Raw genomic sequence first — 57,671 nt, 5'->3', positions numbered from 1 at the left:
GCAGACCTCGGCCTCGATCTTCTCCGGGTCCGTCTCGGCGGTCCACCTCCAGCGGCGCACGAGGCGCTGGAAGTGCGTGTCGACGGTTATGCCCGGGACGCCGAAGGCGTTGCCCAGGACGACGTTGGCCGTCTTGCGGCCGACGCCGGGGAGCGAGACGAGGTCCTCCAGCCGGCCGGGCACCTCGCCGTCGAAGCGGTCCCGCAGGGCGGCGGACAGGCCCATCAGGGATCTGGCCTTGGCCCGGAAGAAGCCCGTCGGCCGGATCAGCTGCTCCAGTGCCTCGGGGTCGGCGGCCGCCATGTCCTCCGGCGTCGGGTAGGCGGCGAAGAGGGCCGGGGTGGTCTGGTTGACCCTCAGATCGGTGGTCTGGGCGGAGAGGACCGTCGCGACGAGGAGCTGGAAGGGGTTCTCGAAGTCCAGCTCCGGGTGGGCGTAGGGGTAGACCTCCGCGAGCTCGCGGTTGATCCGCCGGGCCCGCCGGACGAGCGCGGTCCGCGACTCCGGCTTCGACGGCTTCGAGGACTTCTTCGACGACTCCGAGGACTTCGACGGCTTCGCGGCCGGCTGCTTCTCCGACGCCGTCCCCGCGGCCCGACGGACTCTCGGTTTCGTCTCTTTTGCGTCGTTTGACGATTTCGCGGCGGGGCGTTCGCCCACAGCGGAATCACGGGCCGAGGTCACCCTCCCGGCCCCCTTGCCCTGTGCTCTCACCGGCGTATTGGACACCCGGCCAGACTAAAGCCCAGCAGTGACATCCGCCCCGGCCGCGGGAAAAGCACAGCCCAATCGGACCCCTGCCGTAGGGCTTCCGCCGACGATGCGCCACACTTGTGTTTGATCACACAGTTTTACCGACGGGCATCATGGGGACCACGGTCCTCTGTGCATGTCGACAAGGAGAGAACTCGTGGACGACGTTCTGCGGCGCGCCCCGCTCTTCGCGGCGCTCGATGACGAGCAGGCCGCTGAGCTGCGCGCCTCCATGGGCGAGGTCACTCTCGCGAGGGGCGACGCCCTGTTCCACGAAGGCGACCCGGGCGACCGCCTCTACGTGGTGACCGAGGGCAAGGTGAAGCTCCACCGCACCTCCCCCGACGGCCGCGAGAACATGCTGGCCGTGCTGGGCCCGGGCGAGCTCATCGGTGAGCTGTCCCTCTTCGACCCCGGACCGCGCACCGCCACCAGCCACCGCGCTGACCGAGGTCAAGCTCCTCGGCCTCGGCCACGGCGACCTCCAGCCGTGGCTCAACGCCCGCCCGGAGGTGGCCACGGCCCTGCTGCGCGCCGTCGCCCGCCGCCTGCGCCGCACCAACGACTCCATGTCGGACCTCGTCTTCTCGGACGTCCCCGGCCGTGTCGCCAAGGCGCTGCTGGACCTGTCGCGCCGCTTCGGCGTGCAGTCCGAGGAGGGCATCCACGTGGTGCACGACCTCACCCAGGAGGAGCTCGCCCAGCTTGTCGGCGCGTCCCGCGAGACGGTCAACAAGGCCCTCGCCGACTTCGCCGGCCGCGGCTGGCTGCGCCTGGAGGCGCGCGCCGTGATCCTGCTGGACGTGGAGCGCCTGGCGAAGCGCTCCCGCTGACGCGGGCCGTACGCACCGGAGCCCCGCTTCCCTCACGGAGCGGGGCTCTCGTACGTCCTCCCTCCGGCGGCCGCGAGCCGAAGGAGCCCGGCGGGCGCGGAGGTTGACGAGGCGCGAAGCCGCCCGGACCTGACAGAGTCCCGGCGGCCGTCCGGGAAACCCGCTCCCCGGACGGGCCCGTCAGATGAGCCCGTGCTCCCCCAGGTAATCCAGCTGCGCCCGCACCGACAGCTCCGCCGCCGGCCAGACCGCGCGGTCCACGTCCGCGTAGACGTGGGCGACGACCTCCTCGGGCGACCGGTGGCCCGCCTCGACGGCCGTCTCCACCTGGGCGAGACGCTTGGCGCGGTGCGCGAGGTAGTACTCCAGGGCGCCCCGGGCGTCGTCCAGGACGGGCCCGTGCGCGGGGAGGATCGTCCGGGCGTCCTCCTCGACGGTGAGCGTCCGCAGCCTGCGCAGCGAGTCGAGGTAGTCGCCGAGGCGGCCGTCGGGGTGGGCGACGACGGTCGTGCCGCGGCCGAGGACGGTGTCGCCGGTGAGGACCGCGCGGTCCGCCGGGAGGTGGAAGGAGACCGAGTCCGCGGTGTGGCCGGGCGTGGGAATCACCCGCAGGTCCAGACCGCCGGTGGTGATCACGTCGCCCGCGGCCAGGCCCTCGCCGCCGCCCGCCCGCAGCGCCGGGTCCACCGCCCGCACCGGGGCGCCCGTGAGCTCGGACAGCCGCACCGCGCCGTCGGCGTGGTCGTGGTGCCCGTGGGTCAGCAGGGCGAGCGCGATCCGCTTGCCCGCCGCCTCCGCCGTGGCGACGACTGCCCGGAGGTGCCCCTCGTCCAGCGGCCCCGGGTCGACGACGACCGCGAGGTCGGAGCCCGGCTCGGACAGCAGCCAGGTGTTGGTGCCGTCGAGGGTCATCACGGACGGGTTGGGCGCGAGGACGCAGGTCGCCCGCTCGGTGGCGGGCCCGCCCGGAACGGCCGCGCGCGGCCGGCCCGGCAGGTCGGCGGCTTCGGCTGGGTTCGTCATGCATCGGCTCCCGGAGTCGCTGGAATGTGCGGCGGGCCCGGCAGGCGGAAGGGGAGGTTCTTGGTGAACTCCTCGTGCCCGGGCCAGCTCAGCACGATCTCTTCCCCCCTGAGTTCGACGCGCGCCAGCACCGGGGTGAGATCCTGCTCACCTGCCGCGGCCAGCGCCCCGGCCACGCTCCCGAACGGCAGGAGCGAGCGGAGGGTCGCGATCGTCGGCGGCATCATCAGCAGCTCACCGCGGTCGTAGCCGGCGGCCGCCTCGGCGGGCGCGGTCCACACCGCCAGGTCCGCCTCGGTGGAGTCGTCGCAGGTGCGCTGCCCCTCGGGCAGGGCGGCGACGAAGAACCAGGTGTCGTAGCGGCGCGGCTCGAACTCGGGGGTGATCCAGCGCGCCCAGCCGCCCAGCAGGTCGCTGCGGAGCAGCAGACCGCGCCGTTCCAGGAAGTCGCCGAACGACAGCTCGTGGCTGACGAGCGCGGACCGGTCGGCCGCCCACTCCGGGCCGGTGGTGTCGGCCACGACCGTGGCCGGGGCCGGTCCGGCGAGCAGCACGCCCGCCTCCTCGAAGGTCTCGCGGACCGCCGCGCAGACGATGGCCTGGGCCACCGCGGGCTCGACGCCGAGGCGCGCGGCCCACTCCTCGGGCGAGGGCCCGGCCCAGGGCACGTCGCGTTCGTCGCGCGGGTCCACGGAGCCGCCCGGATACGCGAACGCGCCCCCGGCGAAAGCCATGGAGGCGCGTCTGCGCAGCATGTGGACGGCGATCCCGTCGTCCGCCCCGGCCCGCAGCAGCAGGACCGTGGCGGCGCGGCGCGGCGTCACGGGGTCGAGCTCGCCCCGCGCGATCCGCCTGATCCTGTCGGGCCATTCCGGTGGGTACCACTGGCCGTTGGTCGTCGCCATGGCCGGATGCTATGCGCTCACCGGCGGATGTTCGAGAGGATCCCGCGGCGGAAGAGCCCGCTGCAGGAATCGGCCGTCAGCCGGCGACCTCGACCTGGATCTCGACCTCGACCGGCGCGTCCAGCGGCAGCACCGCGACGCCGACGGCGGAACGGGCGTGCACGCCCTTCTCGCCGAGGACCTCGCCGAGCAGCTCGCTGGCCCCGTTCAGCACGGCGGGCTGACCGGTGAAGTCGGGCGCGGAGGCCACGAAACCGACGACCTTCACCACGCGGACGATCTTGTCGAGATCGCCGACGACGGACTTCACGGCGGCCAGCGCGTTGAGCGCGCACACGCCCGCCAGCTCCTTGGCCTGCTCCGGGCTCACCTCGGCGCCGACCTTGCCGGTCACCGGGATCGAGCCCTTGACCATGGGCAGCTGACCGGCCGTGTACACGTACGCGCCGGTCCGCACGGCCGGCTGGTACGCGGCCAGCGGCGGCACGACGTCCGGCAGCGTCAGCCCGAGCTCGGCCAGCCTGGCCTCGACGGCGCTCACTGCTTGGCCCGCTTCAGGTAGGCCACCAGCTGCTCGGGGTTGGGCCCCGGCACGACCTGGACGAGCTCCCAGCCGTCCTCGCCCCAGGTGTCCAGAATCTGCTTGGTCGCGTGCACCAGCAGCGGCACGGTCGCGTATTCCCACTTGGTCATGGCCCGACTGTAATGCCTCCCACCGACAGCCTCGTGCGAGGAGCCGCACAGCGCTTGGCTAGGCTCCGCACATGAGCAGGCTCCATGTCGTCAGCGGCAAGGGCGGTACCGGCAAGACCACCGTCGCCGCTGCTCTCGCACTCGCCCTCGCGGCCGGGGGCAAACGCGCGCTGCTGGTCGAGGTGGAGGGCCGGCAGGGCATCGCGCAGCTCTTCGAGACCGAGGCGCTGCCCTACGAGGAGCGGAAGATCGCGGTGGCCCCCGGCGGCGGCGAGGTGTACGCGCTGGCCATCGACGCCGAACGGGCGCTCCTCGACTACCTCCAGATGTTCTACAAACTCGGCGGCGCGGGCCGGGCCCTGAAGAAGCTGGGCGCGATCGACTTCGCGACGACCATCGCCCCCGGGCTGCGGGACGTGCTGCTGACGGGCAAGGCCTGCGAGGCCGTGCGCCGGAAGGACCGCACAGGACGCTTCGTCTACGACCACGTCGTCATGGACGCGCCGCCGACCGGCCGCGTCACGCGCTTCCTCAACGTCAACGACGAGGTCGCGGGGCTGGCCCGGATCGGGCCGATCCACAACCAGGCGCAGGCGGTGATGCGCGTCATCAAGTCCCCGGAGACGGCGGTGCACTTGGTGACGCTGCTGGAGGAGATGCCGGTCCAGGAGACGGTGGACGGCATAGCCGAACTGCGCGCCGCGGGCCTGCCGGTCGGCAGCGTCGTCGTCAACATGGTGCGGCCCGAGGTGCTGGACGGGGCGGCCGTGGAGGAGGCGGCGAACGGCCGGCGCGCGGCCGTGGCCGAGGCCCTCGCGCACGCCCTCGCCCGGACCTCCTCCGGCGGGGAGAACCGGGCGGGCACGGCCGCGTCCCTGGTCGCCCCGCTGCTGGACGAGGCGCGCGAGCACACCGAACGGCTCGCGCTCGAACGCGGCAGCCGGGCCAGGATCGAGGATCTCGGCCTGCCCGCCTGCGAGTTGGAACTGCTCGGCGACGGCGTGGACCTGGCCGGGCTCTACCGCATGGCCCGCGCACTGCGCACGCGGGAGATCGTGACCGGCACGAGCGAGGGGGCCCGGTGAGCCTGGACAGGACGACCGCTCTCGACATCGACGCCATCCTGGACGACCGCGGCACCCGCATCGTCGTGTGCTGCGGCTCCGGCGGGGTCGGCAAGACGACGACCGCCGCCGCGCTCGGCGTACGGGCGGCGGAGCGCGGCCGGAAGGCCGTGGTGCTGACCATCGACCCGGCGCGGCGGCTCGCGCAGTCGATGGGGATCGACGCACTGGACAACGTGCCGCGCCGCGTCCCCGGCGTCGACGGGTCGGCGGGCGGCGAACTGCACGCCATGATGCTGGACATGAAGCGGACCTTCGACGAGATCGTCGAGGCGCACGCGGACCGCGACCGCGCCCGGGCGATCCTGGAGAACCCCTTCTACCAGTCCCTGTCGGCCGGCTTCGCCGGCACGCAGGAGTACATGGCCATGGAGAAGCTGGGCCAGCTGCGCTCCCGCGACGAGTGGGACCTGATCGTCGTCGACACCCCGCCGAGCCGTTCGGCGCTGGACTTCCTGGACGCCCCGGGCCGGCTCGGCTCGTTCCTGGACGGCAGGCTCATCAAGGTGCTGATGGCCCCGGCGAAGATCGGCGGCCGGGCCGGGATGAAGTTCCTCGGCGTCGGCATGTCGGTGATGAGCGGCCCCCTCAACAAACTGATGGGTGCCCAACTACTGCGTGACGTACAGACTTTCGTGGCCGCGATGGACACGATGTTCGGCGGATTCCGTACCCGCGCCGATGCCACCTACCGCCTGCTCCAGGCTCCCGGAACGGCCTTCCTGGTGGTGGCCGCGCCCGAGCGGGACGCCCTGCGCGAGGCCGCCTACTTCGTCCAGCGGCTGGCGGAGGAACGGATGCCGCTGGCCGGGCTGGTGCTCAACCGGGTGCACGGCAGCGGGGCCGCACGGCTCTCCGCGGAGCGTGCGCTGGCGGCGGCCGAGGCGCTCACGGAGGGGGCCCCTCGCGACGGCGGACCGTCCGGCGGGCGGCACCGCGAACCACACGGGCGGCACCGCGGATTACCCAGAAAATCTTGACGGCACCGGCATTGTGGATCGTGGCAGCGGGCAAGCTGGGTCACGTACCGCTGATGACCCTGGCACCGCCACTCCCCTCGACACGTCCTCTCCCGAGAGCGGCTTCCCCCAGCCCGTGTCACCCGGAGTGCCCGCGGTGCCCGCGGACTCCGGCGGTACGGCACACCCGGCGCCGTCGACATCCGTGAGCGCATCGTCCGCGGCCTCGACGGATCCCGCGGTCTCCACCGAACGACTGGCCGCAGGACTCCTGCGCCTGCACGCCGAACGCATGCGGGTGCTGACGCGCGAGCGGCGCACGCGCGACCGCTTCACCGCGCTGCACCCGGACGTACCGGTGGCCGAAGTGGCCGCGCTCCCCGGTGACGTGCACGACCTGGAGGGACTGCGGGCCATCGGCGAGCGGCTCGCCGGTCACCCGGACCGGAGCGGTCCGGTCACCCTGCCGGCCCAGGCCACGGCAGGCCCGGCCGTGCCCGTGGACGGCGCCGGACAGGGCGCCCCCGCCCGGGGCTCCGAGGACTAGCCCGCCTCGGCGTACGCGTCGTCGTACTCCTCATCGCCCAGCGGCAGGAGGCCGGCGCCGCGCTCGTACTCCGTGCGGGCCGTCTCCAGCAGGCGGCGCCACGACGTCACCGTCGGCCGGCGCCGCAGCAGCGCACGCCGCTCGCGCTCCGTCATCCCGCCCCACACGCCGAACTCGACGCGGTTGTCCAACGCGTCGGCCAGGCACTCCGTGCGGACCGGGCATCCGGTGCAGACCGCTTTGGCCCGGTTCTGCGCTGCGCCCTGAACGAACAGTTCGTCCGGATCGGTCGTGCGGCAGGCGGCCTGCGCACTCCAGTCGGTTACCCAGCTCATGCTGGCGCCGTCCTCTCCCGAATCGAGGCTCCCCCACGGCGGCAGCGGCATATTCACCGTTGCCAGTTGAGGACGTTACGGAAGCAGGACAGGGGGCAACACCCCCTTCGGGCCCAATCTTGGATAGCCCGAAGGGACTATGCGTACGCGGCAGATCACCCACCGGAGTGACCTGGCGACATCAGCGACTTTTCCGTACGGATAGGGGCAGTTCACTCATCCCGCACGGGGCAGCCAGTGACACAGGCGGCAATACGGACACACCTCATCACCTACAGGAGTGAGGGCAGAGGTGAGGCTGAGGGCAACCGCAGTGACTGGCGTAAAACAGCGTAGGCGAACACACGGGCGCCTGTCCGCCGAATGAGAACGTAGGCTTTCCCCCATGGCTATGAAGCGCTCGGGCGGGGCGTCCTCTTCGGGGGGCACGCAGGCCGCAAAGTTCCTCGGCGTCAGCGTCCTCTCCGGAGTCCTTCTGGCGGGCCTGGCCCTGCCGGGCATCGGCGCCTTCGGACTGGCGGCCAAGGGGACGGTGGAAGGTTTCGACGAGCTCCCCGCGAACCTCAGGACGCCCCCGCTGAGCCAGCGGACCACCATCCTCGACTCCGAGGGCGGCGAGATAGCCAAGGTCTACTCGCGCGACCGCACGGTCGTCCCCCTCGGCAAGATCTCCCCCTGGATGCAGAAGGCGATCGTCGCCATCGAGGACGCCCGCTTCTACGAGCACGGGGCGGTCGACCTCAAGGGCGTGCTCCGCGCCCTCAACCGCAACGCCCAGAACGGCGGGGTCTCCGAGGGCGCCTCGACCCTCACCCAGCAGTACGTCAAGAACGTCTTCGTCGAGGAGGCCGGCGACGACCCCGACAAGGTCGCCGTCGCCACGCAGCAGACCTTCGGCCGCAAGGTCAAGGAGCTGAAGTACGCCATCCAGGTCGAGAAGGAGCTGGGCAAGCAGCGCATCCTCGCCAACTACCTGAACATCACCTTCTTCGGGCAGCAGGCGTACGGCGTCGAGGCCGCCTCCCAGCGCTACTTCAGCAAGCACGCCAAGGACCTGACGCTCGGCGAGTCCGCCCTGCTGGCCGGCATCGTCCAGTCGCCCAGCCGCTTCGACCCGGTCAACGCGCCCAAGGCGGCCACCCAGCGGCGCAACATGGTCCTCCAGCGCATGGTCGACCTGAAGAACATCACCCCGGCCCAGGCCGCCGCCGAGAAGGCCAAGCCGATCAAGCTGAACGTCAGCCGTCCGAAGAGCGGCTGCATCACCGCCGTCAACGGCGCCGGCTTCTTCTGCGACTACGTCCGCCAGGTCTTCCTCCAGGACCCCGCCTTCGGCAAGTCGAAGGAGGCCCGCGCCAAGCGGTGGAACGAGGGCGGCATGACGATCCGTACGACCCTCGACCCGCAGACGCAGAAGTCCGTCCAGAAGTCGATCAGCGACCACGTCTACCAGAGCGACTCGGTGGCCACGGCGATCTCCATCGTCGAGCCGGGCACGGGCAAGGTGCTGGGCATGGGGCAGTCGAAGCCGTACGGCTTCGGCAAGGACCAGACGCAGATCAACCTGTCGGCCAACCACGCCATGGGCGGCTCGACGTACGGCTTCCAGCCCGGCTCCACCTTCAAGCCGATCATCGCGGCGGCGGCGCTGGAGGAGGGCAAGTCGGCGAACCAGACGTATTCGTCGCCGTACAGCATGCCGTACCCGTCCGAGATCGCGACCTGCAAGGGCACTTGGAAGACCGAGGGAAGCACGGTCAGCAACGAGAACCGGAGCGAGGTCGGCCCGTACGGCATGGCCGAGGCGACCGCCAAGTCGGTCAACACCTACTACATCCAGCTCCTCGAGGACATCGGCATCTGCCCGGCCGTGAAGATGGCGGACAAGCTCGGCCTCAAGCCGGCCAGCGGGGCCACGATGGAGCAGGTGCCGGCCATGGCCATCGGTGGTGCGGCGGGCATGTCCCCGCTGAGCATGGCCGCCGCCTACGCCACCTTCGCCAACAAGGGCACGTACTGCTCCCCCGTCCTCATCACCTCGGCGCAGGGTCCCAACGGCAAGCCCCTGAACATCCCCAGGACCAGCTGCTCCCGGGCCATGTCGGAGGAGACCGCCGAGACGGTCAACACCCTGCTCAAGGGCGTGGTCGAGGACGGCACCGGCAAGGAGGCCGGCCTCGGCGGGCGCGACAGCGCCGGCAAGACCGGTACGACGGACGGCCGCAAGGCCGCCTGGTTCGTCGGCTACACCCCGAACATGGCGGGTGCCGTGTGGGTCGGCGGCGCCGGCGACGAGGTGTCGATGGAGGACATCACCATCGGCGGCGTCTACCACGGCCAGGTCTACGGCGGTGACACCCCGGGGCCGATCTGGCGCGACGCCATGAGCGGCGCCCTGGAGGGCAGGCCCGCGCCGTCCTTCGACACCGTCTCGGGCATCGACACCGGTGGCTCGGACAAGGACAAGGCCGGGAAGAACAAGAAGGGCGGCGGCAAGGCCCGCCCGGGCAACAAGCCCGGCCGTTCCCACTGACGCCTGAGGAAAAGGGGCCCGCCCGGACCGCGTACGGTCCGGGCGGGCCCCTTCTGTATCCGCCTTACGCGAGCTGGCGCTTGACCTCGGCGGACACCCGGCCGCCCTCGGCGCGGTTCCCCACCTTCGGCTTGACGATCTTCATGACGGCACCCATGGCCTTCGGCCCCTCGGCGCCGCCCGCCGTCGCCTCGGCCACGGCCTCCGCGACGAGCGCGGTCAGCTCCTCGTCCGACAGCTGGGCCGGCAGGTACGCGGAGAGCACCTCGCCCTCCGCACGCTCGCGCCCGGCCTGCTCGGCGCGGCCGCCCTTCTCGAACGCGTCGGCGGCCTCGCGGCGCTTCTTCACCTCGCGGGTGATCACCTTGAGCACCTCGTCGTCGGAGAGCTCCCGGGCCGTCTTGCCGGCCGTCTCCTCGTAACCGATCGCGGAGAGGGTGAGACGGAGGGAGGCGGAACGCAGCTCGTCACGCGCCTTGATGGCCGTGGTGAGGTCGTCCTGGAGCTTTGCCTTGAGCGTGGTCATGGCGCAATCTTCGCATCCCGCCCGTGCCCGCGCCCCGGATTAACGGGCGCCCCTGCGCCGCCCCGCACAACTCCCGTCCCCCGCCGGGCCCGTGAGCCCCGGACCGCCCGGGGTCTGCGACCATGGCCGTATGCGCGCGCGATACGCAGTACCCCTGGGAATCACAGCAGCCGGAGCGGCGGGCCTCGCCTATGCCGCCGGCTTCGAGGTCCGCTCCTTCCGGCTCCGCCGGGTCACCGTGCCCGTCCTGCCGCCCGGCATGCGGCCCCTGCGGGTCCTGCAGGTCTCCGACATCCACATGGTGAGCGGACAGCGCAAGAAGCAGCGCTGGCTGCAGTCCCTCGCCGGGCTGCGCCCCGACTTCGTGATCAACACCGGCGACAACCTCTCCGACCCGGAGGGCGTCCCCGAGACGCTCGACGCGCTCGGCCCGCTGATGCGCTTCCCCGGCGCGTATGTCTTCGGCTCGAACGACTACTACGGGCCCAAGCTGCGCAACCCCGCCCGCTACCTGCTCGAGAAGGCCACCGGCCGGCACGGCCTCAACGGCAACGCCCCCGTCGTCGGCGCGATCCACAACCCGTGGGAGGAACTGCGCGACGGCTTCGACGAGGCGGGCTGGGTCAACCTCACCAACACCCGGGGCCGACTGAAGATCGACGGCAGGGAGATCGCGCTCACCGGCCTGGACGACCCGCACATCAAGCGGGACCGGTACGCGGAGGTCGCCGGCGGGCCGGTCACCGACGCGGACTTCTCGATGGCCGTCGTCCACGCCCCGTACCTGCGCGTCCTCGACGCCTTCACGGCCGACCGCTACCCGCTGGTCCTCGCCGGCCACACCCACGGCGGCCAGCTCTGCATCCCCTTCTACGGGGCGCTGGTCACCAACTGCGACATCGACACCGGCCGGGTCAAGGGCCTGTCCACCCACCGCGCGGGCGGCCACCGCTCGTACCTGCACGTCTCCGCCGGCTGCGGCACCAACCGCTACACCCCCGTCCGCTTCGCCTGCCCCCCCGAGGCCACGCTCCTCACCCTCGTCGCCCGCGACTGAGCCGGGAGGGTTTCCCGGGCCCACCCGTACGGTGGAGGGATGATCGACCCGACCTCCACCACCTCCCGGGCCGGCGCGGCGAGCGCGACGGGCGTTCCCGCGTCCGCCGTCGTCCCGACGGGCCGCCGCCCCTTCGCGGCGGCCTTCCGCGCGCTCGTGGCCCTGGCCGCCCTCACCGGCATCGTCCTGGACACGATCGACTCCGACGACCTGGGCCGGCTCTTCAGCTACTTCACGATCCAGTCCAACATCCTGGTGGCGGTCTCCTTCGCCTGGGCCGCTCACCGCGCCTGGACCGCGCGCCCCGCGCTCTCCCCGCGGATCACGGGCGCGGCGCTGCTCTACATCTCCATCACAGGTCTCGTCTTCCACTTCGTCCTGTCGAACGACTCCAGCGGTTTCTCCATGACCAGCGACCGCACCCCCCTGGAATCGGCCGCCAACCAGCTCCTCCACACCGTGACCCCGCTCGCGGCCGCCTTCGACTGGCTCGTGCTCACCGTGCCCGGCGGCTTCCTCCTGCGCCACGCCTGGCAGTGGCTGGTCTACCCCCTCCTCTACCTCCCCTTCGCCCTGATCCGCGGCGCCCTCCTCGACCCCGGGACCGAAGGCCGCTACCCGTACCCCTTCCTGGACGTCGACCTCCACGGCTACGCGGGCATCGCCACCAACGCCGTCGTCTTCGGCCTGGCCTTCTACGGCCTGGCCCTCGCGCTCACCCTCGCCGACCGGGTACGCCCCCACCTGCGCGGCCCCCGGAATCGGATTTCGCCTACGGGCTCCGGTCCGCTAAAGTAGAGCTCGTTGCGCCGGGGACCCTCGAAAGCGGGGACTCGGAGTGCATCGGGGTGTAGCGCAGCTTGGCAGCGCGCTTCGTTCGGGACGAAGAGGTCGTGGGTTCAAATCCCGCCACCCCGACTTGGTTGCACAGATCAGGGCTCTGATCCACTTGGTGGATCGGGGCCCTGATGCGTTTCCGGGTGGCTCATAGGAAGCAGCGCGCCGCGCTCGTGATGCGCGTCACCCGTATCGTCCGGCGGTTCAATGACGGGCGGTCAGGGGTCGTCCTCGCGAAACGGCGACGCGCCGCTGCCCTCGGCCGCCTGCTCGCGCTTCCCGGGGGACCGGGGCGGAAGCAAGGGACGAGGGCTGCGGCGCGGGCGGTGGGGCGTCAGCCCTCCAGGGTCGGGTAGTCCGTGTAGCCCTTGGCGTCGCCGCCGTAGTAGGTGGCGCGGTCGGGGGTGTTGAACGGGCCGCCGGCGGCGAGGCGGCGAGGGAGGTCCGGGTTGGCGAGGAAGAGGCCGCCGAACGAGACGAGGTCGGCGGTGCCGTCCTCGACGAGGGCGAGGTGCTCGGGGCCGGTGGGCTCGTTCCCCGTGAAGGGGTTGAGGATGACGGGGCCGCCGAACAGCTTGCGCAGGGCGACGGTGAGCTCGCGGTCGCCGGGCTCCATGATGTGCAGGTAGGCCAGGCCCAGCGGGGCTATGCGGGCGACCAGCGCCTCGTAGGTGGGCCGCGGGTCGGCTTCATGGATGTCGTTGAGGGTGCCGCCGGGCGACAGGCGGATGCCGGTGCGCTCCGCGCCGATCTCGGCGACGACCGCCTCGGCGACCTCCACGGCGAAGCGGATGCGGCCCTCGACCGAGCCGCCCCAGCCGTCGGTGCGCAGGTTGGCGTTGGTCGCCAGGAACTGCTGGATCAGGTAGCCGTTGGCGCCGTGCAGCTCCACCCCGTCGAAACCGGCCTCGACGGCGTTGCGGGCGGCGCTGGCGAAGTCGGCGACGGTCTGCCGGATCTCGTCCTCGGTCAGCTCGCGCGGGGCGATGTACTCCTTGGGGCCCTCGGCCGTGAAGACCTGGCCCTGCGCGGCGACGGGCGAGGGGCCGACGGGGACGAGCCCGTCGGGCAGCAGGACGGGGTGGCCGATGCGGCCGGTGTGCATCAGCTGGGCGAAGATCCGGCCGCCCTTGGCGTGCACGGCGTCGGTGACCTTGCGCCAGGCGGCGACCTGCTCGGCGCTGTGCAGACCCGGGGTGAAGGGGTAGCCCTGACCCACGACGGAGGGCTGGATGCCCTCGGTGACGATCAGGCCGGCGGAGGCGCGCTGGGCGTAGTACTCGGCGGTCAGCTCGGTGGCCAGGCCGCCCTCGGCCGCCCGGCTGCGGGTCATCGGAGCCATCACGATGCGGTTGGCGAGCTGGTTCCCACCGACGGTGATCTGGTCGAAAGCGCTGGTCATGGCGGATCCCTCCCAATTACTTGGCCGACCAATCGATCGGCGTGACGCCACTGTAGCGCATTACTTGGCCAGCCAACATAATGAGACGGGGGAAGATTTCCGGGTCCCCGTCGAAGCAGGGAGATGGATCCCGGAGCTGACGAAGCAGGAGGCCTCATGTCCGGCGCCGAGTACCAGTGCCCGAACGAAGCGACCACGACCACGGAATCCGGCACGTGCGGCGAGATCAGCCACGCCATCGCCCGCGTCGCCAAGCTCCACCGGATCACGGCGGGGCAGCTGCTGCGCCGCCTCGGCCTCTACCCCGGGCAGGAACTGCTGATGATGGCCCTGTGGGAGCACGGCCCGCAGCGCCAGACCGAACTGATCAAGCAGACGGGCGGCCTCGACCCCTCGACGGTGACCCGCATGGTGCAGCGCCTGGAGCAGGCGGGGCTCGTCCGGCGGCAGCCCGACCCCACCGACCGGCGCGCGGTCATGGTGGAGGCCACCGAGCAGGGGCACGCACTGCGGGGCGAGGTCGCGGAGGTGTGGCAGGAACTGGAGGAGATCACGCTCGCCGGACTGGGTGACCACGACCGCGCACAGCTGGCACGGCTGCTGGACCTGCTGGAGGCCAACCTGTGCGGGGCGTGCCGCTCTTGTTGATCCCCTAATCCACCACCCCCGCCCCCGGGTTGCGGAACGTGAACATCTTCTCCGGATCGATCCGCGCCCACACGGCGCCCTTGAGCCGGGCCTCCCACAGCTCCCGTCCGTGCGACTCGATCAGGAAGGTCCGGAGGGCGGGGTCCCGCGCGGGCTCGACCTCAACCGCCCTGCCATGCACGGTGATCTGGAGGCTCTGGCCGTCGAAGACCGTGGCACTGATCGCCGGCCGGGCGCGGACGTGTCGGAAGCGCACGGAGTTCCGCCCGGAGCCGAAGTAGAGGCGGGCACGGAAGAAGTGCCCGTCGACGACGCCGACCCGCGGCTCGCCGGTGGCCGTCACGGTCGCCAGCGCCATCATCGGGATACCCCGGAGCCGGGCCACGACCCCGGCGGCGTCCAGGCGGCGGTCCTCGTCCACGACCGAGCGCAGATGCGGACCCGCCGTGGCGTAGCTGTCGTCGAGCAGACGTTGGAGAGCGGTCATGTCGTCCGGCGTCTCGTACATGCCCCGACTATGACCCACGCCACTGACAGCGGGGCCGGTTCCGTCGGCCTTCCGTCAGCACGAGGCCGGACAACCACCCGACAGGGGCACGAAGTTGTCCACACATGACCGGTCGTCCACAGACTGGACCGCGATCGGTCTGGATGTCGGCGGTTCGGCGCAGAATGGGGGCATGACTGAGAGCAACGGGGCCCTGCGGGGCGACGGGTTCATGCCCGATTGGGAGAAGCGCTTCCGGGCGCCCCGCGTGGGGCTGCCCAGATGGGCGGAGGACGCACCGGACCGCTCGCTGTTCACTTCGAACGCGACCGGCACGTTCGAGGTGTACGCGTGGGACCGCGCCACCGGCGGCCGGCGTCAGGTCACGGACCGGCCCAACGGCACCACGGGCGGGGTGCTGACGCCGGACGGCGAGTGGATCTGGTGGTTCTCGGACACGGACGGTGACGAGTTCGGCGTCTGGATGCGCCAGCCCTTCCACGGCGGGCCGGACGAACCGGCGGCGCCCGGCCTCGACCCGTCCTACCCGGACGGCCTGGCCCTGGGCCGTGACGGCACGGCGGTGATCGGCCGGTCCACCGACAAGGCCGGCTCCTCGGTGCACGTCGTGCGCCCCGGCGGCGCGGCCGCGGAGATCTACCGGCACGAGCAGTCGGCGGTGGTCGCCGGCCTGTCCCATGACGGCACCCTGATCGCCATCGAGCACACCGAGCACGGCGACGCCATGCACTCGGCGATCCGCGTCGTCCGGACGGACGGCACGACCGTCGCCGAGCTGGACGACACCCGGGGCGGCACCGAGGAGCTCGGCCTGTCCGCGATGGGCTTCGCCCCCGTCGAGGGCGACACCCGGCTGCTCGTCGGGCACCAGCGGCGCGGCCGCTGGGAGCCGATGCTGTGGGACGCGACCACCGGTACGGAGACCGCGCTCGTCATCGACCTCCCCGGCGACCTGGAGGCCGACTGGTATCCGGACGGCTCGGCACTGCTCGTCGAGCACAGCTACCAGGCGCGCAGCGAGCTCTGGCGCTACGACCTGGCCGACGGCGCGCTGACCCGCCTCGACACCCCGGCGGGCACGGTCTCCGGCGCCCTGCCGCGTCCCGACGGGACGGTGGAGTTCCTGTGGTCCTCGGCGGAGAAGGCGCCCGTCGTCCGGTCCCACCGCCGGGCACGTGGTGCTGGAGGCGCCGGCGGGCACGGACGGCGTGAGCCACGCTCCCGACTCGGTCCCGGTCGAGGACATATGGGTGGAGGGGCCGGGCGGCACGGTCACACGCCCTGGTGCAGAAGCCGGCGGGCGAGGGCCCCTTCCCGACCGTCTTCGACATCCACGGCGGCCCCACCTGGCACGACAGCGACGCGTTCGCGGCGGGCCCGGCGGCCTGGGTGGACCACGGTCTTCGCGGTCGTGCGCGTCAACTACCGCGGCTCGACGGGCTACGGACGGGCCTGGACGGACGCGCTCAAGCACCGCGTCGGGCTGATCGAGCTGGAGGACATCGCGGCAGTGCGCGAGTGGGCCGTCGCCTCCGGCCTCGCCGACCCGGAGCGCCTCGTCCTGGCCGGCGGCTCCTGGGGCGGCTATCTGACGCTGCTGGGCCTGGCACCCAGCCGGACGCCTGGGCGCTGGGCCTGGCCGCGGTCCCCGGGGCCGACTACGTGACGGCGTACCACGACGAGATGGAGGCGCTGAAGGCCCTCGACCGCACGCTCCTCGGCGGCTCCTGGGGAGTTGGGCGTACTCCCCGCGAACCAGCTGTGCGACGCGCGGCACGGCGAGACGGTCCTGGTCGCCGGTGCCAAGGCCGCCACCCAGACCCCGCCGGTCCGCTCCGGCCGCCGCGTCGTCTTCGCGACCTGACGACGGGACGGGCCTGGCCGACTGCGCTTCCTTCGACGACTCCCACGCGGCCTGCGCCCCACACACGGTCTTCCACTCCTGGCTGCTCCTGGTCCGCGGCGTCGTCCAGCGCCGGGGACCGCGGAGCGTCGAGCGTGGTGGGCGCGCGGGTGTGTGACCTGGCGCGGCTGGCGGAGCTCCGCGCGGAGGGGCGGGCTGGGGGCGGTGGCGGAGGTGCTGGCGGCTCCGCCGGTGGGGGACGGCTCCCCGGAGCCGGAGCCGGATCGCCGGATCCGGCTGTCCACGGGGTACGCCCTGCATCCGTGGGCGGATCTGCGGCCTGCGGGTGAAGGGGCCGCGACCGGCGGAAGTTGTGGCACGCGAGCCAGGGGAGTGCGGGATGAGTGCGCGTACGCGGAGGGAGTCTCTCCCGGCCCCGCAACGCGCTCCGCCGCGCCGGCCGGGGGCTCCGCCCCTGTTCCCCGAAGCCCCCTGCGGCGCTGCCCTCGAACGCCGTGGCCGAGGGGCGGAGCCCGGAAGTGGGGGCACCCCCTCTGGGGGAGTGTGAAAGGGCGGGGCGGGGGCATCCAGCCCGTCCGGCGCTTGAGGACAACCGCGCGCAGCGCGGTTGCCGCGGACGGCGCGGTTGCCGCGGACGGCGCGGTTTGCCGCGGACGGCTCGGTTTGCCGCGGACGGCGCGGTTGCCGCGGACGGCGCGGTTGCCGCGGACGGCGCAGCACAGCCCCAACCCCCGTCCTCCACCTCCGCTTTCGGCGGACCCCCTCCCCGAGGACACCTACGACGCCCTCCTCGCCCCATCACCGAGGTGACGCCCGTCGTCCGCCCGCTGCCCCGGACTCCGCCCTGCTCGACGTCCGCTGCGCCACCCGCTGCTTCGGCCGTAACCCCGGCCGAGCTCGCGGAGCTGATCCGCGTGCGGGCCCTCGCCCGCTACGGCGTCGACTGCACGGTGGGCATCGCCGCCAACCCGCTCCTGGCACGGCGCGGCCGCGCAGGGACGGACCGCCGGGCGCGACGACATGCGTGACGGACGCCGCGTTCCTCGCCCACCGCCCGCCACCGCCCTCCCCGGCGTCGGCCCGGCACCGCCCGCACCCTCGCGCGTACGGGCTCGACACCGTCGGCCGGATCGCCGCCGCGCCGCTCCCGCGCTCCAGCGCATCCTGGGTGCGGCCGCCGGGCGCACCCTGCACGAGCGGGCGCACGGCATCGACCACGCCGGTCACCCCGGAACGCCCGGACCCGCTCACGGCGGCCGAGCACCGCTTCGCGCCGACGAGTTGGACCCGCGCGCCGCCGCCGCGCGCCTGCTCGCGTCTCGCGACCGGCTGGGGGCCCGGCTGCGTGGGAAGGGCGGGTCGCGGGCGGCCTCACCTCACAGTCCGGTACGCGGACGGCTCGCGACACCCGTACCCGCACCTCGCCGAACCGACCGCGCACACCCCGGCGTTGACCGCCGTGCGTACGCACTGCACACGACGCGCTCGGCCTCCAGCGCGCCGGGTCCGGGCCGTGGCGCTGCGCGCCGAGGGCTCGGCGACGCCGAATCGGCCCCGCACCAGCTGACGTTCGACGCCGCGGACGACAAGGCGCGCCGGATCGAGGCGGCCGTCGACCGGGCGCGGGCCCGCTTCGGCCCGACCGGCGGTGGGGCCGGCGGCCGCGCTGCGCGTGGCGTGAGGACACGGGCCCATGGCGAGTGTCAAACGTCTTGACGAAAGCATGACCTTCGTCCACCTACTCGCATAGTAAGTTGCTGTCCCCTTCAGCACGCGGCAAGCACAGGGCGTTGTGCCGCTGCGTGCACCCTCTTTCCTATCCACCCCCCTCAGCTCTCGACCCCCACCTCGAGGAGACCTCGTGTCGAATCCGAAGAATGTTCCGCACTCTGTGCGCCTCCCTGGCCGCCTCCGCCTCGTCTGACGTGGAGCCGTCGACTCGGCGGCCCGGCCGGTGAGCGGACGGTCAGCAGCGGCTGGAACGACTACTCCTGCAAGACCGTCCGTCCGCCCACCCCCGCCCCGTCGTCCTCATCCACGGCACCTACGAGAACGCGGCCCAACTGGGCCTTCATGGCCCCCTATCTGACCAACCGCGGCTACTGCGTCTTCCTCCTTCGAACTACGGCAAGCTGCCCGGCGTGCCGTTCGTCCACGGTCTCGGCCGATCGCCAAAGTCCGCCGAGGAGCTCTCGGCGTTCGTGGACAAGGTCCGTGCGGCGACCGGGACGGAGAAGAGTGGACCTCGTCGGCCACTCCCAGGGCGGCGGCGCCATGCACCGCTACTACCTCAACTTCCTGGACGGGGCGGGGCAAGGTGGACAAGCTCGTCGGCCTGGCCCCCAGTAACCACGGCACGACGCTCTCGGGCCTGCAGCGCCTGCTGGACGCCATCCCCGCGGGCGCAGGATCCTCGCTCCGTGTCGGCGGGCTCCGAGGACCAGCTCATCGGCTCGGCGTTCATCCGGCGCCTCAACTCCCGTTCCCGACACGGTGCCCGGCGTCGGCTACACCACGATCGTGACCCGGTACGACGAGGTGGTCACGCCGTACCGCACCCAGTTCCTGTCGGGGCCGAAGGTGCGCAACGTCCTGATCCAGGACCTCTGCGCGGTGGACCTCTCCGAGCACCTCACCATCGGCACGATCGACCGCATCGCCTTCCACGAGGTGGCCAACGCGCTCGACCCGGCCAACGCGACGCCGACGACGTGCGCTTCGGCGGTCACCGCTGAACGTCCCCGCAGGGAGGGGGAGTCGGCCGAAACCGTTCGCACGAATGTGTGTCGCGCTCATTGACTCCCGAGTAATAAGCCCGCAGCCTACTCGCACGTAGGTTACTGACGGTTCAGTACGCGGGAGCCGCGCGACCGCCGTGCTGATGCCGCATGCCCGCTCCCCCTCCCCACCTGCGAGGTGTCCCTGTGCCCGGATCCGGGAAAGCCCTTCGCTTCCGCAGATTCCTCCGCGTCCTCTGCGCCGTCCTCCCGCTCTGGCCCTGGTCCTGGCGGCCGGCGCCGCCGCCCCGGCATCCGCCCCGGCGTCCACTGCCGCGGCGAGGGTGGTCAGCAGCGGCTGGAACGACTACTCCTGCAAGCCATCGTCCGCCCACCCCCGCCCCGTCGTCCTGGTCCACGGCACCCTCGGCAACTCCGTGGACAACTGGCTCTTCCTGGCTCCCTACCTGGTGAACCGGGGCTACTGCGTCTTCTCCTCGACTACGGCCAACTGCCGGGCGTACCGCCGGTCTTCAACGGCCGGGCCCGGTGGCCAAGTCGGCCGAGCAGCTCTCCGCATACGTGGACCGGGTCCGCGCGGCGACCGGCGCGGGCAAGGTGGACCTCGTCGGCCATTCCCAGGGCGGCATGATGCCGCGCTACTACCTCGACTTCCTCGGCGGCGGCCCCAAGGTCAACTCGCTCACCGGCCTGGCGCCCTCCAGCCACGGCACGACCCTCTCCGCCTGACGAAGCTGATGGACAAGATCCCCGGCGCCGCGCGAGGCGATCCACGGGGGTCACGCCGCGGCCTCACACGACCAGGCGCTCGGCTCCGCCTTCCTCAAGAAGCTCAACTCCCGCCCCGACACGGTCCCGGGCGTCCGCTACACCGTCATCGCCACCCGGTACGACGAGGTCGTCACGCCGTGGCGGACCGCGTTCCTCTCGGGTCCGAACGTCCGCAACATCCTGCTCCAGGAGCGCTGCGGCGCCGACGTCTCCGAGCACTGGCGATCGGCACGGTGGACCGCGTGGCCTTCCACGAGGTCGCCAACGCCCTCGACCCGGCCAACGCCACGCCGTCCGGCTGCGCTTCGGCCGTCACCGGCTGACCCGGCGCGCGTGCCGCCCCCGGGAGGGGGCGGGCGGTTCAGGCCTCGGGGCCCTCGGCCGGGAACTCGTACTGCGCCTCGTACAGGTGCCCGGCCTTCGCGCGACCGAGACCTCGACGGGGCGCTGCCCGTCGCTGTACACCAACCGGAACGTCCGCAGCACCGGCAGGTCGGTCGGCAGGGCCAGGCCGTGTACTGCTCCTGCGTGGGCACGCGGGCGGACACCCGGTCCACGCAGTGGCGCGGCGGGTAGCCCAGTTCGGCCAGGAGCGTCGGAGTGCCGCCGCGGATCCTGCGGCGCTCCGACATCGGGGTGCCCGTGCGCGATGTCCAGCGGTAGAAGGACTTGACCAGTTCCACCGGTTTCGTCGTCGAACAGCAGGATCTGCGAGCGCATGAGGACGGTGTCGTTCCGGGCGATGCCGAACGCCGCGGCGACATCGGCGGGTGCCGCCACCTCGGCGACGTCGAGGAGCCTGCTGCGGGCTCGTACGCCACGAGTTCCGGCCTCCGTGATCCAGCGGTAGGGCTGTCCCGGCGGGGCGGGAGCCACGGACGCGGCGGGACGCATGGTCCGTTGGCGGTGCGCGCGAACCGTGACCGCGGCAACCAGCCCGCCCGACGACGAGTCCCTCCGCCTTGAGCGCCTGAAGCGCCTTCTGCACCGTCGTGTTCGACGCGCCGAACCTGTCCTTGAGCTGCTGGGTGGAGGGCACCTTGTCGCCCGGCGGGAGGTCGCGGACATGATCTCGTCCCGCAGGTCCGCGGCGATGCGCTCGTGGAACGGCCGGCCGTCGGTCATCGCATCCTCAACTCGTAGTGCGGGCCCTTCTCGTGCGGGCGCCGGACAGGCATGGACGTGCCGATCCACTCGCTCTCGTGGACGGCGGCCCCCTGCCGGTCGCGGGACCCGACCTTACTGCTTTCCGCGGCGGACGGCCTTGCCGCGTATCGCGAACACCGATATGGTCACGCATCCCGGAACGCCTTCCAGCTCAGGGAGTTGAGACATGCCCGGTCCTCGCATGCCCTGCTCGGAACACCGATCGCCGGCAGATCGCCGTGGTGACGGTCACGGGGGACGGCGTCCGCGTCGGCGACGTCGTCGCGATCGGCGGGATTCCGCACCGGGTGCGGGACGTGCGGTGCGTCCTTCCGGCGCGCACCCGGCTGGAGTTCGAGGACGGGAACGCGTACGTGGTGGGCCGGTCGCACCCCATCGAGGTCTCGCGGGCCTACCCCCTTCCCGGGCGGGCGCTGCCCGCGCGCCACCGCTGATCCCCCGCGGCCGTCGCCGCCCGCGCCATCTCGAACTCCCGGGCGTCCTCGCCCTCCCGGACCGGCTGCACCGCTCCCGTCCTGGTGAACCCGTGCCGGACGTACAGCCGTTCCGCCGGGTCGTTGCCCTCGGTGACCCACAGCCGCAGCCCGGTGAGTCCGAGTTCGTCCGCCCGGCTGAGGGCCGCGCCGACGAGGAGGTCCGCCGCGCCGCGGCTCCGGGCGGCGGGGCGCCACCCACATCGAGACGAGCATGCCGGTGCCGGGTCCCTGTGGATCCTCCGGCCCCTCCGGTACGACGGAGACCAGGCCGCACGGCTGCCCACCGTCCTCGGCGAGGAAAGTGTTGCGCCGGGCCAGGCGCTCCCGCCACTTCTCCTCGGGGAACGCGATCTCCCCGGACCAGGTGGAACCGAAGGCGTAGGGCGCGTCGGCCAGGGCGGCGAGCCGGACCTCTCGGTAGAGGCGCCAGTCCCCGGGGGTCAGGGGGCGCACGGTGATGTCTGCCATGGGCGGACCATGCCATCCCGGAGGGTGTCGCACCAAGGGATTTCCGGTGGGTCGAGCGGGTGGGCATATCGGGGCGTAAGCCCCGTACGGAACAAGCGAATTGACATATTAAGGGTTGCCTAACCTAATCTCTCGATCGATGGGAGATCTCATGACCGAACGCAGCTCCGAAGACCCCGCCCACGCCGCCCACCCCGGCATACGCCCCCACGAACTCCCCGATACCGCCGAGCGCGAGCTCCTCGGCCGGGTCCTCGACGCCCTGCTGCGCGAGGACGCCTACCGGCTGCGCAGCACCGCCCACCGGCACCGCCGTCCGGACGGCGACTGGCTGGCCCTGCGCGCGGGGGAGCGGACCGTCTGCGTCCCGGTCGACGGTGACGGCGTCCGGCGCGAAGTCCGGGCGCGGCGGCCCTTGCTGGAGGCCGCCGGCGCGACCGTCACCCGCCTCGCGCCGGCCCTGGCGGTGCTGCGTGCCGTCGCCGGACCCCGTGAACGGTCCGGATTCGACGCGTTCGCCGCCGAGTGCGCCGAGGAACTGGCCGCCCTGCGGCTGCAGGAGCGGCTGCGCGGCGACGTCACCGAACGGCTCGCCGCCGCCTACGGACCCGGCGCCGCGACCTGGACGGGGCCGCGCGGCGCCCTCGCCTTCGACGCCCTCGCCGCCTTCCGCCCCCACCCCCTCCACCCGGCCGGCCATGCCCGCACCGGCCTCGCCACCGCCGAACTGCCCGGCCACGCACCGCAGTTCCACCCCTGTTTCGGGCTGCGCTGGCTCGTCCTGCCGCCCGCCGCCGTGCGCGGCCGGCCCACGGCCCTGCCCGCCTGGTGGCCCACACCCGGCGAACTCGGGCTGCCCGCCGTCGAGGGCACCGCCCTGCCGGTGCACCCGCTGACCGCGGGGGAGCCGCTCGCCCGGGCGCTGCGCGCCACCGGCCTGGCGGGCGAGGCCCGACTCGCCGTCAAACCCTGGCCGGACGTCGTGCCGACGCTGTCGGCGCGCACCGTCGCCCTGGCCGACGACCCGGCCACCCACCTCGAACTGCCCCTGGCCGGCGCCGGGATCGTGCCCAGTTCGCTGCTGGACGGCGCGGTCGCCCAGCACCTGCTGGAGGAGATCCTGGCGCGCGAGCCGCGCCTCTCCCGGGCCGTCCTGCTCGCCGACGGGCGCACCCGTCTCGACGCGGGACACCCGCTCCTCGCCGCCCGGGTCCGCCGCCTGCCGGACGGGCTCGCCGACGCCCACGTCGTACCCGTCGCCGCGCTGGCCGCCCGTACGCCCGACGGCGTCCCGGTGGCCGACGCGCTCGCCGCCCGCTACTACGGGGGGTCGCCGCACGCCTTCCTCGACGCCTACTTCACCCTGCTCCTCGACTGGCACACCACCCTCTTCTCCTACGGCGTGGCCCTGGAGGCGGACGGGCGGAACGTCTCGGTGGTGCTCGACGCACCCGGCGGCCGCACCCGGCTGCGGCTGCTGTACAAGGACCACGGCGGCCCCCGGGTCAACGCGGTCCGGCTCGCCGCCCGGCTCGGCGGCCAGGCCGCCGACCTCCTCGGCTTCGCCGACCGCCGCATCCTCGCCGGGCACGACGGACCGGTCGCCGATCTCTTCGCCGCCGTCACCGTGCACCTGTGCGCGGGAACCCCCGCCCTGGAGCTCGGGGGCGAGCCCCTGCTGCGGCCGCTGCGCGACCGCCTCGCCGAGGCCGTGGACCGCCTCGCCCCCGGCCCCGCCGGCGTGCTGCGCACCCGCGTCCTGGAGGCCGGGCTGCTCCCCGTCCAGGCCCCGGTGACGGCGGTGCGCTCCGGCGCGGCCGACGCCGGCAAGCACTATGTGAACGGCCCGAACTACCTTCGCCGCGCGGCGCCGTAGGGCGCCCCGCTCCTCGGTCACTCCGGACGTGCTGCTCGGGCGGTGCCTTTTCGGCCTCCCGGCGGGCCGGTTCGGGCGTGGTGGCGGGGAACCGCTGTGCGGCGCGGCGGACTTCGGCGACGCTGGGGGCGTCGGCCGGTTCCCAAGGTTTTTACCAGGCATGGTTGGTACATACATCTATAAGGGCGTAGCGTCGCCACCGCCGAACCGACGGGGGCCCCACCACACCGCCACGAAAGGGGACGCCGCTCCATGTGCGGAATCACCGGATGGATCGCCTATGACCAGGACCTCACCGCCGACCCCGCCGCCCGCCCCACACTGGAGGCGATGACGCGGACCATGGCGCTGCGCGGCCCGGACGCGGAGGGCGAGTGGGTGGACACCCACGCCGCCCTCGGCCACCGCCGCCTCGCCGTCATCGACATCGAGGGCGGCCGCCAGCCCATGCTCGTCCAGCGCGACGGCCGCACCCAGGCCGTCATCACCTACAGCGGCGAGGTCTACAACTACCGCGAGCTGCGCTCCGAACTCGCCTCCCGCGGGCACACGTTCCGCACCAGCAGCGACACCGAGGTCGTGCTGCACGCCTACCTGGAGTGGGGCGAGTCCTTCGCCGAGCGCCTCAACGGCATGTACGCCTTCGCCGTCTGGGACGCCCGTACCGAGGAACTCCTCCTCGTCCGCGACCGGATGGGCATCAAGCCGCTCTACTACGCGCCGACCCCCGACGGCGTCGTCTTCGGTTCCGAGCAGAAGGCCGTGCTCGCCCACCCCGCCGTGCGCTCCGTCGTGGACGCCGAGGGGCTCGCCGAGGTCCTCGCCTTCGTCAAGACGCCCGGCCACGCGGTCTACAAGGGCCTGCACGAGGTCCGCCCGGGCCACACCATCCGCTTCCGCCGCGGAGCGTCCCCCGCCGTCCGCCGTTACTGGGCCCTGGAGGCCCACGAGCACACCGACGACACCGCCACCACCGTCGCGCACATACGCGAGCTCCTCGACGACATCGTCGCCCGCCAGCTCGTCGCCGACGTGCCGCTGTGCACCCTGCTCTCCGGCGGCCTGGACTCCTCCGCCATCACCGCCCTCGCCGCCAAGGGCCTCGGCGAGGCCGCCGCGGCCCGGTGCGCTCCTTCTCCGTGGACTTCACCGGCCAGACCGAGAACTTCGTCCCGGACGACCTGCGCTCGACGCCCGACGGCCCGTACGCCCACGCCCTCGCCGAGCACGTGCGCTCCGACCACCGCGACATCGTCCTCGACACCGCCACCCTGATGGACCGCGGCCACCGCGCCGCCGTCCTCACCGCCCGCGACATGCCGCTCGGCTTCGGCGACGGCGACACCTCGCTCTACCTTCTCTTCAAGGCCATCCGCGAGCAGTCCACGGTCGCCCTCTCCGGGGAGTCCGCGGACGAGGTCTTCGGCGGCTACAAGTGGTTCCACGACCCGGCCTCGGTCAACGCCGACACCTTCCCCTGGATCGCCGCGGGCGTGGCCGACACCTTCGGCGGCGGCAAGAGCGGCGGCTACGCGGCCCTCCTCGGCAAGGACGTCCTCGACGCCCTCGACCTCCCCGGCTACACCGACGCCCGCTACCGCGAGGCCCTCGCCGAGGTCCCCCGCCTCCCCGGCGAGACCGGCCACCAGGCCCGCATGCGCGAGGTCAGCCACCTCCACCTCACCCGCTTCGTCCAGATCCTCCTCGACCGCAAGGACCGGGCCAGCATGGCCACCGGCCTGGAGGTCCGCGTCCCCTTCTGCGACCACCGCCTCGTCTCGTACGTCTTCAACACCCCCTGGGCGATGAAGACCTTCGACGGCCGCGAGAAGTCCCTGCTGCGCGCCGCCACCCGCGACGTCCTCCCCGACGTCGTCGCCGACCGCGTCAAGAGCCCCTACCCCTCCACCCAGGACCCCCGCTACGCCGAGGCCCTCCGCACCGAACTCCGCCAGCTGACCGCCGACAGGAACGCCCCGGTCCGCGAACTCCTCGACGAGGACTCCCTCGCCACCGCCCTCTCCCCGGACGCCGGCAGCCGGTACCGCGGCGCGACGGAATTCGTCCTCGGCCTGGACACGTGGCTGCGCGGCGGCGGCACCGAGCTGAAGCTGTGACGGTACGGCCCGTGGGGGTACGACGCCCCACGGGCCGTACCCGTACGTCAGCGGCTGCGGGCGGCCCGTCGCGGGTGCCCGCAGCCGCAGGCGCAGCGGGTGCGGACGACGGACGGTTCACCGGGCGAGCTTCCGGGCCGCGGCGTCGAGCGCTTCCCCGAGGTCGTCGGCATCGGTGAGGACGTCCCACCGCTCGCTCTGCGGGATGACCCAGACCCGGTCGCCCGGATACTTGCCCGGCGGTGGCACGAAGAGCTCCGATCCCCTATCTCCACAACCGCAAGAGGCGTTGCTATCTGGTAGCAGTAATGGTCTGGCGAGTCGTGACGGTCACCGCACCGTACTCAGGCCGCAGTCCTGTTTCGACATACAACGGGGTTGCACGCATCCGGCCTTCGGTAATCGTTGTGGACAAGGGCAGCCTCTTTACGTCAGCCACCGCAGCTCGTACGCATCGAGGCTCACTGTCCGTCCCTCCACCCGCGCGTTCACCCCGTGGTCTTGAGTGTTCACTACCAGCGTCCCGCCATGCGCCGAGGTGAGGGCTCGCACTCCTTCCCCTTCGATTGCCGGAACCCGAAGCCCAGTTGCTCCCGGGGGGAATGCCTTGCCGAAATGGGACAGCAAGTCCATCATCGGCAGCCTTGTTCCCCCGTCGCTCAACTCCGTGCTGCTCCAAAGGCATCCGGGGCAGGCGCCCGTGTCCTCTTCCGGATTCCAGTAGAAGGCGCCCGCCACCCCGGCCCGGGCCATCTGCATCATCGCCGTCGCCTGGACGGCGATCCGGCGCGGTTCGGTCCAGCCGGCCCGGTTGTCCTGGGCGTCGGGGGGGCTCGACGTACCACTCGGCCCACCACACCGGCAGGCCGGTCGCGTTCTTCAGCCAGGCCGTGACGTCGGCGAACTTCTGCGTGGCGCGGAACTCGTCGGGGAGGAGCAGGCTGCCGTCCCGGGTGTAGCTGGAGCCGTCGACGACGACGAAGTCGGCACCGGCCTTGTGCCGGTTCCAGTAGGTGAGCGCGTCGAGGGCGCGCTGGTCGACCACTCCCCAAGGGCCCTGCAGGGACGACGCGTTGGACGCGGACCCCGGCGAGTTGCTGTCCATGACGACGTACGGCCCGCCGATGAGAATGTCGTCGCGCTGTCTGTGGAGCTCCTCGTAGACGAGGTTGTAGAGCTCGGTGTACCCCTCGTAGTCCCACCGCTTGCGCGAATCGTCGTAGAAACCTTGAGTTCGTTCCAGACGATGAAGTGGTGGACGTCCGGGTAGCGTTTGGCGACGACGCCGGCAAGGCGGGCGAAGTCCTTGTAGTGCGCCCGCTGCGGGGCCTTCTCCAGCGACTTCTGGGACCAGTCGGTCCGCTCCCCGCCGCCCTTCATCCAGTCGGGGGCGCAGCAGAGCGTGAGGACGGGAGCGGCGCCGGTGCGGCGCATGAGGGCGACGCGGCGGTCGAGGTCGGTGAAGTTGTAACTGCCGGGTCTGGGCTCCGGGTTGTCCGCTCCCCAGCCCATGATGTGCTGGTTCTGCGGCATCGGGTCGGCGGAGAGCAGCCCGGCGGCCGTGCGCCGTGCACCGTCCTCGCCGCGGTCGGCGCTGTACTTGGTGTGGGTGAAGCCCCAGCCCACCGCGGCCCGCCGGTCGTGCGCGGACCCGCCGCGGGACCGCCCGCCGCCGCCGAGGTCGACGGTGAACAGCAGGCCCAGCGCGCACGCGAGGACCGCGAGCAGCGCCGTCAAGCGCCACCGCCCCCGTTTCGACAACCACGGCCCCCCGGCATGACGTCCCATCATGGCCAAGGGTATCGGCGGGCCGTACGGTTTGGTCGGCTTCCGCCCGAACTCAGGCGCCGTAGACGGCGCGTACCGCTTCCTCCGCCGCCGCGAGGGCCGCCGCCCGGTCCAGACCGAGCCGCCGGGCCCGCTCGGCGTAGCCGCGGGCGGCCGCGGCGGCCTCCCGTTCGGCGGTGTCGCCCGGGGCGGCGATGAACGTGCCGTTCCGCCCACGCGTCTCGATCACCCCGTCCGTCTCCAACGCCCGGTACGCCTTGGCCACGGTGTTGGCGGCGAGCCCGAGCTGCTCGGCGAAGCCGCGGACCGTCGGCAGCCGGTAGCCGACGGGGAGCTCGCCGAGCGGGCCTGGTCGGCGATGCTGGCCCGGATCTGCTCGTAGGGCGGTTCGGGGGCGTCCTGGTCGACGGTCACGTGCAAGGTCACGGCGGCTGTGCTCCTGGATGACGGATCGGTGTGCGGCCCCCATTGTGCGTCAGCGCCGGCGGGGACGCGGGCGCCGGCGGCGGCTGCCACGGCGTGTCCGTACTGCGGCCCGGCTGGGCGGAATCGTGACCAGGCCCCCCGGGACCGCGTTACAGGAAACGTACTTCCCGGAAATACACTTCCCCAAGTGCGAGGTGCTCGGTGCCCCGGAAACCCTCCCATCCGTCCAAGCCCGGCGACATGTTCGACCGTGACGGGGAGTGGAGCGAGCTGACCGCCTTCGCGAGCGATGCGAGACCGGACGCGACCGTGGGGGTCGTCTCGGGCCGTCGCCGTCAGGGCAAGTCGTTCCTGCTCGACTCCCTGGCCCGGGCCTCCGGGGGCTTCTACTTCTGCGCGTACGAGGCGACGGAGTCGGAGTCGCTGCACCGCTTCGGCGAGGAACTCGGCCAGTACACCGGGGCCGTCGCCCCCATGCCGCTTCGACCGCTGGGAGCAGGCGGTGGACGCCCTGCTCGCCCTCGGGCGCGAACAGCCGCTCGTCGTGGTCCTCGACGAGTTCCCCTATCTCGCCCGGGCGACCCCGTCGCTGCCGTCCATCGTTCAGGTCGCCTACGGCCCCCGGCGCCCCGAACGCCTGGAGTCGCGCACGCGGCTGCTCCTCTGCGGCAGTTCCCTGGCCTTCATGGGGAAGCTGCTGGCGGGCACGTCACCGCTGCGGGGCCGGGCGAGCCTCGAATTGATCGTGCACCCGCTCGACTACCGCCAGGCGGCCGCCTTCTGGCAGCTCGACGATCCGCGTCTCGCGCTTCTCGTCCACAGCGTCGTCGGCGGAACGCCCGCCTACACGCAAGGAATTCGTCGGCGACGACGTACCCGACGGCATGGCCGACTTCGACTCCTGGGTCTGCCGCACGGCGCTCTCCCCCAGCTCGCCGCTCTACCGCGAGGCACGCTACCTCCTGGCCGACGAATCGGACCTCAGGGACCGCGCCCTCTACCACTCCGTCCTCGCGGCCCTCGCCACCGGCAACGCGACCGCAGGACGGATCGCCGGCTTCCTGGAGCGTCCCATCAGCGACATCACGCACCCGCTCACCGTCCTCCAGGACTGCGGCCTGGTACGCCGCGAGGAGGACGCCTTCCGCCGCAACCGCAGCACCTACCGCGTCGCCGAACCGCTCATCGCCTTCGACCACGCCATCTCCCGCCCGAAACGGCCCCTGCTCGACCGGAGGCTGGCCCACCAGGTCTGGACGACCGCCCGGCCCCGATTCCTCTCGGCCGTGGTCGGACCGCACTTCGAACAGGTCTGCCGCGACTGGGTGGCCAACTTCGCCTCCCCGGAGACCTTCGGCGGCATGCCGATCGACGTGACGTACGGAACCGTCGCCGACCCGGCCGCCCGCACCGGCATGGAACTCGACGTGGTGGTCCGCGGAGCCGTCGGCCAGGACAACGGCGTCCTCCTCTCCGTCGGCGAGGCCAAGTGGGACCGCACGATGGGCATGTCCCACCTCGACCGCCTCCGCCACGCCCTGATTCTCCTCGCCGCCCGGGGCGTCGACACCACCGCGACCCGGCCGGCGTGCTACAGCGGGGCGGGCTTCACCCCGGAGCTGAGGGCGGCGGAGGCGCGGGGTGAAGTGGTCCTGGTGGATCTGCGGCGGCTGTACGAGGGGGAGTAGACGCAGGGCCGACGGCTACGACATCGTCGCCAGCCGCCACACCAGCACCGCGCCCAATACCGCCAGCAGCGGCATCGCGAACCAGAACGACCCCTGCATCCAGCGCAGTTGACGCACCCCGGCCCGCATCCCCACCCGCGTCAGCTCCCGCACCGTCAGCAGTACCAGCAGCAGCACCGCCGCCAGGCCGCCGACCACGGAGACCGGGTTCCAGGTCACCCGTGGCCCGGCCGGGCCCGGGCGGGGGGCCGGGGCGGGGCCGGGGGGCTTGGATTTCAGTTCGTAGAGGACCGCGTCGTCGTTCGTCAGGACCGGGCGCAGGTCCGGGCTCGTGGACAGGGAGCGGCGCATGCGGGCGTCCCAGCCCGTCGGGTAGCCGGCGGACAGTTCCAGGTAGGTGGACTGGCCGCGGTTGACGAGGAGGTACGCGTTGGGGCCGGCGGCGCGCAGGGACTTCACCAGGTCCGGTACGCCGGCGGCGTCGCGCGGCGCGAGCGTCGGCTCGTAGAGGACGCGCTCCATGTCCCGCGCCTCCCATGGCAGGGCCGGCGTCACGTTGTTGAGCGTGTCGCTGCTCATCCAGAGGAGTTTCACCGTCGGGCGGTCGTGGGCGTAGACGTAGTCCATGGCCGTCACTTCGCCGGCCCGCACCCGCTCGAAGTCCTCGTTGCCCCAGCGGGCCACCAGGAAGCCGAAGGCGAGGAGGAGGCCGGCGGTCAGGGCGGCCAGGGGGGCGGCCAGGGTACGGCGGCGGCGGGCCGCGGCCGGGAAGAGGGCCAGGGCGGCGAGGACGCACGCGCCGGGGACGGCGAACAGGAAGACGCGCAGGGCCACTTCGCCGCCGTACGACTGCATGCCGAAGGCGAGGAAGGGGACGCAGGTGAGGACCACGAGCGAGACGTCCGTGACGCCGGCGCGGCGGCGGCGCCACCAGCCCAGGGCGGCGAAGGCGAGCACCCCGCCGGCCAGGGCGACGCGCACGTACAGGACGAACTTGTGGACCGGGTTGCCGCCCTCGATGCGGCCGGAGACCGAGGACGAGACGTTGCCGCCGAGCGAGCCGAGTCCCGCCGAAGAGCTCGTTGAAGTGGCCGGACCAGTACGGCTCGGCCAGGAAGCCGATCCAGACCGCCAGCATCACCCCGCACAGGCAGCGGGAGTCCGCGGAGCGTCGAGCGGCGTACCAGGACGAGGACGGTGAGGACGCCCAGCATCACGAACGGGGTCAGCTGGTGGGACGCGACGGAGGCGGCGAAGAGGGCGATCAGCAGGGCCAGGAGTACGGTCAGTTGGGCGCGGCCGACCGGCTCCACGCGGCGCTCGCCCGCTACGCGCCGCCCCCGGCAGCTGGCCGGGCCAGCGGAACCAGACCAGCAGCACGGCCACGAAGAGCAGGTAGAAGAGGTAGTTGAGGGCCTGCGGGGAGAAGTAGTCCTGGCCGACCCAGCCGCAGAGGGCGAACAGCCATAGTGCCGTCCACTTGGCGCGCCCACCCGGCCCGGACCGCGCGCAGGAGCAGGGCCAGCGGGGCCAGGCAGGCCAGTTGGACGGCGAGCGGCCACCAGCGCAGGAGCTCGGTGAGGTCGTGCACGCCGCACGCCCGCGCGGCGAGCGCGGCGAGCGCGAAGAAGCCGGGCCAGCTCCAGCGGGCGTCCAGGTCGGGCGCCGCGGTGCCGGTCCGGTCGATGTAGTCCAGGAAGCCCAGGTGCTGCCAGGCCGTGGCGAAGCGCGGGCGGTCCTCCAGTACGGCGGGCAGCGCGTGCAGGGACACGACCGTCGCCAGCAGCACGGCGGCCAGCAGCCAGGTGCGCGGCCGGGCGGGGACCAGGGCGGCGGCGAACGCCGCGACCAGCACGGCGGTGCCCACCAGGGTCGCGGTGGGCAGGACGGAGACCAGGCCGAGCCCGCCCATCCCGTCCAGGTTGACCTCGCCGAGGGCCTTCAACGGCGCCCAGTAGAGGGCCAGTCCGGCCAGGAGGAGCAGCCCGATCGCGGTCTCGGGGCGCCACCACGCGGGGCGCCGGGGCGGCGCCTTCGCGGGGGCGGGCGACGGTGGCGGCGCCTCCGTGCGCAGCACCAGCGTGTCCGGGGACGGCCGGACGTCCGGCCGTCGCTCCAGGTGGTCGAAGTCCAGCCGGACGCCCAGCGGCAGCGTGTCCGCGTCGAGCGCGGCGCGCAGCGCCCAGCGCGTGCCGTGGGCGGGCGCCGGCTGCGGGGCCTCCCGCCGTGGAGCCTCGCGCTGCGGGGCCTCCCGCTCCTCGCGTCGTTCGCCGTGGGCCGGCAGGTCCGCCAGGTCGCCGTCGGGCGCCGTCGCGTCGGACCTCCCCGCGGGGGCGGCGGCCGCCGCCCTGAGGACGCCCCGGAGCTTCACCGCGGCGATCGAGACGATCACCGTGAGGCTGGAGATTTCCGCCACCCCCGCACCCGTCAGCCCCATGCGCGGCAGGAGCAGCAACGTCAGCCCCATCACCAGCAGGCACAACAACCCCTGGAGATAGGCGAGTCCGGCCGTACGGCTCTGCGCCCGCAGCACCGCGAAGTACGTCTCCATCACCACGCGCAGCGCCGCCCCGACCGCGAACCACCGCAGCAGCGGCGTCGCCTCGGTGTAACCGGGCCGAAGACCGCGAGGATGTACGGTGCGAGGAGGAACAGGCCCCCGCACACCGGAACCATGATCTTCGCCATCCGGCGCAGCGCGGCCCGGCAGTTCTCCGCCAGCCGTTCCGGGTCGTGCGACCCCTCGACGGTGAGCGAGGCGCCCATGTTGATCGCGAGCAGGTTGACCGTGCCCCCGATGGTGGACGCGATGTAGAAGTACGCGTTCTCGCTGGAGCTGATCTGCGCGGCGACGAGCACCGGCACCAGATAGACCACGGCCAGGGAGAAGAGGGAGCCGGTGTAGTCGCCGGCCAGGAAGCGGCCGATCTCCCGGGCGCTCGCCGGGCGCGCGGTCCGCTCCGTGGCCCGGACGTGCGCGGGCACCAGCCGCCGGAACACCAGCCAGCCCAGCGGCAGGACGGACGCGCCGATCGAGACCACCCACGAGACGAACACCCCGGGACGCCGGCAGCACCGTCGCCAGGGCGATCAGGAGGGCCAGCTTCACGGCGGAGAAGACCGTGTTGCCCACCGGCACCCACATCGCGCTGCGCAGCCCGGTCAGCACCCCGTCCTGGAGGGTGAGCACCGACCAGGCGATCACCGCGGCGGCGAACCCCAGCCCGTGCGAGAGCCCGCCGAGCGCCCGGTAGGACGGTCCCCACCAGCCAGGGTGAGCAGGAAGACGCCCGCCGCGGCGGCGACGATCACCGAACTGCCCGCGTAGGTGCGCAGCACCAGCCGGCCCGTGGTCCGGCCGGCGACCGGGATGAAGCGGGCCAGCGCCCCGGTCAGGGTGACCGCCGTGAGCCCGGCGAGCAGCTTCATGGCGGCTATGGCCGCGGAGCCCCGGCCGACCGACTCCTCGCTGTAGTAGCGGGCGGCGACGAGCCAGAAGCCCACCCCGAGGACCGCGCTGATGCCGGTGTTGAGCATCAGCGCGAAGGCGTTGCGGAACAGCGGGCTCCCGTCGCTCCCGCCGCCCTTGCCGCGCCCCGGCAGCCGAAGCCTGCGGCCCGCCGGTTCCACCGCCCGCTCCTCGGTCCGTGCGGACAGCCCCGGTTCGGAGGTGTCCTGTGTGGACGTGTCAGCCACGCGTCTCTCTGGCCCTTCGCGTCTCTCTGGCCTTTCCGGCGCTTGTCCGTCCGGCGCCCGCCGCTCCGGCGCTCGCCGTTCCGATCAGCCGGCGGCCGCCGCGGACGATCGCGTACCCCTTGGTCAGGGCCCGGTCGGCCGCGAACAGCCGGCCGACCGCCCGGCCGTGCACCATCCGCTCGAACTCGGCGACCGACGTCGTGCGGCGCACGGTCACCCGCCGCAGGGCGTACGGGCCCTGTGCGCGCGTCGCCAGGCCGTTCCCCACCGCGAGCGAGATCCCGAAGCCGGCCGCCCGTACCGCCCGCCGCACCCCGGCGGCTGGAGTAGCCGTAGGGGTAGGCGAAGGATACCGGCGGCCGGCCGAGTTCCCCGGTGAGTATGTCGCGGCAACCGCTCGATCTCGAACGCCAGCCTGTCGTCGGCGAGTTGATCGAGCTGCGGATGTGTGTGGCTGTGCCCGCCGGCCTCGGCGCCGGCCTCGGTGAGCTCGCGCAGCTGGTGCCAGGTGAGCATGAGGTCCAGGGCGCCGCCGGTCTCGTGCTCCCCGCGCAGCCAGCCGGTGGAGACGAAGACGGTCGACGGGAAGCCCCGGGCGGCCAGCACGGGGAGGGCGTGCCGGTGCACGCCCTCGTAGCCGTCGTCGAAGGTGATCAGCACCGGTTTCGGCGGCAGCGGCCGGCCGTCGCGCCAGGCGGCGGCCAGCTCCCGGGTGGTCAGCGGGACGAAGCCGGCCGCGTCCAGCACCGCCATCTGCTCGGCGAACGCGTCCGGCCGGACGGAGAGTCCGTGGGCGGCGCGGGACGGCGCGTGGGCGACGGAGTGGTACATCAGGATCGGCACCGGGCCGCCGGCGGCCGTCACGGGACCACCTCCTCACCGAGCCTGTGCCGTCGGCGCTCGTGCCGTTCCCGCCCGGGACGGCCGGGACGCCCGACGGGCCCGGTGCGGCGTCCGGCACGGCCGCCACCGCGAACCGGCCGGCGCCGCGGCGGGCGCGGGCCAGACCGACGGCGTAACCGCCGGTCGTCACGGCCAGTCCCGCCACGATCGCCCCGGCCCGTGCCGCGCCGCCGGGCCGCCCGAGCAGCGCGTCGCGCAGCCCGCGCGCCACGCCGGCCGGGAGGACGCGGGTGGTGTAACGGCGCTCGCTCGCCAGCCCGTCGCGCGTGCCCACGCTGTGCGCCACCAGGGCCTTCGACAAGGCCCTCGGCGTACGCCCGCGTGCGGAAGTAGCCGAAGCGCTCCCGCTCGGGCGGCACCCGGTGGTGGATCACGGAGCGGTCGTCGATGAGCAGCACCGGCGCCGGGCACGGCCCGGCGCAGCCGGATGCACAGCTCGGTCTCCTCGCAGCCCAGCGGCAGCCGGTGCCCGTCGCGTCCGATGCCGCTGGCGAACCCGCCGACGGCGAGCAGCCCCGATCTGCGGAACGACGCGTTCCCGCCGAGGACGTTGCGCACCTCCACCCGGCCGGGCGGCAGGCCGCGATAGGTGCAGCCCACCACCCAGTCGAACTCCTCGGGGAACCAGTCGGGACGGCTCCGCGAGGCCCACACCGGCTCGGTCCGGCCGCCCACCGCCATCACCCGCGGGTCCGCGTAGCACGCCGCGAAGTGCCGCAGCCAGTCGCGCTCGGCCACCGCGTCGTCGTCGAGGAAGGCGATCACCTCCCCGGAGGAGGCGGCGACTCCGGTGTTGCGCCCGGCGGACAGCCCGCGCGGTCCGGCGTTGGCGAGCACAACCGGACGGAGCTCTCGGTGCCCCCGCCGTCATCCCCGTAGTGCTTGGCGAGCCGGCGCAGCAGCGCCGGTTGTGGTCCACCACGACCAGGGTTTCCAGCGCCGGGTGGGACTGCGCGGCCACCGAGGCCACCGCGGCGAGGATGTCGCCCCAGCGGTCCTCGGTGTAGACGCAGATGACCACCGAGACGTCCGGCGCGGTGGTCCGTTCCGCTCCTGTGTTCAAGAGACTTCCCCGCGGCTCGCGGCCGGTGCGATCGCCAGGGCCGGGCGCCCGGCCGCTTGCGCCGCCGGGAGCCGCGCTCGTGCAGGATCACCTTGAGGACCCGCAGCCCGTCGCGCACGGCGCGCAGATTGCTGTGCCGTGGATGCGCACGAACTCGTGGCTGGGGATCTCCTGCACCTTCAGACGGCCTTGACGACTCTGATGTTCATCAGGGTCTCCACCTCGAAGCCGGCGCAGTCCAGGGCGATGTCGTCCAGGACGCGCTTCCAGAAGGCGTTGTAGCCGTAGCACAGATCGGTGTAGCGGGCCCCGAACTTCTGGTTGACGAGCGAGCACAGGACGCGGTTGCCCAGCTTGCGGACGGGCGTCATGTCGTCCGTGCCGCCGCCGTTGGCGAAGCGGGAGCCCTTGGCGAAGTCCGCCCCGCCCACCAGGGCGGAGACGTAGCTGACGATCTCGTTGCCGTCGGCGGAGCCGTCGGCGTCGACCATGACGATGATCTCGCCCGTGCAGGCGGCGAAGCCGGTGATCAGGGCGTCGCCCTTGCCCTTGCCGCGCTGCCCGACGACCTTGACCGAGGGCCACAGCTCGCGGGCCACCTTGACGGTGTCGTCGGTGGAGTTGCCGTCCACCAGGACCACTTCGTGGATCCAGGAGGGCAGGGTCTTGAAGACGTACGGCAGGTTCTCCGCCTCGTTCATCGCCGGGATCACCACGCTGACCGGAGGCGCTATCGCGAACTGCGCGGTCACCGGGCGGTATTGGGCGGGTGGTTCGAGCGGCTGGCCGGAATCGCTCCGGCCTTCGGATCCCAGGGCCTGGTCAGGAACCTGACCGGCCGCCGGGCGCAGGAACGAGCTCATGAGTCTCTGTTTCCCTCTCGTCCGGTGGACGCGCCCGCCCCCGAGCGGTCCCTTTGGTGTGTCCGGTTCGAAAAGGGGGTCTCGCCCTGTCGCGTACGGAGTACGGAACCACCGTGCGCTCAGGGCGAGTTGGCAAGTAGCACAGGCCGCGCGGCACGCGACCCGGACCGGCTGGGCCGGCCGGGCGCGGCACCCCCTGCCGCGCCCCGCCCCGGACCCATCGCGCGGCGACTGGAGCCCCTCCCCGGAGCCGCATGAACTGATGGACCGATGCGGGTAGATGTACGACGGTATTGAAGCTTGAGACTGTATGGCAAGAGGTGAGGCGGACTCTCCTCCTTTGGTGTCCTTTGTTCCTGACGCGCTGTCCGCTGTGCGAACGCACACGCCGGAGCGGGGAGTTGGGCGTACCCCTGACGCCTGCCCGTGAACCCCCCTCACGTGCTCCGCCGGAGCCGGCCCACCTGTTTGAGGAGCCGGTCGGCGGGCTCGAAGAGCTGGGGGCGCGCGAGCACGGCGTTGCGCAGCGCGCGCAGCCGGCGCCGACGCCGCGCCAGATGCCCACCATCGCGACGGGGTGACGCCTCGTCACCCACCCTTCCGACACGCTGAGTTCGCGTGTCTTCAGGGAATCCTTGTACGCCTTGCCGCCCCGCCCGAGGTCCAGATACGCCAGCCCCGCCGCGGCCGCCCCCTCCGCCATGCGTATGTGCAGCACCAGGCCGGGGGAGTACTTCGCGAACTCCGGGTCGTACGCCGGGAACCAGCACGCCAGCACCGTCGGCGACCGCAGCCCGAAGTGCGCCGCCACCGGCCGGCCGTCCGCGTAGAGCACGGACAGCAGCCCTCCGAACGTCGCGGCCCGGGTGTGGAACAGCTGCTCGACGAGATGGGATATCCAGGGACGGGAGAAGCGGTCGCTGCGCCCTGTTCTTCGGTACTGCGCCGACTTCCAGGCGATCAGCCGGTCCAGCACGGCCGGATCGCGCTCGTCGTGCACGTACCGCACGTCGCCGACGTCGCGGCCGAGCCGGCGCTCCTTGGCGAGCGTGGTCCGGGTGAACTTGGGCGACTGCTTGCGCAGCGCCGCCAGATAGGACTCGAAGCCCTGCTCCACGTCGATCACCGGCGAGGCGAACGCGCCGGAGGCGCCCACCTCGAAGGGCTTCTGGCCCTCCACGAGATGGTCGAACTCCCACAGCGACAGCCCGCACGCGTGGAGCAGTTCCCGGGCGTCCCACTGGAAGCCGGGCCGGTGCACCAGGCCCTGGGCGTCCGAGACGCCCAGCCCGACCGCCCGGCCCACCCCCAGCGGGGTGCGCTGGTAGGGGAAGAAGGCCGCGGGCGCGCCCTCCTCCCGTACGACGGCTATCCGGGTCCCGCGGCGGCAGCGGCCCACCGCCAGCGTGAACTCCGGTGCGAGGAAAGGATTCGCGAGCTGTGGAGAGCCGTCCTCCACCGCCCGGGTCTGCATGGCCGACCACGCCGCCCGGTCCGCGGCGGTCAGCTCGCCGGGGCGGCGCACGCTGATGTCCACGTCAGGACGTCCGGCTTCCCGTGGAGCGGCTCCGGTGGCGCCACCCGTGGGCGAGCAGGAGAACAGCAGGCTGAAGGCCCCCACGGCGACGACGCCGCCGCGCACCGACCAGTTGTGCAGCGCGAGCATGGTCTGGGCGACCAGCAGGTCGACCGCCAGCGCCCCGCCGCCCGCGACCACGGCCCGGCTCAGCGGGTCGAGCCCGCGCAGCGCGGCCGCGATCCCGCAGCCGGGCGCGACGAGCAGGAAGAAGAGGGTGAACGGCGCCCGCAGCGGCGAGCCGATGTCCGCGAGCGCCAGCGCCGCCCCCACGCCCGCCATCGCGACGGCGGCTCCCGCGACCACCGGGAGCGAGTCCGCGGCCGGCGGCCTTCTCCCCGGGCGGCCGGGCGGACGGGTGGTGCCGGGCGGATCGCCGGTGACCGAATGATCGTCGATGGTGTCGATTTTGCTGCCGTCGAGTCCGACGGGATCGCTGAAGCTCTGCATTGGCGACTTAGCCCCCCGAAGCGCCGGATGCCGGGCTTCAATGTCGCGCAATGGGCGAAGGCCGTCAAGATGTGAAGGGCGTGCGAACGACCTTTGGCCGATGCCTTCGGGCACAACCGGAAGCTTTCCGTCGGATGAACACCAGGGGAACCTGTCATACCGTCAGTTCACCGTCGTACAAAGGGTTCCGGCCGCCGCACGGGTGAGCACCGACACCCCCGGGCGAGTGCCGGTGTTGACGCGGCCGTGAAGGCGCGGCAGGGACGGACTTCACCAAATGGCCATACGGCCAAGGGGGCGGCGAGGGATCGGCGTGACTTTTGACATGGACACTTCCAGCGACTCCGGGTCGCTGCTACCACAGGGGTGGCAGAGAACCCTGCTAGGGAGGCTCCATGAACTCGCACCGCATCACGGGTGCCGCATCGGCCGTGGCCCTCACCCTCCTGATCGCCCTCACCGGAACCGGTACGGCGCACCCCGCGCCCAGACCGGCCGGACCGGCCTACGTGGCGCTGGGCGACTCCTACTCCTCGGGCGTGGGCGCCGGTTCGTACCAGGGCGGCGACTGCAAACGCAGCTCCAAGGCGTACCCGGCCCTGTGGGCCGCCGCGCACGCCCCCACGTCGTTCGCCTTCACCGCCTGCTCGGGCGCGCGCACCGGTGACGTCCTCGGCAAGCACTCACCCCGCTCACCGCGGCGACGGCCTGGTGAGCATCAGCATCGGCGGCAACGACGCCGGCTTCTCCGACACCATGACCGCCTGCGTCCTCAACGACGACCGCACGTGTCTCGACAGGATCGCCACGGCGAGCGCCTTCATCCGCGGCCAACTGCCCGCCAAACTCGGACGCGTCTACGACGCCATCGGACTCCAAGGCACGTCGCACGTCGTGGTCCTCGGCTACCCCCGCTTCTACAATCCGGCCCGCCACCGACTGCGCCGCCTGAGCGAGACCAAGCGGACGGCCATCAACAAGGCCGCGGACCTGCTCGACTCCGTCGTCGCCGACCGGGCGAGGAGCCACGGTTTCGGCCTACGGCGACGTCAACACCACCTTTAAGGGCCACGAACTGTGCTCCGGCAGCCCCTGGCTGCGCAGCGTGACGCTGCCCGTCGACGAGTCGTACCACCCCACCGCCGGCGGCCAGTCCGGCGGCTACCTGCCGGTGCTCACCTCAGCGGCCCGGGTCGCGGGTCGCGCTGCCGCCGGGTGACGCGGACGACGACTCCCGGCCGGCAGACGACCGTGAACGGCACGTGCGCCGACGTCACCTGCGCGGCGCGGAGACCTCCACGGCGATCCAGTCCCGCTCCGGATCACCGGCCCGGTGGGCGGTCTCCGCGTGCGGCACGCTCACCGTCGCGACGCGCCGGCGAGACCGTGTGCCAGCCCCCGTCCGTCACCCGCCCGCTGCCGGTGACCCACCGGTAGACCACACCCGCGCGGGCACGCGGTCCACGGTGAGCAGCGCGTGGAAGGCGGGCGCGCGCTGCTCCGGGGCCGGGCAGGGGCCGGAGTAGCGGTCGCGGTCGGCGGTGACGGTGACCCCGACCGCGGAACCGGGCGCATCGGGAGAGGGAGAAGAAGAGGAGGAGGAAGGGGAGGAAGGGGAAGCAGAGGGAGGAGAAGAGGAAGAGGAAGGGGAGCGGACGGGGAGGGCGCGGCGGACGACGACGGGGCCGGCGCGCCCGGGGCCGTCCGGCACTGCTGTCACTGCCGTCGCCGCCGTCCCCTCCGGCGCTCCCGCCGCCCGTGTCCCGGCCCACCAGGCCCACACCAGGCCGCCCACCACGAGCGCGGCCACGACCAGGGCGGCTATCAGACCGTTCCGCGTCCGGCGCGCCCCGCCGCGCACCGGGTGCTCCGTCCGGGCCGTGGGCGCCCGCGCCGCCGGGACCGCCCGCGCCGCCGGGATCGCCGCGCCGCCGGATCGCCCGCGCCGCCGGGATCGCCCGGGCCCGAGGGGCGCCGAGCGTCCGCCGGGCCGTACGGATCGCTCGGTCGCCCGAGCCGTACGACCCGGGCGAACCGACCGGGTCCCCGGGGCTGTAGGGACTCGCCGTCTCGCCCGGCGGGGGCACCACGACCGTCGGGGCGGACGACGGGCGGGATGCCGCGCGCGGCATCCCGCCCGCGGAGACGGTCCGCAGCAGCCGCTCGGCCTCCGCCGCGCCCAACCGCCGCTCCGGGTCCTTTTGCGCAGCAGCCCTCCAGCACGGGCGCGAGCGGGGCCCGCCCGCAGGGGCGGCGGCAACTCCTCGTCCACGGCGGCCCGTACGTGGTCAGCGGGGTGTCCGGCGGAACGGCGAGTGGCCCTCCACCGCCGCGTACAGCGTGACGCCGAGCGACCACACGGTCGGACGCCGGGCGGGCGGGCGCCCCAGCGCCCTTTCCGGGGCACAGGAATCGGGCGAACCCATCAACTGCCCGGTGGCGTGAGCGCGGAGGTTCCCTCGATCACGGCGATGCCGAACGTCGCCGAGGACGACCCGCCCGTCGTTGCCGAGCAGAATGTTGGCCGGTTTCACATCCGGTGCAGCACGCCGACGGAGTGCGCCGCCCGCAGCGCCGCGAGCACCTCGGCGCCGATCCGCGCGGCACCGCGCCGGCGCCATCGGCCCCTCGGCGTCAGGACCTCCGCGAGCGACAGACCGGCACCAGCTCCATGACGATCCACGGGCCGTCCGTCCGCCACGACCACGTCGTACACCGTGACGACGTTGCGGTGCGCGATCCGGGCCGCCGCGCGCCCCTCGCGCTCCAGCCGCTCGTACAGCCCGCGCACCTCGTCCGCCGGGAGCCCGGCGGCGCGCGCGGACCTCCTTGACGGCCACCGCGCGGGCCAGCACCTCGTCGCGGGCCCGCCGCACGACGCCCATCCCGCCACGCCCGAGCTCGTCCTCCAGCCGGTAACGGCCCGCCAGCACGCGCCCGTCGGCGTCCCCGGAGTCCCCGGTCATCGCGCATCCCTCCCCCGGGAGAGCAATTGGGGTGAATGTACCGCAACAGAGGGTGTGATTTCCGACCGGTCGGGGACGTTCCGGGGGCCCCTGGGGGAGACCGGATTGCGTCAGGTTCACGCCAGGGGACGTCAAACCCCTTGACGGGGTGGTGAATCCGTTGCGGATGCGCGGGTGACGCGATGGGGCGATAGGGTTACCCTAGCCTTGGCCGGGTGCCTCGTACGGGTGGGGAGTCTCATGGACCAGATAGCTATGCGCAGCAGGCCGCGTGTGCCTGCCATCAATTGCGGGAGCGGTGCGTCCAGCGCACGCCTCGACCGCCATCTCGCGGTGCTGGGCGGTCCCGCCCTGCCCCAGCGCGAGGTCGAGGGCGCGGACCCTGCTGATGCGCGAGCTGACGGCGCGTGACCACGCGCCGGGCGGCCGGACCGAGCCGGACGGCGCGGGTGTCCTGTTCGCGCCGCTGCGACGGCTGCGCCGTTCGCTGTTCGGCAGCCGCCCCTGGACGCTCCCTCCGGTCCCGCACCAGGCACCTGTTCCCGTCCCCGGCCCGTTCCCGCGCCGCCGGCGGCCACCCGACCCGTCCCACGGCCAGGCGGCGCTGGCCGCTCCCTGCGCGCCGGCCCCGTATTGAGTCGGCCCAGTACGCGACGGCTCAGTGCGCGACGGCTCATGTGCGCGTCGACGGTCACGGTGAACGAGAAGCGGTCACCGCGGTAGTGGATCCGCGCCACGTCCACGACGCGGCCGTCGTCGTCGTACGTGACGCCCGTGTAATGCAGGATCGGGCTGAGCAGCGGGCACCCGGAGCAGCCCGGCCGTCTCCGGATCGGCCAGCCGCGCCTTCCACGGTGTCCGTGAGCGGCTGATGCGGACCCCGAGCGCGTCGCGCAGCACCTTGGTCATCGGCCAGCGCGCCAGGTCGTCCAGGTCGAGCCGCTCGGCGAGTTCAGGATGCACCAGGTTCTCCGCCCAGTTCACCGGCTCGTCCGTGTCCCCGTCCCGGCGCAACCGGCGGAAGGCGACGGCCTCGGGGCAGCCCGGGGAAGTGCTCGGCCAGGTCGCCGGGTACGGGGACCGGGCCGTGGCCAGTACGGTGGTGCGCTCGCCGGACTGCTGGGCGACGATCGTGTCCACCGAGCCGAGCAGACCGCACCGGCGAACCCCGGCGGGCGCTCCGGCTCGATGAACGTCCACGCGCCGCCGGTGCCGGCTGATGAGCCCCTCCGCCTCCAGCTCCTTGAGCGCCTGCCGCATTCGTCAGCACGCTCACGCCGTAGTGCGCGGCGAGCGCGTCCTCGGTGGGCAGCCGCAGCGGGTCCTCGGGGCGGCGCCCGAGTATGGAGGCGCGCAACGACTGCGACACTGGTTACCACAGCGGCAGTTTGCGGTTGAGCGCGAGGGAGTCGGGGGGCGAAGACGGTCACGGAACTCCGGCTCTGCGGACGACGGGACGGGTCAGCGGCGGTAGTGCCGTTCCAGACCCTGCCACACGCCGTCGTACCCCGTGCTGGAGGTGCCCGGCGCCCGCGGCCTGCTCGGTCAGGGTCACCGGCCAGCGGGTCTCGAACATGAACGCCAGGCCCGTCGTCGATCTTCTGCGGCTTGAGCTCGCCGCGCTGGCCTTGTCGAACGTCGCCCGGTCCGGCCCGTGCGCGGACATCATGTTGTGCAGCGAACCGCCGCCCGGCACGAAACCCCCTTCTCCGGCCGTCTTGGCGTCGTAGGCGCCCTCGATCAGGCCCATGTACTCGCTCATCACGTTGCGGTGGAACCACGGCGGCCGGAAGGTGTCCTCGCCCACCAGCCAGCGCGGCGCGAGACCACGAAGTCCACGCCGGCCAGGCCCGGGGTGTCGGACGGCGAGGTGAGCACCGTGAAGATCGACGGGTCCGGGTGGTCGTAGCTGATCGTCCCGATGACGTTGAACCGGCGCAGGTCGTAGACGTACGGGACGTGGTTGCCGTGCCAGGCGACGACGTCCAGCGGCGAGTGGTCGTACGTCGCGGCCCACAGGTTGCCGCAGAACTGTGTGACCACCCGCACCGAGTCCCTCGACGTCCTCGTACGCGGCCACCGGCGCGAGGAAGTCCCGTGCGTTGGCGAGGCCGTTGGAGCCGATGGGGCCGAGGTCGGGCAGGTGAAGGGCTGCCCGTAGTTCTCGCAGACGTAGCCGCGGGCGGTGGCGTCGAGGAGCTCGACGCGGAAGCGGACGCCGCGCGGGATCAGCGCCACGTGCCCCGGCTCGGCGCGCAGCAGGCCGAACTCGGTGCGCAGCAGCAGCCCGCCGCGCTCGGGCACGATCAGCAGCTCGCCGTCCGCGTCGCTGAACACCCGGTCCGTCATGGAGGAGTTGGCGGCGTAGAGGTGGACCGCCATGCCGGTGCGCTGGGCGGCGTCGCCGTTGCCGCCCAGGGTCCACAGCCCGGCGAGGAAGTCGGTGCCCTCGGGGGGCTCGGGGAGCGGGTTCAGCGCAGCCGGTTGGGGTCGGGCACGGTCTCCGCGAAGGGGGCGCCGCGCAGGCCGCCGTTGTCGACGCGGGAGAACGGCGGGTGGGCGGCCGACGGCCGGATGCGGTACAGCCACGACCGGCGGTTTGGTGCTCCGCGGTTCGGTGAAGGCGGAGCCGCTCAGCTGCTCGGCGTAGAGTCCGAGGGGTGCGCGCTGGGGCGAGTTGCGCCCCTGCGGCAGGGCCCCGGGAACGGCCTCGCTGCTGTGCTCGTTGCCGAAGCCGGGCTGGTAGGCCAGCCCCTCGGCGGTCTTCCGCGCCTGTTCGTTGTCCGTGCCGGTCATCGTGTGCTCCACTGCCGGAGGAATCCTATGGACGACCGTAGGATTCCGGTGCGGGGCGCGTCAATGGATCAGACGCCGCGTGGCCGAGGACACCCTTGGTGCGGGCTGGGCATCGACGGTTAGGTTGGGCCGTACCGACCGGCGAGACCGTGGGGAGACGGCCATGACCGTGCACGAGGGCTGTTCATCGACGGCGGCTGGCGCGACCCGGCCGGGACGGACGTCATCGAGGTGATCAACCCGGCGACCGAGGAGGTCCTCGCGACCGTCCCGGCCGGCACCGCGGCGGACGTCGACGCGGCCGTCCGCGCGGCGCGCGCCGCCCTGCCCGCCTGGTCCGCGACGCCGCCGAAGGAGCGCGCCCGCCTCCTCACCGCCCTCGCCTCGGTCCTGGACACCCGCCGCGAGGAGATCGCCGCGACCGTCACCGCCGAACTCGGCGCGCCCATCGGCTTCTACGGCGCGTCCACGCGGCCTGCCGGTCGCGGTCACCGCCTCGTACGCCGAACTCGCCGCCTCCCACGCCTTCGAGGAGCGCATCGGCAGTTCGCTCGTCCTCCACGAACCGGTCGGCGTCGTCGGCGCGATCACGCCCTGGAACTACCCGCTGCACCAGATCGTCACCAAGGTCGCCCCCGCGCTCGCCGCGGGCTGCACCGTGGTGCTCAAGCCCGCCGAGAACACCCCGCTCACCGCGCGCCTCTTCGCCGCGTGCACGGCGGAAGCGGGGCTGCCCGCCGGGGTGTTCAACCTCGTCACCGGCCTCGGCCCGGAGGCCGGGGAGGCGCTGGCCCGGCACCCCGGCGTGGACCTGGTCTCCTTCACCGGCTCCACCGCCGTCGGGCGGCGCGTCGGCGCCCTCGCGGGGGAGGGCGTCAAGCGCGTCGCCCTCGAACTCGGCGGGAAATCGGCCAACGTGATCCTCCCCGGCGCCGATCTGGAGCGCGCGCTGCGGGCCAACGTCGCCGACGTCATGCGCAACGCCGGCCAGTCGTGCAACGCGCTGACCCGGACGCTGGTCCACGACGACCGGTACGACGAGGCGGTCGCCCTGCTCGCCGAGGCCGTCGCGGAGTACGTCCCCGGCGACCCCACGGACCCGGAGTGCCGCCTGGGCCCGGTCGTCAGCGCCCGCCAGCGCGACCGCGTCCGCGCGCTCGTCCGGCGGGGCGTGGAGGAGGGCGCCCGCCTCGTCACCGGCGGCCCCGACGCGCCCGAGGGGCCCGCGCGCGGCTTCTACGTGCGTCCACCGTCCTCGCGACGTCACCCGGACATGGCGGTCGCCCGGGAGGAGATCTTCGGCCCGGTGCTCTCCGTCCTGCGCTACGCGGACGCGGAGGAGGCGCTGCGCGTCGCCAACGACTCGGAGTACGGGCTCGCCGGGGCCGTGTGGGCGGCGGACGAGGCCGAGGCGGTGGCCTTCGCGCGGCGGATGGAGTGCGGGCGCGTCGACGTGAACGGCGGCGCGTTCAACATCCTCGCGCCGTTCGGCGGCTACAAGCGGTCCGGTGTGGGGCGGGAGTTGGGCGTGCACGGGCTGCTGGAGTTCCTCCAGCCCAAGTCCCTGCAACTGTGAGACCTGACGGGCCTGTGAGACCTGTGGGCCGGTGAGGCCTGCAGGACCGCGGCCGCGGGCCGTCAGTCCGCGGGCCACCGGCCGGGCAGGTGGATCACCAGCAGCACCAGCCCGGCCACCACGAAGTTCCGCTCGGCGGCGCCCAGTCCGTTCCACCGGGCGGACTGCCACATCGCGAACCACTCGCCCCCGATGGCGATGAACCCCAGCCCGAACAGCAGCAGGAACATCACCAGCCCCAATGTGGCGGTCCGGCGCGCCCGTTCGTACCCGCCGCGGCGCAGGGCGCGCACCCATCGCACCGTGGCCGTGAGCAGAACGGCGGCCGTCGCCGCCTCCCAGACGATGATGAGGACGTAGGCCAGATCCTGGAGGGGCCGGGAGGTGACGGCCCGCCACATCAGGTCGTCGTCCTTGAACGTCGTGTCCATGGCGAGGACATGACGGACGAAGTCCCGGTTGGTGCCGAAGTCCGTCACGTTGCCGAAGACCACCAGCAGGACGTACACCGCCACCGTGGCCGTCAGCGCCGTCGCCGCCACGGGCAGCCCGCCCCAGCTCCCGCATCCGTCCCCGCACGCGTCCCCTGGCCATGGGGCGAGCATGCCCACGGGCGGTGGCGCGTACGCGCCCTAAGCGCTCGCTCAGGCAGGGGGTAGGGTGTTCGTCCTGCCGACGGGGTCCCGCCGGGGCCGGAAGGGGAGGGGACGGATGGACGCGGAGGCCGGGCGGACCGAGGAACGGGCGGACGCCGGGGAGCGGGCGAAGGCCGGGGAATGGGCGGACATCACCCCCGACGCGGCCCGGCGGCTGCTGACGGCCGCCGTCCGGGCGTTCGCCGAGCGCGGCTACCACGCCACCACCACGCGGGACATCGCCGGCCGGGCCGGGATGAGCCCCGCCGCCCTCTACATCCACTACCGCACCAAGGAAGAACTCCTCTACCGCATCAGCGGCGTCGGCCATCGGCTCGCCCTCGACATCCTCGGCCGGGCCCGCGACGGCGGCGGCAGCGCGGCCGAGCGCCTCGGCGACGCGGTGCGCACCTTCGTGCGCTGGCACGCGGAGCACCACACCACCGCGCGCGTCGTGCAGTACGAACTGGGGGCGCTCGCCGAGGAGCACCACGCGGAGATCGTCGGCATGCGGCGGGAGACGGACGCCGCCGTGCGCTCCATCGTCGAGGACGGCGTCGCCGCGGGCGAGTTCGACGTCCCCGACGTGCCGGGCACCAGCCTGGCCCTGCTCTCGCTCTGCGTGGACGTCGCCCGCTGGTTCCGCGAGGACGGCAAGCGCACCCCGGAGGAGGTCGGCGACCTGTACGCGGGGCTGGCGCTGCGGATGGTCGGGTTCCGCGGGCCGTGTCCCGCGGAGGGCGGCGTACGGGGGTGAGTCCCCCGGCCCGCCCGGCGCGGAGCCCGCGGGCCCCGCGCAGCTGTCCCGCGGCGCGCGGTCGCCGCGGGACCGCCGGCTCAGACCGCCGCGTAGCGCGGCTCGAACGCGTACCGCCGGGCCGCGGACAGCGCGGCCGGGGTCAGGACGGCGACCGGCACGACGATGCCGCAGTCGGTGCAGACCGGCCCCTCCAGCGGGTAGCGCTCCAGGTCGGTGCGCCATTCGATGCGGTTCTGGGCGCAGACGGGGCAGTGGTCCCCGGGCGCCGACTCCATGGCGGTGATCACCCGGCGCAGCACGTCCGCGAGCCGGGCCCGCGGCGCCAGAGCCGGTGTGGCACAGGGCACGATGTCACAGCCGCCCCAGGTGTTGCGGTGCCACTCGTCCACCGCGCCGGGCTGGCGGATCCCGTCGTGCTTCTCCCGCCGGCGCCGGCCGGCGAACTCGACCTCGTAGGCCAGCCAGACCTCGCGGGCCTCCTCCAGCTCCGCCAGGGCCCGGACCAGCCGCCCGGGATCGGGGGAGCGGTCGTCGGGGGCGATGCCGGCCTGGGCGCACAGGTGGTGCCAGGTGGCCCGGTGTCCGTACGGGGCGAAGCGTTCGAGGCACTTGCGCAGGGACGTCCGTCGCAGAGCGATGGTGTTTCCCGGATTGCGTACCTCTCGTGCGAGAGCTCTGAAACCTGCCACTGCATCCCACCTCCGGCGGTGCGGACTCGGACGACGAAACGACGGCCGAAACGACCCAAACACCGAAGGGACGTATCGCGGCGCGAATCGGATCCCTCCGGGCGGCGCGAGCCCTCTCCTCGTCGTCGGGAAGGGCACGCCCCGCTAACGCATGCCCCGTCCGGCCATCAGTACGACACGCGCGAGCTCGGCATGGCAGATGTCGCTGTGGGCGCCCGAGGGCGGGCCCCCGCGCCGGACGACCTCGCCGGCGTCGATGTTGGCGCAGCCGGACGCCGGGAGGGCGCCCGCCAGGGCGTCGGCCAGGGAGAGCGCGGCGCAGTCGGGCACGGCGCGCATGCCGTCGTGTCCCATGGCGCCCCACCGGGACTCGTCCAGTCCCAGCAGTGATTCCGAGTCCCCCGACAGCCGGGAGGCCAGCGGATAGAGGGTCCCGAGCGCCGTGTCGTGCCGGGACCAGCAGCAGGCCACGGTGCCGGCGACCCGCTCCGGCGCGTCGCGCAGCACGCCGGAGCGGCCGAGGTGCGAACGGCAGCCGGGGGGGTGAACGCGTAGTGCGAGAAGGCGCCTTGGAGCAGGTGTGAGCGACTGGACGCGGACGCCGTCGGGGAGTCCGCCGGGCGCGAACGAGACGAGCCGGGCGCCGAAGCTGTGCCCCGCCAGATGCACCCGCAACTCCGGTGCGCGGGCCGCCAGTTCGCCCATCGCCGGGCCGAGGCCCGCGCGGCCGACGACGCCGGCCCGGCGCTTCATCTCCCAGTACGTGCCCTGGCGCAGCAACTCGAGCGCGCCGCGCCACACCCGCTTGAGCACGCCGCCGAACAGGCCCGGGGCGGGCGGGCCAGGGACTCCAGCGCGGTGGCGAACGCGTCGCAGACCTCCACGGCGCTCTGGGTGAACATCACCGGGACGATGGGCTCCGAGTCGGTGTCCCGGATCACGCCCCGTCCTCCGCCCCGTTGCGGTCGGCCTCCCGGGGGCGGGGGCTGACGAGGGTGCGCACCAGCCCCGTGAACTCCTCCAGCCGGGCCCGGTCCGCCGGCTGCCGTTCGGCCAGTTCGGCGAGGCGGCCGAGGATCGCGTCCCGGCCGGGGAAGGCCAGCGCCAGCGCCTCCCGGGTGCCCGGCGGCAGCCCGGGCGGTCGGAGGCGGGCGCCAGCGGGAGCCAGTCCGGCACGTCCTCGTCCGTGAACCGCATGGACGGCCAGACGATCCCGCAGTATCCGAGGCCCTGTCGGGGCGGGAACGTGGCGAAGAAGGCGTTGTAGAGGCCGGTGGCCGTGGAGCGGGTGTTGTTCCAGCCGTGCGCGAAGACGACGAGGTCGGTGAGGTGTTCGTCGGTGGCGCCCCGGAGCAGGGCGTCCAGTTCGCGCCGGTCCGCGCGCCCGTTCTTGTCGAAGGTCAGTTTCCCAGTACGGCCGCACGCCCGTGCCCGCCATGGCGCCCCCTACCCCTCCGGTGTGGAGCGCATGGTCCTGCCGGCCGCGGGCGCTGTCCAGAGCCGGGCGGGGTGGGATTCCGTACGACGGGCAGGCGTGCGGATACCGCCGAGTCGGTCCGAACGGGCGAGTGGCAAGATCCCTCGGGGGAGGCCGCGTGCCCTGCGCGGCACCGCAGTTGAGGAGGGGTGGGGTTCAGTGGAGCCGACGAGGAGAGCGAGGACCGGTCCCCGGCGACCGGCCGGTGCCGCAGCGGCTGCTGGCCGCGGCGACCCGGCTCTTCGCCGACCAGGGGTACGACCGGACCTCCGTCCAGGAGATCGTCGAGGCGGCCGGCGTCACGAAGGGTGCCTTGTACCACTACTTCGGGTCCAAGGACGACCTGCTGCACGAGATCTACGCCCGGGTGCTGCGGGTGCAGCAGGACCGCCTCGACGCGGTGGCGGCGTCCTCCGCCCCGGTGGAGGAAACGGCTGCGCGCCGCGGCGGTGGACGTCGCGGTGACGACGATCGAGAACCTCGACGACACGAAGATCTTCTTCCGGTCCATGCACCAACTCGGCCCGGAGAAGTACCGGCAGGTGCGCGCCGAACGGCGGCGCTACCACGAACGCTTCCGCGCGCTGATCGAGGAGGGCCAGCGGGAGGGGGTGTTCAGCGGGGCGACGCCCGCGGATCTGGTGGTGGACTACCACTTCGGTTCGCTGCACCACTTGAGCAGCTGGTACCGGCCGGAGGGGGTCCTGACGTCACGTCAGGTGGCGGAACACCTGGCGGACTTGCTGCTACGGGCATTGCGCCCGTAGGCGGTTGCCCCCCGATCCCGCCCTCTCCCCGCTTCGTCCGCCCGAAGGGCGGTTCGGGGGCGGGGGCTTGTCCCGGGAGACGGGGAGAGGGCGGGGCGGGGAGGAGGCCCTACGCGTGGCAAGCCAGCGGCTTGCCGCCGTTCATTTCCGCCATGTCCCGCAGCACCGCCGGCAGATCCAGCGGCGAGCCGTCCAGATCCGCGTACGCCCGGTGCACGTTGCCCACCAGCCGCTCGCTCTCCTTCAGTTCGGCGAACTCGCCGAGATCCGCCGCCCGCGCCACCTCCATCGGCGTACGCCCGGCCGCGCGTCCGGCCGCCGCCAGGTCCCGCACGAAGCGCAGGTACCGCTCGACCGTGTCGAAGACGCCGGGGTCCGTGACCGGCCCGTGCCCCGGCACCACCACCTCCGCGTCCAGTTCCCGCAGCAGCTCCAGCGCCCGCAGCGACCCGCCCAGCGAGCCGAACGGGATGAACGGGGTGCCCCCGTTGAAGACCAGGTCCCCGGTGAAGACGACGCGTTGCCGCGGCAGCCAGACCACCGTGTCGCCCACCGTGTGCGCGGGCCCGGGGTGGAAGAGCCGCACCTCGGTGTCACCGATGTGGAGCGTGAGGGAGTCGGTGTAGGTGAGCGTCGCGGGGGTGATGTGCACGTCCCCGTACTCCACCAGCGGCCAGATCGCGTGCAGTTGATGGCCGACGGCCAGCGTCTGCTCGCGGCACCCGGCATGGCCGATGATCGTCGCACCGCCGGCGGCGAAGACGCCGTTGCCGTACGTGTGGTCGCCGTGGTGGTGCGTGTTGACGACGAGGGACGGCGCCGGCGCCCCGCTCGCCGCGACCGCGTCGCGCAGCAGCTCCGCGCGCCGTACGGTCGGCGCGGTGTCGATCAGCAGGGTGCGGTCCCCCGTCGGTGACGAAGCCGGCGTTGTTCAGGCACCAGCCGCCGTCCGGCTGGACGTACGCGCTCACCCCGGGCGCGAGCGGCACGGTGTAGGGCTCGGGGACCGCCGAGGGGCCGGACGGGGCGGCCTGCGGGGCCGGACGGGCGTGGGTCGACATCTGCGCCTCTCCTCGAATCGGACAGGCCGTCAGAATACGGGGAGCGATCAGCGCCTCAGGCGCCCGGCCGCAGCCCGTCCCGCAGCAGCTCCAGCAGCCCGTAGAGCGCGGTCCGCTCCTCCTCGCCGAGCGCGTCCAGGGCCGTGTGGGTGGCCTGCATCTCGGCCCTGACTCGGCGGATGGTCTCGCGCCCCTCGTCCGTGGCGACCACGTTCTTCACCCGGCGGTCGGACGGGGTCGGGCTCGCGGCGCACCAGGCCCCGGGCTCCAGCCGGTCCACGATGCCGGTGACGTTGGAGGCGTCGCACACCAGCAGGGTGGCCAGGCCGCGCATCGGCATCGGGCCCTTGAGGTGGGCGAGCAGCTTGGCCTGTACGCCGGTGAGGGCCGTGCCGGGCCGCCGAGGCGGAGAAGTCCTGCCACTGGGCGGTGCCGAGGGCCGCCACCAGTTCCAGGAGCTGGGCCTTGGTCGGGGAGGTCGGGGCGGTCATACGGCCCAGTCTACGCAAGCGGTTGAGGCTCTCAATCATTAGCTTGACTACCTCAAGTATCAGGTCTAGGTTTGCCCGGTTGCTTGATGACTTCAAGCATCAATGTCGTGAAGCAATCGAAGGAACCCCCCATGAGCTCCTCGGCCCCGCCGAGAAACGAGACCCTGATCGTCTTCGCCCTGAGCCTCGCGGCGATGGTGGTCTCGATGATGCAGACCCTGGTCGTGCCGATCCTCGGCCTCATCCAGAACGACCTGGAGACCTCCTCGGCGAACGTCAGCTGGGTCACCACCGCGACCCTGCTCTCCGCCGCCGTCTTCACCCCGCTGCTCGGCCGCTTCGGCGACCAGCACGGCAAGAAGAAGACGCTCGTCGCCGTCCTCGTCGTCATGGTCGCCGGATCCGTCCTGGCCGCCGTGACCCACTCCCTGCTCTGGCTGATCGTCGGCCGGGTGCTCCAGGGCGCCGCCACCGCGATCTTCCGCTGGCGCTCTCCGTCCTCCGCGAGGAGATCCGGCCGGCCAAGCTGCCCGGCGCCATGGCCATGGTCAGCGGCACCCTCGCCTTCGGCAGCGGCCTGGCGCTGGTCGCCACGGGTCTGCTCACCTCGGGCGACAACCCCGACTACCGCAGCGCCTTCTGGCTGGCCACCGGCCTGGCCGCGCTCGCCCTGGTGGCCGTCGCCGCCCTCGTCCCCGCCACCCGCGAGACCACCGGCGGCCGCCACCGACGTCCTGGGCGCGCTCGCCCTGGCCGCCACCCTCGTCCTGCTCCTGCTGCCCATCACCCAGGGGCACGAGTGGGGCTGGGGCTCGGGCCGCACCCTCGGCTGCTTCGCCGGTGCCGTCGTGATGGCCGCGGTGTGGGTCCTCGTCGAGCGCCGGGTGCGCGAGCCGCTGGTCGACATGAAGATGTTCGTCCACCGGCCGGTGCTCTTCGCCAACCTCGCGGGACTGCTCGTCGGCTTCGGCTCCTTCGCCCTCTTCATCGGGCGTCTCCTACCTGGTGCAGATGCCGTCGAAGATCGCGGGCTACGGCTTCGACGCGACCGTGCTGCGCGCGTCCGTGGAGTTCCTGCTGCCGAGCACGATCGTCTCGCTGCTGGCCGCGCCCATCGGCGGCAAGCTGGTGCGCCACCACGGCCCGCGCCCGGTGCTGCTGCTCGCCTCGCTGATCGGCACCGTCGGCTTCGTCTGGATCGCCCTCGACCACGAGCACGCCTTCTCCGTCATCGCCGCCGGAATGTGCGTCGGCGCCGGCATCAGCTTCGGCTACGCGGCCATGCCCGCCGTGATCGTCGCCAGCGTGCCGCCGCGGCAGACGGGCATCGCCAACGGCATCAACTCCATCTCCCGCTCCACCGGCAGCGCCATCGGCAGCGCGATGATCACCACCGTGCTCGCCTCCAGGAGCATCGAGCACCTGCCGCCGGGCGCGCCCGCGCTGCCCGCGGAGAGCCAGTTCACCCTGACCTTCGTGATCGCGGGCACCGCGTTCCTGCTGGTGTCGCTGGTCGCCTGGCTGGGACTGCGCGGAACGCACGCCCCGCGCCCCGCTGCGGTGGCGGGCTCCGCCCCGGCGTCGGACGCTGAAACCGCAGGCGCCACGCGCTGAACACGAGGCTGAACACGAGACCGAGGAGCATGACTATGAAGGCTGTCAGCTACCGCGCCTACGGCGGGCCCGAGGCCCTGGAGTACGGAGAGGTCCCCGAGCCCACGGTCGGTCCGGACTCCGTGCTGGTCAGGGTCCGGGCGGCGGCAGTCAACCCGGTGGACTGGAAGGCCCAGGCGGGCTATCTGGACGGGGCGATCACCCCGGTCTTCCCGGTCGTCCCCGGCTGGGACGTGGCGGGCACCGTCGAGCGGCTGGGCGCGGACACGCCGGAATTCGCGGTCGGCGACGAGGTCATCGGCTACGTCCGGGAGGACTTCCTCTCCCGGGGGACCTACGCCGAGTTCGTGGCCGCGCCCGTGCGGACGCTGGCCCGCAAACCGGCCAATCTCTCCTTCGAGCAGGCCGCCGGCCTCCCGCTGGCGGGCCTGAACCGCCTACCAGGCGCTCCGCGCGACCCGGGTGGGAGAGCGGGACACCGTGCTCGTGCACGGCGCGGCGGGCGGGGTCGGCTCGATGGCCGTCCAGCTCGCGCGCAACACGGGTGCGCGGGTCATCGGGACGGCGAGCGAGCACAACCACGCGTATCTGCGCTCGCTGGGTGCCGAGCCGCTGATGTACGGGGACGGGCTCCTCGACCGCTTCCGGGCCCTCGCCCCCGAGGGCGCGAGCGTGGTCCTCGACCTGGTCGGCGGCGGCGTGATCCAGACGTCCTCGCACATCACGGTGCCGGACGCCCGGCTCGTCTCGATCGCGGACCCGTCGGTGACGGAACTGGGCGGCCGCCTGCTGTGGGTCCGCCCGGACGCGGCCGACCTGGCGGCGCTGACCCACCTGGCGGAGCGGGGGCGGCTGTCCGTGGAGGTGGCGGAGGTGTTCCCGCTGGAGAGGGCGGCGGATGCGCAGCGGCGCAGTGCCGAGGGGCATACGCGGGGGAAGCTGATTCTGGTGCCGTAGGGGTACGGCGAGGTCCTCAAGCGCCGGACGGGCTGAATATCAGCCCGTCCGGCGTTTGAGGACGAACGCGGCGAAGCCGCGTTGCCCCGCGCGGAGCGCGGCGAGAAACGGTGAAAGGGCGGGTCCGGGGCAAACTCACCCCTCACGGCGCCACGCCCGCAACCTCCCCCACGCCTCCAGCCCGTCCGGCACCCACTCCCACTCCGGAAGCCGCGCTTCGAGCTCGTCCTCCGCGAGGAAGGAATGCCAGGCCACCTCCGACACCTGCGGCCTGACCGCCAGGTCGCACCGCACCTCGTACACCCCCGACCACCACGCCCCGAACTCCTCCGACTCGTAGAGGAAACGGAACAGCGGCCGGGGCGCGGAAAGCCCCCGCACCCCCAGCTCCTCCTCCGCCTCCCGCAGCGCCGCCCGCGTCGTACGTCTCGCCCGCCCCGAGCACTCCGCCCACGAACATGTCGTTACCGCGACGGAAAGATCAGCTTCTGCGCCGTCCGCCGATGGACGAAGATCCGCCCCTCCGCGTCGCGCACCTGCACGAACGTGCAGCGGTGCCGCAGCCGCCGGGTGTAGATCTCGCCCCGGGGCGCCTGCCCCACGACGCGGTCGTGCTCGTCCGACGACGTCCAGGATCTCGTCGGCCGAAAGTCCCGGAAGTCCCTGCGCATCCATGGTCATGGGGCCATCACATCAGCGCGGCTGCAGATCCCGCACCCGCGCCTCCGACATTCCCGACGGCATCGCCGGATGCCGCCCGATCAGCACGATGCCCACCACGATCGCCGCCAGCCCCGCCGCCTGCCAGGCCAGCGCCCCCCGGCGACGTCCGCAGGCGGTCGCCGAGGAAGCCCACCCCGCAGACGATCCCCGCCAGCGGCTGGGCCGCGGTCAGCGCGGGCAGGGACATCCGCAGCGGGGCCGTCTCGAAGGCGCTCTGCACCAGTACCAGCCCGGTGACGCCCAGCGCCAGCACCGCGTACGGCTGCCAGCTGACGACCAGCGTGGCCAGCCCGCCGTGCGTGTAGCGCTCCCCGCTGACCCGGGTCAGGGCGTCCTGGACGCCGTACAGCAGCCCCGCCGCCACGGCCAGCGTCGCCGCCTCCGCGCTCATCCGCAGCCGCTTCGAGACCGCCGCCAGCACCCAGCGCGCCGCCGATCATCAGGCCGACGATCAGCCAGTGCCGCAGCGGGTCGGTCACCGAATGCCCGCCCTGCGGGCGTCCCGCGACGATGAAGGCGGTCACGCCGCCGGCCAGCAGCCACAGGCCGCCCCAGCCGGTCAGGCCCAGCGGCTGCTTGGTCTGCCAGCGGGACAGGGCCATCGCGAACAGCAGGTCGTCGCGAGCAGCGGCTCCACCAGCGAGATCTCGCCGCCCCCCAGCGCCACCGCGCCCAGCGCCATGCCGCAGACCATCAGACCCAGGCCCGCCAGCCAGCGCGGCATCCGCACGAGGTCGAGCAGCAGCCGGAAGGAGAGGAAGTCGCTCATGGGCGCGCGCTGCGCCGCGTTCTGCTGGAGAACGAACCCGAAGCCCAGGCAGAGGGCCGCGCTCAGAGCGAAGGCGAAGACCATACGTCGCGCACCTCAAGACCGGCCGGAGGTCGGGGACTTGACCCGAGAACGATAGCCGCCTCATGGGCGTTGTGCGGAACGAGTACCCCCCTTTCGGACGTTCATCCAGACCTCTCCGGACGCACCTGCGTGTTCCCGCCACCACCCTTGACGGAAACCTGTGACTAACGCTTTGCTGTCCGTGATCAACAGCTGCACTGGAGGACCGTGGAGGACGCTCACCGATGACCCCTCCACGCCCCCTCGGCCGCTCCCGGCTCGGGGGCGGACCCTCCTTCGACCCCGCGCTCGACGACGCCGAGCTGGTCACCGTCCGCGACGAACTGTCCCGCGGCCGCTGGGCCGAGGCCCGCCGGCTCCTGGCCGGGACCGGCGACGACTGGGACCGCCGTGGCCACCGCCTCCTCGTCCTCGGCCAGGTCACCGCCGGGATCGCCTGGGGCCGCGAGTGGCAGCTCGCCGAGCCCGACAGCGCCGACGCCGCCGCCCTGCTGGCCTGCGCCGCCGCCCAGCAGGCCGCCCGCCGCCGGGAGGACCCCGAGCGGGCCCGCGCCCTGTGCGCCGCCGCCGCCCGCATGGCGCCCCTCGACCCCACCCCCTGGCTGGCCCTGCTGCTCCTCGCGCACTCCGGCGCCACCGAGGACGAACCCGCCCGCCACTTCGGCCAGGTGCGCGCCCGCCACCCCGAGCACCACCACGCCCACCATCTGATGGCCGCCAGCCTCGCCGGGCACAAGGCCGACCCACGACGACCCCCTGCACGAGGTCTACGACTTCGCCGCCTGGGCCGCCGAACAGGCCCCCGCCGACTCCCCCCTGGCCCTCCTGCCCGTCGTCGCGCACGCCGAGCGCTACCGCGCCCTGGCCCGCGCCGGGGTCCTGCCCCGCGACCCCGCCGCCTCCGGCCACTGGACCGGCCGCCGCGCCCGCCAGGTGCTCAAGGCCGCCTTCGACTGGTGGCTCGAATGGGACATCGACGACACCTCCGGCACCCACCCCCGGCACAAGGTCGACCTCAACTACCTCGCCCACGCCAAGCTGCACGAGGGCCGGCTGGCCGAGGCCGCCGCCCTGCTCATCAGGATCGGCCCGCACGTCACCCGGGCCCCCTGGTCCTACCCCGACCGCGACCCCGGGAAGGCCCTCCGTGCCGCCCGCCGCACGGCCCTCGGCTCCCGCTGACCCCACACCCCCCCCCACACGACGAAGGACGACCCACCCATGCCAACGGGCCGCACGACACCCGCCGAGATACACACCTTCAAGGGCCAGGAACGCCGCCTGCGCGCCGACCGCATCGGCCTCGCCGGACTCCTGATGTCCGTCGTCGCCGCCAGCGCCCCGCTGATGGTGACGACCGGCGGCATGCCCGTCACCTTCGGCGTCCTCGGCGTCGTCGGCTCCCCCCTGCTGTACGTGATCCTCGGCCTGGTCCTGCTGCTGTTCAGCTTCGGCTACGCCGAGATGAGCCGCCACGTCCACAACGCCGGCGCCTTCACCGCGTACATCGCCCGCGGCCTCGGCGGCACGGCGGGCGCCGCCTCGTCCGTCGTCGCCCTGGTCTCCTACAGCGCCATGCAGTGCTGCATCTACGGCCTGTTCGGCTTCGAGCTCTCCGGGCTGCTGAAGCGGCATCTGGACGTGACCGTCGCCTGGTGGATCCCCGCCCTCGCCGCCGTCGTCCTCGTCGGCG

At 73.0% G+C, this 57,671-nt stretch carries 30 protein-coding genes, 1 tRNA gene and 28 pseudogenes (1 of these 59 running past the window's edge); 27 read left to right on the top strand and 32 right to left on the bottom strand.

Translation table 11 applies throughout. The features are described from left to right. Window positions 1-684, bottom strand: partial view of an endonuclease III gene (gene nth / locus ABD794_RS15125; RefSeq protein WP_344963794.1) — the 5' portion only. 258 nt of this gene lie to the left of the window's left edge; the window shows 684 of its 942 coding nt (coding positions 1-684); it begins with the start codon at window positions 682-684; its stop codon lies off the left edge, out of view. A 226-nt stretch (window positions 685-910) separates the two neighbouring features. Here nth and ABD794_RS15120 point away from each other — a divergent pair. Beyond that, window positions 911-1,586 (top strand): annotated as a pseudogene (locus tag ABD794_RS15120) (Crp/Fnr family transcriptional regulator). Between the two features lie 180 nt (window positions 1,587-1,766). Here the strand turns inward: ABD794_RS15120 and ABD794_RS15115 are convergent. The 4 genes from ABD794_RS15115 to sp36 all read right to left on the bottom strand — a co-directional run bounded on the left by ABD794_RS15115 (window position 1,767) and on the right by sp36 (window position 4,207). After that, entirely contained in the window at window positions 1,767-2,609 is an 843-nt protein-coding gene (locus ABD794_RS15115) for an MBL fold metallo-hydrolase (RefSeq protein WP_344963792.1), read from the bottom strand. Further along, window positions 2,606-3,514, bottom strand: a complete 909-nt coding sequence (locus tag ABD794_RS15110; protein WP_344963790.1) for an NUDIX hydrolase — start codon at window positions 3,512-3,514, stop codon at window positions 2,606-2,608. Before ABD794_RS15110 ends, ABD794_RS15115 begins: the two co-directional genes overlap by 4 nt. Window positions 3,515-3,590: 76 nt before the next feature. Next, window positions 3,591-4,055, bottom strand: a complete 465-nt coding sequence (locus ABD794_RS15105; protein WP_344963789.1) for a RidA family protein — start codon at window positions 4,053-4,055, stop codon at window positions 3,591-3,593. Further along, window positions 4,052-4,207 (bottom strand): Sp36 family protein, encoded by a 156-nt coding sequence (gene sp36, locus ABD794_RS15100; RefSeq protein WP_143650014.1) that lies wholly within the window; start codon window positions 4,205-4,207, stop codon window positions 4,052-4,054. Before sp36 ends, ABD794_RS15105 begins: the two co-directional genes overlap by 4 nt. 71 nt (window positions 4,208-4,278) lie before the next feature. On the opposite strand from sp36, the gene bagA reads away from it, so the two are divergent. Together bagA and bagB are read left to right on the top strand one after the other, a co-directional pair. Then, complete coding sequence (gene bagA, locus ABD794_RS15095) at window positions 4,279-5,292, top strand: ATPase BagA (protein WP_344963787.1); 1,014 nt, start codon at window positions 4,279-4,281, stop codon at window positions 5,290-5,292. Further along, window positions 5,289-6,837 (top strand): annotated as a pseudogene (gene bagB, locus ABD794_RS15090) (ATPase BagB). Before bagA ends, bagB begins: the two are co-directional and overlap by 4 nt. On the opposite strand, the gene ABD794_RS15085 reads toward bagB, so the two are convergent. Beyond that, window positions 6,834-7,172 carry a WhiB family transcriptional regulator gene (locus ABD794_RS15085; protein ID WP_344963785.1) on the bottom strand — a complete coding sequence of 113 codons (339 nt, stop codon included), beginning with the start codon at window positions 7,170-7,172 and terminating at the stop codon, window positions 6,834-6,836. The pseudogene bagB and the gene ABD794_RS15085 overlap by 4 nt on opposite strands. A gap of 385 nt (window positions 7,173-7,557) precedes the next feature. Here ABD794_RS15085 and ABD794_RS15080 point away from each other — a divergent pair, with 385 nt between their 5' ends. Continuing rightward, on the top strand, window positions 7,558-9,705 hold the full coding sequence (locus ABD794_RS15080) for a transglycosylase domain-containing protein (protein ID WP_425586027.1): 2,148 nt from the start codon (window positions 7,558-7,560) through the stop codon (window positions 9,703-9,705). A 64-nt stretch (window positions 9,706-9,769) separates the two neighbouring features. Here the strand turns inward: ABD794_RS15080 and ABD794_RS15075 are convergent, their stop codons facing one another. After that, complete coding sequence (locus ABD794_RS15075) at window positions 9,770-10,231, bottom strand: GatB/YqeY domain-containing protein (RefSeq protein WP_344963783.1); 462 nt, start codon at window positions 10,229-10,231, stop codon at window positions 9,770-9,772. Between the two features lie 130 nt (window positions 10,232-10,361). On the opposite strand from ABD794_RS15075, the gene ABD794_RS15070 reads away from it, so the two are divergent. The 3 genes from ABD794_RS15070 to ABD794_RS15060 all read left to right on the top strand — a co-directional run bounded on the left by ABD794_RS15070 (window position 10,362) and on the right by ABD794_RS15060 (window position 12,206). Next, window positions 10,362-11,288, top strand: coding sequence for a metallophosphoesterase (locus ABD794_RS15070; RefSeq protein ID WP_344963782.1), 927 nt, complete (start codon window positions 10,362-10,364; stop codon window positions 11,286-11,288). 39 nt (window positions 11,289-11,327) lie between these two features. After that, complete coding sequence (locus ABD794_RS15065; RefSeq protein ID WP_344963780.1) at window positions 11,328-12,086, top strand: Pr6Pr family membrane protein; 759 nt, start codon at window positions 11,328-11,330, stop codon at window positions 12,084-12,086. 46 nt (window positions 12,087-12,132) lie between these two features. Further along, window positions 12,133-12,206 (top strand) — tRNA-Pro (locus ABD794_RS15060). Between the two features lie 253 nt (window positions 12,207-12,459). Here ABD794_RS15060 and ABD794_RS15055 read toward each other — a convergent pair. Continuing rightward, window positions 12,460-13,527: an alkene reductase gene (locus ABD794_RS15055; protein WP_344961641.1), complete on the bottom strand. Its 1,068-nt coding sequence runs from the start codon at window positions 13,525-13,527 to the stop codon at window positions 12,460-12,462. A 156-nt stretch (window positions 13,528-13,683) separates the two neighbouring features. Between ABD794_RS15055 and ABD794_RS15050 the strand changes: the two genes are divergently transcribed. After that, window positions 13,684-14,175 carry a MarR family winged helix-turn-helix transcriptional regulator gene (locus ABD794_RS15050; protein WP_344963778.1) on the top strand — a complete coding sequence of 164 codons (492 nt, stop codon included), beginning with the start codon at window positions 13,684-13,686 and terminating at the stop codon, window positions 14,173-14,175. Between the two features lie 4 nt (window positions 14,176-14,179). Here ABD794_RS15050 and ABD794_RS15045 read toward each other — a convergent pair whose 3' ends face one another. Next, window positions 14,180-14,683: a pyridoxamine 5'-phosphate oxidase family protein gene (locus ABD794_RS15045; RefSeq protein WP_344963776.1), complete on the bottom strand. Its 504-nt coding sequence runs from the start codon at window positions 14,681-14,683 to the stop codon at window positions 14,180-14,182. A 211-nt stretch (window positions 14,684-14,894) separates the two neighbouring features. Between ABD794_RS15045 and ABD794_RS15040 the strand changes: the two are divergent. From ABD794_RS15040 to ABD794_RS15015, 6 genes and pseudogenes are all read left to right on the top strand, one after another. Beyond that, window positions 14,895-16,411, top strand: a pseudogene (locus ABD794_RS15040) (S9 family peptidase); the annotation flags it as partial. Between the two features lie 4 nt (window positions 16,412-16,415). Further along, window positions 16,416-16,930 (top strand): annotated as a pseudogene (locus tag ABD794_RS15035) (DNA polymerase III subunit alpha); the annotation flags it as partial. 423 nt (window positions 16,931-17,353) lie between these two features. Continuing rightward, window positions 17,354-17,575, top strand: coding sequence for a hypothetical protein (locus ABD794_RS15030; RefSeq protein ID WP_344963774.1), 222 nt, complete (start codon window positions 17,354-17,356; stop codon window positions 17,573-17,575). After that, entirely contained in the window at window positions 17,572-18,114 is a 543-nt protein-coding gene (locus ABD794_RS15025) for a hypothetical protein (protein ID WP_344963773.1), read from the top strand. Before ABD794_RS15030 ends, ABD794_RS15025 begins: the two co-directional genes overlap by 4 nt. Before the next feature lie 353 nt (window positions 18,115-18,467). Continuing rightward, window positions 18,468-19,274 (top strand): annotated as a pseudogene (locus ABD794_RS15020) (esterase/lipase family protein); the annotation flags it as partial. Window positions 19,275-19,506: 232 nt separating this feature from the next. Next, window positions 19,507-20,379 (top strand): annotated as a pseudogene (locus ABD794_RS15015) (esterase/lipase family protein). Window positions 20,380-20,417: 38 nt separating this feature from the next. Here the strand turns inward: ABD794_RS15015 and ABD794_RS15010 are convergent. Continuing rightward, window positions 20,418-21,181: pseudogene (locus ABD794_RS15010) on the bottom strand (GntR family transcriptional regulator). 263 nt (window positions 21,182-21,444) lie between these two features. Here ABD794_RS15010 and ABD794_RS15005 point away from each other — a divergent pair. After that, a complete protein-coding gene (locus tag ABD794_RS15005; protein WP_344963772.1) occupies window positions 21,445-21,657 on the top strand; it encodes a hypothetical protein in 213 nt (70 codons plus the stop codon). Here ABD794_RS15005 and ABD794_RS15000 read toward each other — a convergent pair. Next, window positions 21,615-21,983, bottom strand: coding sequence for a GNAT family N-acetyltransferase (locus tag ABD794_RS15000; RefSeq protein WP_344963771.1), 369 nt, complete (start codon window positions 21,981-21,983; stop codon window positions 21,615-21,617). The two genes, ABD794_RS15005 and ABD794_RS15000, sit on opposite strands and share 43 nt — an antisense overlap. Window positions 21,984-22,318: 335 nt before the next feature. Here ABD794_RS15000 and ABD794_RS14995 point away from each other — a divergent pair, with 335 nt between their 5' ends. Continuing rightward, complete coding sequence (locus ABD794_RS14995) at window positions 22,319-24,043, top strand: IucA/IucC family protein (RefSeq protein ID WP_344963769.1); 1,725 nt, start codon at window positions 22,319-22,321, stop codon at window positions 24,041-24,043. Between the two features lie 252 nt (window positions 24,044-24,295). After that, window positions 24,296-26,160: pseudogene (gene asnB, locus ABD794_RS14990) on the top strand (asparagine synthase (glutamine-hydrolyzing)). Window positions 26,161-26,277: 117 nt separating this feature from the next. Here asnB and ABD794_RS14985 read toward each other — a convergent pair. From ABD794_RS14985 to ABD794_RS14975, 3 genes and pseudogenes are all read right to left on the bottom strand, one after another. Continuing rightward, window positions 26,278-26,409 carry a hypothetical protein gene (locus tag ABD794_RS14985; protein WP_344960285.1) on the bottom strand — a complete coding sequence of 44 codons (132 nt, stop codon included), beginning with the start codon at window positions 26,407-26,409 and terminating at the stop codon, window positions 26,278-26,280. A gap of 177 nt (window positions 26,410-26,586) precedes the next feature. Then, a pseudogene (locus ABD794_RS19015) lies at window positions 26,587-27,948 on the bottom strand (xylan 1,4-beta-xylosidase). Between the two features lie 52 nt (window positions 27,949-28,000). After that, window positions 28,001-28,374, bottom strand: a pseudogene (locus tag ABD794_RS14975) (GntR family transcriptional regulator). A gap of 884 nt (window positions 28,375-29,258) precedes the next feature. On the opposite strand from ABD794_RS14975, the gene ABD794_RS14970 reads away from it, so the two are divergent. Continuing rightward, window positions 29,259-30,062 (top strand): hypothetical protein, encoded by an 804-nt coding sequence (locus ABD794_RS14970; RefSeq protein ID WP_344963766.1) that lies wholly within the window; start codon window positions 29,259-29,261, stop codon window positions 30,060-30,062. Window positions 30,063-30,077: 15 nt separating this feature from the next. On the opposite strand, the pseudogene ABD794_RS14965 reads toward ABD794_RS14970, so the two are convergent. The 5 pseudogenes from ABD794_RS14965 to ABD794_RS14945 all read right to left on the bottom strand — a co-directional run bounded on the left by ABD794_RS14965 (window position 30,078) and on the right by ABD794_RS14945 (window position 38,124). Then, window positions 30,078-33,758, bottom strand: a pseudogene (locus tag ABD794_RS14965) (lipopolysaccharide biosynthesis protein). Continuing rightward, window positions 33,751-34,589: pseudogene (locus tag ABD794_RS14960) on the bottom strand (polysaccharide deacetylase family protein). Before ABD794_RS14960 ends, ABD794_RS14965 begins: the two co-directional pseudogenes overlap by 8 nt. A gap of 109 nt (window positions 34,590-34,698) precedes the next feature. Continuing rightward, window positions 34,699-35,724: pseudogene (locus ABD794_RS14955) on the bottom strand (glycosyltransferase family 2 protein); the annotation flags it as partial. After that, a pseudogene (locus ABD794_RS14950) lies at window positions 35,721-36,587 on the bottom strand (glycosyltransferase family 2 protein). The pseudogenes ABD794_RS14950 and ABD794_RS14955, both read right to left, overlap by 4 nt. Window positions 36,588-37,024: 437 nt before the next feature. Beyond that, window positions 37,025-38,124: pseudogene (locus tag ABD794_RS14945) on the bottom strand (GNAT family N-acetyltransferase). Between the two features lie 884 nt (window positions 38,125-39,008). On the opposite strand from ABD794_RS14945, the pseudogene ABD794_RS14940 reads away from it, so the two are divergent. Continuing rightward, window positions 39,009-39,832, top strand: a pseudogene (locus ABD794_RS14940) (SGNH/GDSL hydrolase family protein). Window positions 39,833-40,018: 186 nt separating this feature from the next. Here ABD794_RS14940 and ABD794_RS14935 read toward each other — a convergent pair. The 3 genes from ABD794_RS14935 to ABD794_RS14925 form a co-directional block, all read right to left on the bottom strand. Further along, window positions 40,019-40,474 carry a hypothetical protein gene (locus tag ABD794_RS14935; protein ID WP_344963763.1) on the bottom strand — a complete coding sequence of 152 codons (456 nt, stop codon included), beginning with the start codon at window positions 40,472-40,474 and terminating at the stop codon, window positions 40,019-40,021. 427 nt (window positions 40,475-40,901) lie between these two features. Beyond that, a complete protein-coding gene (locus ABD794_RS14930) occupies window positions 40,902-41,147 on the bottom strand; it encodes a protein kinase family protein (protein ID WP_344963761.1) in 246 nt (81 codons plus the stop codon). Continuing rightward, window positions 41,144-41,506, bottom strand: coding sequence for a protein kinase family protein (locus ABD794_RS14925; protein ID WP_344963759.1), 363 nt, complete (start codon window positions 41,504-41,506; stop codon window positions 41,144-41,146). Before ABD794_RS14925 ends, ABD794_RS14930 begins: the two co-directional genes overlap by 4 nt. 313 nt (window positions 41,507-41,819) lie before the next feature. On the opposite strand from ABD794_RS14925, the pseudogene ABD794_RS14920 reads away from it, so the two are divergent. Continuing rightward, window positions 41,820-42,081, top strand: a pseudogene (locus ABD794_RS14920) (hypothetical protein); the annotation flags it as partial. Window positions 42,082-42,256: 175 nt separating this feature from the next. Here the strand turns inward: ABD794_RS14920 and ABD794_RS14915 are convergent. After that, a pseudogene (locus ABD794_RS14915) lies at window positions 42,257-42,948 on the bottom strand (GntR family transcriptional regulator); the annotation flags it as partial. Window positions 42,949-43,040: 92 nt separating this feature from the next. Next, window positions 43,041-44,375: pseudogene (hmgA, locus tag ABD794_RS14910) on the bottom strand (homogentisate 1,2-dioxygenase). 180 nt (window positions 44,376-44,555) lie between these two features. Here hmgA and ABD794_RS14905 point away from each other — a divergent pair. Then, window positions 44,556-45,951: pseudogene (locus ABD794_RS14905) on the top strand (aldehyde dehydrogenase family protein). Window positions 45,952-46,013: 62 nt separating this feature from the next. Here the strand turns inward: ABD794_RS14905 and ABD794_RS14900 are convergent. Next, complete coding sequence (locus ABD794_RS14900; protein WP_344963810.1) at window positions 46,014-46,556, bottom strand: DUF2165 domain-containing protein; 543 nt, start codon at window positions 46,554-46,556, stop codon at window positions 46,014-46,016. 106 nt (window positions 46,557-46,662) lie between these two features. Here ABD794_RS14900 and ABD794_RS14895 point away from each other — a divergent pair, with 106 nt between their 5' ends. Continuing rightward, window positions 46,663-47,343, top strand: a complete 681-nt coding sequence (locus ABD794_RS14895; protein WP_344963757.1) for a TetR/AcrR family transcriptional regulator — start codon at window positions 46,663-46,665, stop codon at window positions 47,341-47,343. An 80-nt stretch (window positions 47,344-47,423) separates the two neighbouring features. Here ABD794_RS14895 and ABD794_RS14890 read toward each other — a convergent pair whose 3' ends face one another. The 3 genes from ABD794_RS14890 to ABD794_RS14880 all read right to left on the bottom strand — a co-directional run bounded on the left by ABD794_RS14890 (window position 47,424) and on the right by ABD794_RS14880 (window position 49,473). Further along, window positions 47,424-48,035: a hypothetical protein gene (locus ABD794_RS14890; RefSeq protein WP_344960300.1), complete on the bottom strand. Its 612-nt coding sequence runs from the start codon at window positions 48,033-48,035 to the stop codon at window positions 47,424-47,426. A 144-nt stretch (window positions 48,036-48,179) separates the two neighbouring features. Then, window positions 48,180-48,848: a hypothetical protein gene (locus ABD794_RS14885; protein WP_344963755.1), complete on the bottom strand. Its 669-nt coding sequence runs from the start codon at window positions 48,846-48,848 to the stop codon at window positions 48,180-48,182. 124 nt (window positions 48,849-48,972) lie between these two features. Continuing rightward, window positions 48,973-49,473: a hypothetical protein gene (locus ABD794_RS14880; RefSeq protein ID WP_344963753.1), complete on the bottom strand. Its 501-nt coding sequence runs from the start codon at window positions 49,471-49,473 to the stop codon at window positions 48,973-48,975. A gap of 244 nt (window positions 49,474-49,717) precedes the next feature. On the opposite strand from ABD794_RS14880, the pseudogene ABD794_RS14875 reads away from it, so the two are divergent. Beyond that, a pseudogene (locus ABD794_RS14875) lies at window positions 49,718-50,279 on the top strand (TetR/AcrR family transcriptional regulator). Window positions 50,280-50,388: 109 nt separating this feature from the next. Here ABD794_RS14875 and ABD794_RS14870 read toward each other — a convergent pair. Next, window positions 50,389-51,340, bottom strand: a pseudogene (locus ABD794_RS14870) (MBL fold metallo-hydrolase). A 55-nt stretch (window positions 51,341-51,395) separates the two neighbouring features. After that, window positions 51,396-51,680: a MarR family winged helix-turn-helix transcriptional regulator gene (locus ABD794_RS14865; protein ID WP_344963751.1), complete on the bottom strand. Its 285-nt coding sequence runs from the start codon at window positions 51,678-51,680 to the stop codon at window positions 51,396-51,398. A 282-nt stretch (window positions 51,681-51,962) separates the two neighbouring features. On the opposite strand from ABD794_RS14865, the pseudogene ABD794_RS14860 reads away from it, so the two are divergent. Together ABD794_RS14860 and ABD794_RS14855 are read left to right on the top strand one after the other, a co-directional pair. Further along, window positions 51,963-53,445, top strand: a pseudogene (locus ABD794_RS14860) (MFS transporter). Window positions 53,446-53,480: 35 nt separating this feature from the next. Continuing rightward, a pseudogene (locus ABD794_RS14855) lies at window positions 53,481-54,402 on the top strand (NADP-dependent oxidoreductase). 135 nt (window positions 54,403-54,537) lie between these two features. On the opposite strand, the pseudogene ABD794_RS14850 reads toward ABD794_RS14855, so the two are convergent. Together ABD794_RS14850 and ABD794_RS14845 are read right to left on the bottom strand one after the other, a co-directional pair. Further along, window positions 54,538-55,077, bottom strand: a pseudogene (locus ABD794_RS14850) (NUDIX hydrolase). Between the two features lie 18 nt (window positions 55,078-55,095). After that, window positions 55,096-55,978: pseudogene (locus tag ABD794_RS14845) on the bottom strand (DMT family transporter). Between the two features lie 224 nt (window positions 55,979-56,202). On the opposite strand from ABD794_RS14845, the pseudogene ABD794_RS14840 reads away from it, so the two are divergent. Further along, window positions 56,203-57,160, top strand: a pseudogene (locus ABD794_RS14840) (hypothetical protein). Window positions 57,161-57,199: 39 nt separating this feature from the next. Then, window positions 57,200-57,671: pseudogene (locus tag ABD794_RS14835) on the top strand (amino acid permease); the annotation flags it as partial.

The organism is Streptomyces thioluteus (assembly GCF_039535865.1).
The sequence above is the reverse complement of the archived record's forward strand: the minus strand, read 5'-3'. Positions and strand labels throughout refer to the sequence as shown.

Excerpts from the sequence above, each read along its gene's own strand:
- ABD794_RS15115 (WP_344963792.1), bottom strand. The coding sequence starts at position 2,609 with ATGACGAACCCAGCCGAAGCCGCCGACCTGCCGGGCCGGCCGCGCGCG.
- ABD794_RS15110 (WP_344963790.1), bottom strand. The coding sequence starts at position 3,514 with ATGGCGACGACCAACGGCCAGTGGTACCCACCGGAATGGCCCGACAGG.
- sp36 (WP_143650014.1), bottom strand. The coding sequence starts at position 4,207 with ATGACCAAGTGGGAATACGCGACCGTGCCGCTGCTGGTGCACGCGACC.
- bagA (WP_344963787.1), top strand. The coding sequence starts at position 4,279 with ATGAGCAGGCTCCATGTCGTCAGCGGCAAGGGCGGTACCGGCAAGACC.
- ABD794_RS15085 (WP_344963785.1), bottom strand. The coding sequence starts at position 7,172 with ATGAGCTGGGTAACCGACTGGAGTGCGCAGGCCGCCTGCCGCACGACC.
- ABD794_RS15080 (WP_425586027.1), top strand. The coding sequence starts at position 7,558 with ATGGCTATGAAGCGCTCGGGCGGGGCGTCCTCTTCGGGGGGCACGCAG.
- ABD794_RS15075 (WP_344963783.1), bottom strand. The coding sequence starts at position 10,231 with ATGACCACGCTCAAGGCAAAGCTCCAGGACGACCTCACCACGGCCATC.
- ABD794_RS15070 (WP_344963782.1), top strand. The coding sequence starts at position 10,362 with ATGCGCGCGCGATACGCAGTACCCCTGGGAATCACAGCAGCCGGAGCG.
- ABD794_RS15065 (WP_344963780.1), top strand. The coding sequence starts at position 11,328 with ATGATCGACCCGACCTCCACCACCTCCCGGGCCGGCGCGGCGAGCGCG.
- ABD794_RS15055 (WP_344961641.1), bottom strand. The coding sequence starts at position 13,527 with ATGACCAGCGCTTTCGACCAGATCACCGTCGGTGGGAACCAGCTCGCC.
- ABD794_RS15050 (WP_344963778.1), top strand. The coding sequence starts at position 13,684 with ATGTCCGGCGCCGAGTACCAGTGCCCGAACGAAGCGACCACGACCACG.
- ABD794_RS15045 (WP_344963776.1), bottom strand. The coding sequence starts at position 14,683 with ATGTACGAGACGCCGGACGACATGACCGCTCTCCAACGTCTGCTCGAC.
- ABD794_RS14995 (WP_344963769.1), top strand. The coding sequence starts at position 22,319 with ATGACCGAACGCAGCTCCGAAGACCCCGCCCACGCCGCCCACCCCGGC.
- ABD794_RS14970 (WP_344963766.1), top strand. The coding sequence starts at position 29,259 with ATGGCCGACTTCGACTCCTGGGTCTGCCGCACGGCGCTCTCCCCCAGC.
- ABD794_RS14900 (WP_344963810.1), bottom strand. The coding sequence starts at position 46,556 with ATGCTCGCCCCATGGCCAGGGGACGCGTGCGGGGACGGATGCGGGAGC.
- ABD794_RS14895 (WP_344963757.1), top strand. The coding sequence starts at position 46,663 with ATGGACGCGGAGGCCGGGCGGACCGAGGAACGGGCGGACGCCGGGGAG.
- ABD794_RS14880 (WP_344963753.1), bottom strand. The coding sequence starts at position 49,473 with ATGGCGGGCACGGGCGTGCGGCCGTACTGGGAAACTGACCTTCGACAA.
- ABD794_RS14865 (WP_344963751.1), bottom strand. The coding sequence starts at position 51,680 with ATGCCGATGCGCGGCCTGGCCACCCTGCTGGTGTGCGACGCCTCCAAC.